At 52.4% G+C, this 57,077-nt stretch carries 50 protein-coding genes and 6 pseudogenes (2 of these 56 only partly in view); 30 read left to right on the top strand and 26 right to left on the bottom strand.

Going from position 1 to position 57,077, the window contains the following annotated elements:
• From AB4O41_RS06985 to AB4O41_RS06975, 3 genes are all read right to left on the bottom strand, one after another.
• Positions 1-812 carry the 5' portion of a GlxA family transcriptional regulator gene (locus AB4O41_RS06985; protein ID WP_460146833.1) on the bottom strand. The gene continues 145 nt to the left of window position 1, outside the view, so 812 of the gene's 957 nt are visible here — the first part of the coding sequence; it begins with the start codon at positions 810-812; its stop codon lies beyond the left edge, outside the window.
• Between the two features lie 640 nt (positions 813-1,452).
• Complete coding sequence (locus AB4O41_RS06980) at positions 1,453-3,534, bottom strand: TonB-dependent receptor (protein WP_460146831.1); 2,082 nt, start codon at positions 3,532-3,534, stop codon at positions 1,453-1,455.
• Between the two features lie 108 nt (positions 3,535-3,642).
• Positions 3,643-4,032, bottom strand: coding sequence for a DUF2946 domain-containing protein (locus AB4O41_RS06975; protein WP_460146829.1), 390 nt, complete (start codon positions 4,030-4,032; stop codon positions 3,643-3,645).
• A 176-nt stretch (positions 4,033-4,208) separates the two neighbouring features.
• Here AB4O41_RS06975 and AB4O41_RS06970 point away from each other — a divergent pair, with 176 nt between their 5' ends.
• The 4 genes from AB4O41_RS06970 (at position 4,209) to AB4O41_RS06955 (ending at position 7,284) form a co-directional block, all read left to right on the top strand.
• A complete protein-coding gene (locus tag AB4O41_RS06970; protein WP_460146827.1) occupies positions 4,209-5,093 on the top strand; it encodes a LysR family transcriptional regulator in 885 nt (294 codons plus the stop codon).
• A 94-nt stretch (positions 5,094-5,187) separates the two neighbouring features.
• On the top strand, positions 5,188-5,802 hold the full coding sequence (locus AB4O41_RS06965; RefSeq protein ID WP_460146825.1) for an aminotransferase class I/II-fold pyridoxal phosphate-dependent enzyme: 615 nt from the start codon (positions 5,188-5,190) through the stop codon (positions 5,800-5,802).
• Entirely contained in the window at positions 5,696-6,355 is a 660-nt protein-coding gene (locus tag AB4O41_RS06960; RefSeq protein ID WP_460146823.1) for an aminotransferase class I/II-fold pyridoxal phosphate-dependent enzyme, read from the top strand. The genes AB4O41_RS06965 and AB4O41_RS06960 overlap by 107 nt, the downstream gene beginning before the upstream one ends.
• Positions 6,352-7,284 (top strand): AEC family transporter, encoded by a 933-nt coding sequence (locus AB4O41_RS06955; protein WP_460146821.1) that lies wholly within the window; start codon positions 6,352-6,354, stop codon positions 7,282-7,284. Before AB4O41_RS06960 ends, AB4O41_RS06955 begins: the two co-directional genes overlap by 4 nt.
• A 111-nt stretch (positions 7,285-7,395) precedes the next feature.
• Here AB4O41_RS06955 and AB4O41_RS06950 read toward each other — a convergent pair.
• Positions 7,396-7,696: pseudogene (locus AB4O41_RS06950) on the bottom strand (IS21 family transposase); the annotation flags it as partial.
• A 903-nt stretch (positions 7,697-8,599) separates the two neighbouring features.
• Between AB4O41_RS06950 and AB4O41_RS06945 the strand changes: the two are divergent.
• The 6 genes from AB4O41_RS06945 to hutH all read left to right on the top strand — a co-directional run bounded on the left by AB4O41_RS06945 (position 8,600) and on the right by hutH (position 15,057).
• On the top strand, positions 8,600-9,382 hold the full coding sequence (locus AB4O41_RS06945; protein ID WP_460146819.1) for a transporter substrate-binding domain-containing protein: 783 nt from the start codon (positions 8,600-8,602) through the stop codon (positions 9,380-9,382).
• 55 nt (positions 9,383-9,437) lie between these two features.
• Entirely contained in the window at positions 9,438-10,166 is a 729-nt protein-coding gene (locus AB4O41_RS06940) for an ABC transporter permease (RefSeq protein WP_460146817.1), read from the top strand.
• Complete coding sequence (locus AB4O41_RS06935; RefSeq protein ID WP_301157905.1) at positions 10,163-10,873, top strand: ABC transporter permease; 711 nt, start codon at positions 10,163-10,165, stop codon at positions 10,871-10,873. The genes AB4O41_RS06940 and AB4O41_RS06935 overlap by 4 nt, the downstream gene beginning before the upstream one ends.
• 16 nt (positions 10,874-10,889) lie before the next feature.
• Complete coding sequence (locus tag AB4O41_RS06930) at positions 10,890-11,654, top strand: ABC transporter ATP-binding protein (RefSeq protein WP_460146814.1); 765 nt, start codon at positions 10,890-10,892, stop codon at positions 11,652-11,654.
• Between the two features lie 182 nt (positions 11,655-11,836).
• Entirely contained in the window at positions 11,837-13,528 is a 1,692-nt protein-coding gene (gene hutU / locus AB4O41_RS06925; RefSeq protein ID WP_460146812.1) for a urocanate hydratase, read from the top strand.
• The gene (gene hutH / locus AB4O41_RS06920; RefSeq protein WP_460146810.1) at positions 13,525-15,057 is read left to right on the top strand and encodes a histidine ammonia-lyase; all 1,533 of its coding nucleotides are present in this window, start codon (positions 13,525-13,527) and stop codon (positions 15,055-15,057) included. The genes hutU and hutH overlap by 4 nt, the downstream gene beginning before the upstream one ends.
• A 361-nt stretch (positions 15,058-15,418) precedes the next feature.
• Here the strand turns inward: hutH and AB4O41_RS06915 are convergent.
• The 3 genes and pseudogenes from AB4O41_RS06915 to hisC form a co-directional block, all read right to left on the bottom strand.
• Positions 15,419-16,639 (bottom strand): annotated as a pseudogene (locus AB4O41_RS06915) (NTP/NDP exchange transporter).
• 41 nt (positions 16,640-16,680) lie between these two features.
• Positions 16,681-17,418 carry a histidine utilization repressor gene (gene hutC, locus AB4O41_RS06910; protein WP_159389959.1) on the bottom strand — a complete coding sequence of 246 codons (738 nt, stop codon included), beginning with the start codon at positions 17,416-17,418 and terminating at the stop codon, positions 16,681-16,683.
• Positions 17,418-18,554 (bottom strand): histidinol-phosphate transaminase, encoded by a 1,137-nt coding sequence (gene hisC / locus AB4O41_RS06905; RefSeq protein ID WP_159389958.1) that lies wholly within the window; start codon positions 18,552-18,554, stop codon positions 17,418-17,420. The genes hutC and hisC overlap by 1 nt, the downstream gene beginning before the upstream one ends.
• Before the next feature lie 737 nt (positions 18,555-19,291).
• On the opposite strand from hisC, the gene AB4O41_RS06900 reads away from it, so the two are divergent.
• The 3 genes from AB4O41_RS06900 (at position 19,292) to AB4O41_RS06890 (ending at position 23,044) form a co-directional block, all read left to right on the top strand.
• Complete coding sequence (locus AB4O41_RS06900; RefSeq protein ID WP_149630891.1) at positions 19,292-19,639, top strand: RidA family protein; 348 nt, start codon at positions 19,292-19,294, stop codon at positions 19,637-19,639.
• A gap of 27 nt (positions 19,640-19,666) precedes the next feature.
• Positions 19,667-20,887: an NAD(P)/FAD-dependent oxidoreductase gene (locus AB4O41_RS06895; protein WP_401126175.1), complete on the top strand. Its 1,221-nt coding sequence runs from the start codon at positions 19,667-19,669 to the stop codon at positions 20,885-20,887.
• A gap of 210 nt (positions 20,888-21,097) precedes the next feature.
• Entirely contained in the window at positions 21,098-23,044 is a 1,947-nt protein-coding gene (locus tag AB4O41_RS06890; protein WP_460146807.1) for a methyl-accepting chemotaxis protein, read from the top strand.
• 243 nt (positions 23,045-23,287) lie between these two features.
• Here the strand turns inward: AB4O41_RS06890 and AB4O41_RS06885 are convergent, their stop codons facing one another.
• From AB4O41_RS06885 to AB4O41_RS06850, 8 genes and pseudogenes are all read right to left on the bottom strand, one after another.
• Positions 23,288-23,959, bottom strand: coding sequence for an RraA family protein (locus AB4O41_RS06885; RefSeq protein WP_460146805.1), 672 nt, complete (start codon positions 23,957-23,959; stop codon positions 23,288-23,290).
• 37 nt (positions 23,960-23,996) lie between these two features.
• Positions 23,997-24,776, bottom strand: a complete 780-nt coding sequence (locus AB4O41_RS06880; protein WP_460146803.1) for an amino acid ABC transporter ATP-binding protein — start codon at positions 24,774-24,776, stop codon at positions 23,997-23,999.
• Positions 24,773-25,444, bottom strand: coding sequence for an amino acid ABC transporter permease (locus AB4O41_RS06875; RefSeq protein ID WP_460146802.1), 672 nt, complete (start codon positions 25,442-25,444; stop codon positions 24,773-24,775). Before AB4O41_RS06875 ends, AB4O41_RS06880 begins: the two co-directional genes overlap by 4 nt.
• Positions 25,444-26,091, bottom strand: coding sequence for an amino acid ABC transporter permease (locus AB4O41_RS06870; protein ID WP_460146801.1), 648 nt, complete (start codon positions 26,089-26,091; stop codon positions 25,444-25,446). Before AB4O41_RS06870 ends, AB4O41_RS06875 begins: the two co-directional genes overlap by 1 nt.
• Before the next feature lie 27 nt (positions 26,092-26,118).
• Positions 26,119-26,961: a transporter substrate-binding domain-containing protein gene (locus tag AB4O41_RS06865; RefSeq protein ID WP_460146800.1), complete on the bottom strand. Its 843-nt coding sequence runs from the start codon at positions 26,959-26,961 to the stop codon at positions 26,119-26,121.
• A 138-nt stretch (positions 26,962-27,099) separates the two neighbouring features.
• The gene (locus tag AB4O41_RS06860; protein WP_460148310.1) at positions 27,100-28,626 is read right to left on the bottom strand and encodes an amidase; all 1,527 of its coding nucleotides are present in this window, start codon (positions 28,624-28,626) and stop codon (positions 27,100-27,102) included.
• 135 nt (positions 28,627-28,761) lie between these two features.
• Positions 28,762-29,691 carry a LysR family transcriptional regulator gene (locus AB4O41_RS06855; RefSeq protein ID WP_460146799.1) on the bottom strand — a complete coding sequence of 310 codons (930 nt, stop codon included), beginning with the start codon at positions 29,689-29,691 and terminating at the stop codon, positions 28,762-28,764.
• A gap of 527 nt (positions 29,692-30,218) precedes the next feature.
• Positions 30,219-30,377 (bottom strand): annotated as a pseudogene (locus AB4O41_RS06850) (DUF6691 family protein); the annotation flags it as partial.
• Here AB4O41_RS06850 and AB4O41_RS06845 point away from each other — a divergent pair.
• The 3 genes from AB4O41_RS06845 to AB4O41_RS06835 all read left to right on the top strand — a co-directional run bounded on the left by AB4O41_RS06845 (position 30,349) and on the right by AB4O41_RS06835 (position 31,802).
• Positions 30,349-30,882, top strand: coding sequence for a metallophosphoesterase family protein (locus AB4O41_RS06845; RefSeq protein ID WP_460146798.1), 534 nt, complete (start codon positions 30,349-30,351; stop codon positions 30,880-30,882). The pseudogene AB4O41_RS06850 and the gene AB4O41_RS06845 overlap by 29 nt on opposite strands.
• Before the next feature lie 106 nt (positions 30,883-30,988).
• Positions 30,989-31,393, top strand: coding sequence for a DUF6957 family protein (locus tag AB4O41_RS06840; RefSeq protein WP_460146797.1), 405 nt, complete (start codon positions 30,989-30,991; stop codon positions 31,391-31,393).
• Between the two features lie 52 nt (positions 31,394-31,445).
• The gene (locus AB4O41_RS06835) at positions 31,446-31,802 is read left to right on the top strand and encodes a hypothetical protein (protein ID WP_460146796.1); all 357 of its coding nucleotides are present in this window, start codon (positions 31,446-31,448) and stop codon (positions 31,800-31,802) included.
• Positions 31,803-32,163: 361 nt separating this feature from the next.
• Here AB4O41_RS06835 and AB4O41_RS06830 read toward each other — a convergent pair whose 3' ends face one another.
• Complete coding sequence (locus tag AB4O41_RS06830; RefSeq protein ID WP_338920304.1) at positions 32,164-32,463, bottom strand: hypothetical protein; 300 nt, start codon at positions 32,461-32,463, stop codon at positions 32,164-32,166.
• Positions 32,464-32,695: 232 nt separating this feature from the next.
• Between AB4O41_RS06830 and AB4O41_RS06825 the strand changes: the two genes are divergently transcribed.
• From AB4O41_RS06825 to AB4O41_RS06810, 4 genes are all read left to right on the top strand, one after another.
• Complete coding sequence (locus tag AB4O41_RS06825) at positions 32,696-32,995, top strand: hypothetical protein (protein ID WP_460146795.1); 300 nt, start codon at positions 32,696-32,698, stop codon at positions 32,993-32,995.
• Positions 32,996-33,138: 143 nt separating this feature from the next.
• Positions 33,139-33,636, top strand: a complete 498-nt coding sequence (locus AB4O41_RS06820; protein ID WP_460146794.1) for a 3'-5' exonuclease family protein — start codon at positions 33,139-33,141, stop codon at positions 33,634-33,636.
• A gap of 224 nt (positions 33,637-33,860) precedes the next feature.
• On the top strand, positions 33,861-34,106 hold the full coding sequence (locus AB4O41_RS06815; protein ID WP_460146793.1) for a type II toxin-antitoxin system PrlF family antitoxin: 246 nt from the start codon (positions 33,861-33,863) through the stop codon (positions 34,104-34,106).
• A 103-nt stretch (positions 34,107-34,209) separates the two neighbouring features.
• Positions 34,210-34,575 (top strand): histone-like nucleoid-structuring protein, MvaT/MvaU family, encoded by a 366-nt coding sequence (locus tag AB4O41_RS06810; RefSeq protein WP_460146792.1) that lies wholly within the window; start codon positions 34,210-34,212, stop codon positions 34,573-34,575.
• A 411-nt stretch (positions 34,576-34,986) separates the two neighbouring features.
• On the opposite strand, the gene AB4O41_RS06805 is transcribed toward AB4O41_RS06810, so the two are convergent.
• Entirely contained in the window at positions 34,987-36,240 is a 1,254-nt protein-coding gene (locus AB4O41_RS06805; RefSeq protein ID WP_460146791.1) for an OprD family outer membrane porin, read from the bottom strand.
• Between the two features lie 623 nt (positions 36,241-36,863).
• Entirely contained in the window at positions 36,864-37,568 is a 705-nt protein-coding gene (locus tag AB4O41_RS06800; protein ID WP_460146790.1) for a FadR/GntR family transcriptional regulator, read from the bottom strand.
• A gap of 105 nt (positions 37,569-37,673) precedes the next feature.
• Here AB4O41_RS06800 and AB4O41_RS06795 point away from each other — a divergent pair, with 105 nt between their 5' ends.
• The 5 genes and pseudogenes from AB4O41_RS06795 to AB4O41_RS06775 all read left to right on the top strand — a co-directional run bounded on the left by AB4O41_RS06795 (position 37,674) and on the right by AB4O41_RS06775 (position 42,925).
• Positions 37,674-38,471, top strand: a complete 798-nt coding sequence (locus AB4O41_RS06795; RefSeq protein WP_460146789.1) for a gamma-glutamyl-gamma-aminobutyrate hydrolase family protein — start codon at positions 37,674-37,676, stop codon at positions 38,469-38,471.
• Positions 38,472-38,668: 197 nt separating this feature from the next.
• Positions 38,669-40,099 (top strand): amino acid permease, encoded by a 1,431-nt coding sequence (locus AB4O41_RS06790; RefSeq protein WP_460146788.1) that lies wholly within the window; start codon positions 38,669-38,671, stop codon positions 40,097-40,099.
• A 680-nt stretch (positions 40,100-40,779) separates the two neighbouring features.
• Positions 40,780-41,139: an IS66 family insertion sequence element accessory protein TnpB gene (gene tnpB / locus AB4O41_RS06785; protein ID WP_460146787.1), complete on the top strand. Its 360-nt coding sequence runs from the start codon at positions 40,780-40,782 to the stop codon at positions 41,137-41,139.
• 18 nt (positions 41,140-41,157) lie between these two features.
• Positions 41,158-42,273 (top strand): annotated as a pseudogene (locus AB4O41_RS06780) (IS66 family transposase).
• Positions 42,274-42,319: 46 nt separating this feature from the next.
• Positions 42,320-42,925: a hypothetical protein gene (locus AB4O41_RS06775; protein ID WP_460146786.1), complete on the top strand. Its 606-nt coding sequence runs from the start codon at positions 42,320-42,322 to the stop codon at positions 42,923-42,925.
• 209 nt (positions 42,926-43,134) lie between these two features.
• Here the strand turns inward: AB4O41_RS06775 and AB4O41_RS06770 are convergent, their stop codons facing one another.
• On the bottom strand, positions 43,135-43,809 hold the full coding sequence (locus tag AB4O41_RS06770) for an aminotransferase class III-fold pyridoxal phosphate-dependent enzyme (protein ID WP_460146785.1): 675 nt from the start codon (positions 43,807-43,809) through the stop codon (positions 43,135-43,137).
• On the bottom strand, positions 43,766-44,476 hold the full coding sequence (locus tag AB4O41_RS06765; protein ID WP_460146784.1) for an aminotransferase class III-fold pyridoxal phosphate-dependent enzyme: 711 nt from the start codon (positions 44,474-44,476) through the stop codon (positions 43,766-43,768). The genes AB4O41_RS06770 and AB4O41_RS06765 overlap by 44 nt, the downstream gene beginning before the upstream one ends.
• 734 nt (positions 44,477-45,210) lie before the next feature.
• Between AB4O41_RS06765 and AB4O41_RS06760 the strand changes: the two genes are divergently transcribed.
• On the top strand, positions 45,211-46,134 hold the full coding sequence (locus tag AB4O41_RS06760) for a LysR family transcriptional regulator (protein WP_460146783.1): 924 nt from the start codon (positions 45,211-45,213) through the stop codon (positions 46,132-46,134).
• A 68-nt stretch (positions 46,135-46,202) separates the two neighbouring features.
• On the opposite strand, the gene AB4O41_RS06755 is transcribed toward AB4O41_RS06760, so the two are convergent.
• The gene (locus tag AB4O41_RS06755; RefSeq protein WP_460146782.1) at positions 46,203-47,675 is read right to left on the bottom strand and encodes an aldehyde dehydrogenase family protein; all 1,473 of its coding nucleotides are present in this window, start codon (positions 47,673-47,675) and stop codon (positions 46,203-46,205) included.
• A 124-nt stretch (positions 47,676-47,799) separates the two neighbouring features.
• On the bottom strand, positions 47,800-49,209 hold the full coding sequence (locus AB4O41_RS06750; protein ID WP_460146781.1) for an APC family permease: 1,410 nt from the start codon (positions 49,207-49,209) through the stop codon (positions 47,800-47,802).
• Between the two features lie 417 nt (positions 49,210-49,626).
• Between AB4O41_RS06750 and AB4O41_RS06745 the strand changes: the two genes are divergently transcribed.
• Both AB4O41_RS06745 and pobA read left to right on the top strand, forming a co-directional pair.
• Complete coding sequence (locus AB4O41_RS06745; protein ID WP_460146780.1) at positions 49,627-50,967, top strand: alginate export family protein; 1,341 nt, start codon at positions 49,627-49,629, stop codon at positions 50,965-50,967.
• Positions 50,968-51,090: 123 nt separating this feature from the next.
• A complete protein-coding gene (gene pobA, locus AB4O41_RS06740; RefSeq protein ID WP_460146779.1) occupies positions 51,091-52,275 on the top strand; it encodes a 4-hydroxybenzoate 3-monooxygenase in 1,185 nt (394 codons plus the stop codon).
• 324 nt (positions 52,276-52,599) lie between these two features.
• On the opposite strand, the gene AB4O41_RS06735 is transcribed toward pobA, so the two are convergent.
• From AB4O41_RS06735 to AB4O41_RS06725, 3 genes are all read right to left on the bottom strand, one after another.
• Positions 52,600-52,899, bottom strand: coding sequence for a hypothetical protein (locus AB4O41_RS06735; protein ID WP_460146778.1), 300 nt, complete (start codon positions 52,897-52,899; stop codon positions 52,600-52,602).
• A 521-nt stretch (positions 52,900-53,420) separates the two neighbouring features.
• A complete protein-coding gene (locus AB4O41_RS06730) occupies positions 53,421-53,963 on the bottom strand; it encodes a cysteine hydrolase family protein (protein WP_460146777.1) in 543 nt (180 codons plus the stop codon).
• 88 nt (positions 53,964-54,051) lie between these two features.
• Positions 54,052-54,942 (bottom strand): MBL fold metallo-hydrolase, encoded by an 891-nt coding sequence (locus tag AB4O41_RS06725; RefSeq protein ID WP_460146776.1) that lies wholly within the window; start codon positions 54,940-54,942, stop codon positions 54,052-54,054.
• Between the two features lie 186 nt (positions 54,943-55,128).
• Here AB4O41_RS06725 and AB4O41_RS06720 point away from each other — a divergent pair, with 186 nt between their 5' ends.
• A complete protein-coding gene (locus tag AB4O41_RS06720; RefSeq protein ID WP_460146775.1) occupies positions 55,129-56,157 on the top strand; it encodes a GlxA family transcriptional regulator in 1,029 nt (342 codons plus the stop codon).
• 12 nt (positions 56,158-56,169) lie between these two features.
• On the opposite strand, the pseudogene AB4O41_RS06715 reads toward AB4O41_RS06720, so the two are convergent.
• A pseudogene (locus tag AB4O41_RS06715) lies at positions 56,170-56,736 on the bottom strand ((Fe-S)-binding protein); the annotation flags it as partial.
• Between the two features lie 6 nt (positions 56,737-56,742).
• Between AB4O41_RS06715 and AB4O41_RS06710 the strand changes: the two are divergent.
• A pseudogene (locus AB4O41_RS06710) lies at positions 56,743-57,077 on the top strand (group II intron maturase-specific domain-containing protein); its annotated part runs 355 nt beyond the window's last position; the annotation flags it as partial.

Raw genomic sequence — 57,077 nt, 5'->3', positions numbered from 1 at the left:
GCTGCTTCTAACCGAATCTTCTCGACCATTTTGCTCGGCGTACAGCCGGTTATCTCACTGTATTTTCGCGCAAAGGTTCGTTCACTCATGTTCATAAAGTTTGCTAGCGAAGACACCGATAGATCGCTACTAAGGTTGCTATTTAGCCAAGCATGAAGGTCTGAAAATTGACTGCTTTTTGCTTGTAGGGTTAACGACGAACTGAACTGGTTTTGATCTCCCGGACGCTTCAGAAAAACAACCAAGTGTCGTGCAACTTCGAGCGCGGCAGCGTGCCCCAAGTCTGCTTCGACCATTGCAAGAGCCAAGTCGATGCCAGACGTAACGCCGGCGGAAGTCCATAAATCGCCATCGTTAATGAAGATAGGCCCGCGCCTTACGTTTACGGAGGGAAAGTCAATTTCCAACTTGTCATAGGCTGACCAATGGGTCGTAACATTTCGCCCGGTTAGTTTTCCAGCAGTCGCTAGCGCAAATATCCCCGTACACACGGAAACTAGACGCTTCGCTTTTTCAGCATGCTTTACAAAATGTGTAAAAAAGTTCGGGTGATTACAAAATTTGTGAACCCCAGGCCCGCCAGGCACGATTAGCGTGTGTGCCGCCGGTGTGTCCTCTTCCAAAATGGCAGCATTTAACGAGAAATCAGAGAGGATCTGTGTCGTGGGGCTTAACGATAGGATAGTTAAAGAGTACGGCGGATGATCGGGATGCGCGAAATGGTTAGCCGCAATAAACACATCCAGGGGGCCAGCTAAGTCGAGCAGGCTCACTTCAGAGTAGGTAATGAATTGAATGGATTTAACAAGCATTTTGAGTTACCCCTCCCAAGAGAACACCTCGAGGATCCTCATGATTTTGGCAGAAATCATCAATTTTTTGTCATCTTTTTAGCCCATTACCGTCTATTGTGACCTTAATCTAAAACGCTGCAGGATGGCCTTGTATCACCTGGGATATTTCTAGTAGCACTTGAGCATCCTTTGGTCTTTCCTTGGCGGTTCGCGCAAATTAATGGTTTTTATTTGAGGGCTGGTTTTATGTCGGGTCTTATGAAGAGCGCTATGGGATTCGAAGTGAGCATGGATGAAGGTCTTGAAGGCGAGATCTGTAATATCCTTGGACTAATGGAAAGTAACTCTTCAAGTGTTGCTAAATGTGAATTAAGGAGTGCCACCGAGTCGAACAGCTGGGTAATCGAGTGTTCATGGCGCGACCAGCAAGCAATGCATGCTCATTTTTCATCTCGTCACCTGCAAGATCTAATTGGTCTATTGGCCTCTCGATCCCGTAGAATTGTATTTGGTTGCGACAGAGAATGAGCTTGATGCTCTTGTTACCTAAGGCACTAAGTTCACCTATTTGCTACTTTCTGATGCTCAGTTTGCGGTGAGCACAGCAGCTTAGTCTTTTGAGTTGCTGAGGCCAAATAGGCCTCAGCAATCTTCCATATCAGAAGTCCACAGTCACTCCCGTATAAAGCGCACGGCCATCACCTGGCGAATGCAGTGATGCCTTGGCACCGTCCGGGTCGTACCAGGCATACTCATAATATCGGTTAGCGAGGTTTTTCAACTGTAGGTCGACGCTCACTGACTGCGTCACCTGGTAGGTTGCGCCGAGGTTCATCAGTACGTAACCGCCATAAGTCCCCTTCGTGTTTTCCCGCTCCAGATAATAATTGGTCTGGCCGTTCATCCAGGCAGTCAGCTGTAATGCGTCGGTCGCCCCATAGCTGATGCCCGCGTTGTACAGGTGATGCGGGATGTGGTCGATTTCCTGGCCTTTGCTGTTAGGCAACGTAGCACTCGGCTCAAGTATTTTCGAATACTGCCAGGAGTAGGCCATCCAGATATTCGTGCGTTCGTTCGGATACAGGTTCATCTGTAAGTCATAACCCCACCGCCGCGTTTCACCGACGTTATCGGATTCGCCGCTCGGGTCGTTCAGCCGGCGACTTACTTCCCCTGAAGCCTCTTGCTGCCAATAAGCAACACGCCCGTCCACCCAGTCAGTCGGCGTGAACTTGATTCCGGTTTCCCAGCCTTCGTTGATCGATGGTGCTAGGTCGGTATCTCTGGGCGGAATCTTATAAGCCGCAGCCCCTGTGCCCACTTGAAAGGTACGCCCCCAATTCGCGTAAAAGCTGGCCACATCCCACGGCGAATACACCACGTTGATTTTCGGCTGCTTGATCAGCCCGTAGTCGTTTATGTCGTAATCCATGCCGGTCATTTCATTGGTGAAATCGCCCTGGATCTTATCGACCCGATAGGCCGGTATGATCTTCAGAGACTCAAACGGTTTGATCTCGGCCTGGATATAGGCGCCGTATGTATCGAAGTCGAACTGCTGGTCGCGGGTGGTAGCTAAACGTGTGCGGTCTCTGGTGCGATAGCGCTCACTCTTGTTTTGCTGCTGTTGCATGTTGGCACCGCCTTCCAGTGCGAAATCGTGTAACCAGCTGACTTCAGGCCGCCAGGTCAGGGAGGTGAGGGCGCCATATTGCGTTTCATAGTTGTCACGCTCCTGCTGTGAGCTTGTACTCCAGTATCGCGTCCAGCGCCTGTCGTCAAAGGTGTTGACGTAGGTTTTCGCTGACCAGGCGAGCGTCTCAGCCAAGTCGGTGTCTAAATGCAGGCTGACCTGGTTCATGCGCCGCGTGCCTTTGTCCGTAGCGTTGTGACTGTTGGTCATTTCGGGGTGATGACGTGCATCGTCCTCAGTCAGGTAACCTGGCTCCTGAGCCTCGGCTTCATAGTGACGAGCGATCAGGCCGATGCGGTAGCTGTCATCGTCCGGCGTGTAGAACCATTTGCCTGACATCGAAAACCTGTCCGCTTCCGAGTGATCCCGATAGCCGTCTGCTTTTTGATAGGCGAAAAAATAGTTTTGAGTCCAGTTGCTGCTTTCAATGCCCTTGGCCAGTTGGGCCTCTCGCGTATTGAAGCTGCCATAACGAAGCCGTGCCTTGTCGTAGTCTCCACCCGTGCGGGTCAGCATATTGACGTTGCCGGCAATGTTGTTCAGGCCATAGCGCGCATCACTGGTGCCACGCACGACCTCGATGCTGTCCAGCTCCATGGGGAAAATCATGTCCATGTACGGCATGTTGCCGTCGTTGCTGTTGCTTGGGATTCCGTCGATCAGCAATTTGACAGCGTTCACTTCGCCTTCGCCGTTGAAGCCTCGAAAGGAGATTTTGCCCGAGGTGGTGCCTTGGTTGAATTCTGTCAGCATAACCCCCGGTGCGCGGCTGAACAGCTCCCAGCTGTAGTTGACCGGCATCTTTTCAAGTATGTCAGCACCCAGAATATCAACTGAGCTGAGTACGCTACTTGTGCTTAACGGGCCGCTGGCTGAACCTTGAATGCTGACCGCGCCCAGGGTCAGGGTTGAATTTTCGATTCTGTTGGCTTCAGCTAATGCCACTGACAACGGGCTTAATGCGAGCACACCTATTGAAAACAGCGGCCATAGGGGATGGGGCACAGAAAAACGCTTTGCGTGACGCAAAGTAAATGGAGCAGGCATAGCACGCACTTCCTGATGATCAAGAAACTCTAAGGGGCGTTCAGCGTCCTTGGCAGGTCGCTAAAAATTTAAAGAGGGCAGCACCGGATGATGTCAGCGGTGTTGTGATCAGGCGAAGGGAGAGGCGCGCGGACTTAGACTGGGCCAACGAATCCTTGGATGCAGTGTCGGTAGTTCAGGATTTTCGAGGGCGGTATTGGTGGTGTACTGCGGTAGGTAATGCCGATAGTAGTTGGACGGTAACGCTGCTAGCCCTACATGTCCGCAACAGCAGTCGCCGTGCTGCATGACAGGTTTTGATTGGGGAAGCTGCAAGGCATCAATCACCTTGCCGAGGTCTGTAGGAAGGGCGCTCAAGTTCCCACCCGAACAAAAGCCACCCCAAAGAATCAGGCGCACGTCCGGCGTCTGCATCGCACGACTCATCGGCATGGCGAACAAATTGAGCAAGACGGCCAGACAGGCAATCCAGGGACTGATGCGTTTCAACGAACTCATAAATGAAATCGCCGCGAAGGGGCGGCTATTTAGCCCGCTTTAAAGAATGAAGTAAATTTTTCCTGGGTGCGCTATTTCGCCACTAGGTCTTTTCGGACGCGAAGGAAAGGCTTCACCCAAACAATATGCATGCACCAACTGGTAAGCTCGCCCATCAATTCGCTGGATGAATGGCTATGTCATTACGCGCGCTTCGAACATTGCTTGCCATTGCTCAATACGGTTCTTTCGTCAGGGCAGCGAACGCAGTACATCTCACCCAGTCCGCGGTCAGCCTGCATGTTCGGTCGCTGGAGGAGGATTTCAATGCACTGCTGTTTGACCGTTCACGGCGGTTGCCGGTGCTGACGGATGCGGGGCATATCGCCGTGGAGCGTGCCAGAGAAATTCTGGCCTTATACGACGGCATCTCATCCGAGATTGGCGGCGACAGTGAGTTGCGCGGCAGGCTCAGAATCGGCGCCATCCAAACAGCGCTAGCAGGCGTCCTGCCCCTAGCACTGTCTGCATTGCGCGCCCAGCATCCGCACCTGCGCATCACTGTTGCGTCGGGCATGTCTGCTGAGTTGTCCACGCGCGTGGAAGCGGGCGAGCTTGATGTTGCGATCACCACAGAACCGGTAAAACCACACCCTTATGGCCTGGCAAGCACGATGCTTTACGAGGAAGGATTCTGGATCATCGCGCCGGTGTCACTCGCGCATGAGGACTTGCAGCTTCTTCTCAAAAGTCAGCCGTTCATTCGCTTTGATCGTCGCGCCTGGGCGGGTCGAACCATTGAGCGAGAGCTTCGCACTATGCGGCTGCGGGTGCAGACCAGCATGGAGCTTGATAGCCAGGATGCGATTATCCAGATGGTTTCAAGCGGACTTGGCGTATCCATCATTCCTCTCGCTCAGCAACAAGTCGAAAGCCTGACAACATTGGCCTTTGGGCCGTTCGGCACGCCTCAAAAAACCAGGCGCGTGGTATTGCTGGAGCGCGAAGACCGTCCGCTTGGGCGACTGGCTTCAGCTCTGGCGAACGCCGTGAAAGCGTATTCTCCGTACGCTGATCCATGAGAGATACTTTTTGGTCGCTGAACTTTAAATCGTTTTTATTTTAGAGTCAGACTTCTTATGGTGGTGCCCATCCAGACGATTTCTTGAGGGCAACATGATCACTCTACCTGCCGCAGACAATGCCCTGCAGTCTCCTATCCTGATAATGACAAAGCGAGCGGCGTTGATGCGAGCGCAGGGCCGGGATGTCATCAACCTGACGTTGGGAGAGCCGGATTTCAACGCGCCGCCCCACGTCCTTGAGGCTGCGCACACTGCACTCAGCGGTCGCCTGACCTACTCACCGTCGAATGGTATTGAGCCACTTCGCCACGCGATCCGTATGCGCATGAAAGACAATCGAAACCTCGATTGCGCCGATGAACAGGTGACCGTCGGCTGTGGCGCCAAACAAATCATCTATAACGCTTTTCAAGCGACCCTCAACGACGGGGATGAGGTAATTGTTCCTGCGCCGTATTGGGCAAGCTATCCCGCCATGATCAAGATGTGCGGCGCCCGACCGCTGTTTGTATCGACTACGAGAGAAGAAGGCTTTCGCCTCACTTGCAGAGCACTTGGAGGCAACGCTTCGCCTGGCAAAGTCGCCCAAGTGGGTCGTCTTGAACGCGCCGGGCAATCCGTCAGGGTCGCTCTACTTGCGCGAGCAACTGTTGGCCATCGCCGAAGTGCTGCGCCAGTACCCAGGGGTGATGGTGCTATCGGATGACATCTATTCAGAAATTCGTTACACGGATGATCCCTACCAAACGTTGGCGGCGGTGGCGCCTGACTTGAGAGACCGTATTCTGATCGTGGATGGTGTGTCTAAAGTTTACGCAATGACCGGCTGGCGAGTGGGGTGGGGGTGTGGGCCAACGCCATTGATCACAGCAATAAGCTTGGTTCAGTCACAGAACTGTACTCAGACAAGTACCTTGAGCCAGTTGGCGGCGGTGGCTGCATTGACTGGGCCCCAAACATTGGTGCATGAGCGAAATGCTATTTATCGCCAGCGGCGTGATGCCGCGCTGAAAGTCCTGCGAGCCTGCGAGGCGATTGATGTCGCGTGCCCAGAGGGTGCGTTTTACCTCCTGCCCCGGATCAAATCGATCAAGGATGATCAGGCTTTCGCGCTTGCCTTATTCGAAGCCGGCGTAGCCACCGTTCCGGGAAGCGCTTTTGGGATGCCGGGGCATATCAGGCTTTCCTTCGCCACTGATGAGTCGATCATGATCGCGGGATGTGAACGGTTGGTGCAGAAAATCAAGGCAAGCGCATGACCATCTCCTTATTGACTTCTTTGTTGCCCATCGCACTCTTGATCGTGCTGGGCGCTTGGCTCAGACGTCGCCAATTCTTGGCAGAGACCTTTTGGGCGCAAGCAGAGCGCCTGGCATATTACGTGTTGCTTCCTTCTCTCTTCTTTCACGGACTGGCGACCGCCAAGCTTCATGGAGTGCCCATTCAAAGCATGGTCTCGGTGCTCATATTGTCGACTGTCGTGGTATCGCTAATGTTTTTGGGCGCAAGAGCGTTGATCACTCAGGACAATGCGGCATTCACCTCAGTTTTTCAGGGTGGCATACGCTTCAACAATTACGTCGGCGTTTCGGCAGCTGCGGGCTTGTTCGGCGTGCAAGGCGTAGCACTGGCAGCCGTCGCGAACGCGGCTATAGTGCCTACAGTGAACATCCTGTGTGTGCTGGTCTTCGCGAAGTACGGATCAGGCGGCAGGATGTCATTCAGCAAAGTCCTTAACCAGTTAGCACTTAATCCGCTTGTACTAGCGTGCTTCGCTGGCGGATTCATTCAGGTCTTGGGCTGGGAACTACCGGTTGGTATTGAGCCGATGCTCAAAGCCTTGGGGCAGGCGTCACTACCGCTCGGTCTAATTTGTGTGGGTGCCGCGCTTGAGTTCGGAAGCATTAAGCAATGGCTACGCCCGGTTGGCTATTCGTCGCTGGTGAAGTTTTTATTCATGCCGCTCGTGACGCTTGGAGCCTGTCATGTGTTCGGGCTTGAAGGGAAAGCCGCCATTGCAGCTCTGATGTTCCAGGCGCTGCCTACCGCTTCATCCTCCTACATCATGGCGCGCCAACTGGGCGGAGATGCGCCGCTTATGGCAGGGATCATCGCTTGCCAAACCCTGCTTGCAGGCGTTGCACTACCCGCCGTCATCTTGATAATGACCAACTGGATTGAGCTTTAGGAGTTTACATACAGCATTCAAGATTGCAGCCCGACTGCGCCATGTTTCGAACATCATCTAGAGTGAGCCATATCCATTTTTACTCCTCTATTACCCCCAATATTGTCGAAGTTGGGCGAGTCGATACTCTTGCCAGCAGGGCCAAGGTGACGCCGGGGAGGCGTAACTCGGCGTGGACATGAGCCCGTCCGGCGTCGGACGTTGGTCGCTTGGCGCGGGTACTGCCGGCGGAAATAAGACGTCGATTCAGCTCGGCATCTGAGAGGTCGATGGGCCACTGATGCCCGCTGGCAGCGAACCGGCAAAGGTAGTCTCCCGCACTCGAATGGCCAATGGATAAACTTTTGGCGATCTTGCGCACGGACAGGCCGGCGTCGATCTTTAGGCGTAGTACCTCTCGGATTTTACGCATGGATAAACGCTCCACGACGACCTCTTCGCTTCGATAAAAGAGGGCGATGGTAGTGAGTATTCCTGCGTCGCTGCCTGCCTGAAAGAGTCCGGATGGCCGTGGAATCGGTGTCCGGATCAGCGTGGAATCAGTGTCCGGATTTTGGTGGAATGGCCGTCCGGATGGTCATGGAGTCCGCACAGTGATCACAAAAGCCGTGCTGAAATGCAGCGGGTTGCGTGGCAATTTGTCGCTCCGGGGGGGGCTGTTTCCACAGGCCTAATCAATCCGAATTTACGAAATGCTATTTGGCTGACTGGGTCGCGCGCGACGCATCCGAAACTAAGGGTTCAGCCTAGCGTGCTTTCCAGACGGAATCTAGGACGGAAGCGTTTCTGTTGCCCATGACCCGAAGAATTGCGGAACTCAGAGTCGGAAAACACCATGAATTTTTTTTTGCGCATATCCATTTTACTTTTGAGGGGGATGGTAGCTTCCAGCTACCCAGAGATTGCAGTGATCCGCGTCGCTAAAGGGTCACTTCAAAATCATGTCGCAGACAGCTGAGTGCTGATCCGCCTCGTACAACTGCCTTATCCATCTTCCAAAGCATTCCGCTGGCGTTCGGCGCAATCAGGACGGTTGACTGTCTTCCTCTACCCAAGAGAAAAACCTCCTACACCCCTGTCTTTCTGGGAAAAATTCGTATTTTTTAGCTGCCATTCAGTAATTGAACTGATCAGTGGATGATTGGTTGCCTGTTCCTGTCTGTACAAGTATGTGTTTGCACGGTAGAGTCAACCATGCGTCTCGACACGTTTGTCCGTAAATCGCAGTCCGTGTGTGTTCTGTGTACGCCACACGTGCTCCATAACTGTACTCGTGCGCCTCAAGCGCTTCTGTTGGTTATTAGGAATAAAAACAATGAAAAAATCTATTTTGACCCTCTCAGTATTGGCTCTGTGCGCGGCGGCTGGCTCGGCTGCGGCCAAGGAGTACAAGGAGTTGCGCTTTGGAGTCGACCCATCCTATGCACCCTTCGAATCCAAGGCAGCAGACGGCAGCCTTGTGGGCTTTGATATTGATCTGGGTAACGCGATTTGCGCTGAACTGAAGGTCAAGTGCAAATGGGTAGAAAGTGATTTCGACGGGATGATCCCCGGCCTTAGGGCCAATAAATTCGACGGCGTGATTTCTGCAATGACCGTGACGTCTTCGCGGGAAAAAGTTATCGATTTTTCTAACGAATTGTTTTCAGTACCTACATCCTTCGTCTTCAAGAAAGGCTCGGGCTTGAGTGAAGACATCACGACGCTGGCTGGCAAAACCGTGGGCTATGAACAAGGCACCACCGAGGAGGCCTACGCCAAGGCCGTGCTGAACAAGGCTGGAGTAAAAACCCAGGCCTATGCCAACCAGGATCAGGTTTACGCTGACTTGGTCACGGGTCGCCTCGATGCCTCGATCCAGAACATGCTGCAAGCTGAAATGGGTTTCCTGAAATCCCCGCAGGGCGCCGACTTTGAAGTGAGCAAGCCAGTCCATCACGAACTGCTGCCAGCAGAAACGGCTATCGGTCTGCTCAAAGGCAATTCCGAGCTTAAAATCCTAGTGAACAAGGGCATACAGGCGCTGCACGACGACGGCACCTACATGGCCATCCAAAAGAAACACTTCGGTGATCAGAATATTTACAGCGGCAAATAACGACGCTACGCCCATTCATGGATGGGCGTTTTTCTGATTAACGAAGGGCTTCCCCATGTTAGAAAACCTATTGCAGATGCTGGGGCTGTCTGGCTTCAGCCTCAAGGGCTTCGGCCCACTGTTGCTGCAAGGCACCTGGATGACGGTCAAGTTATCCTTCCTTTGCTTGCTGCTGAGCGTGGTTTTGGGCCTGATTGGTGCCAGTGCCAAGCTTTCAAAGTCGGCGCTGTTGCGCGTCCCGGCGCAGGCTTACACCACGCTGATTCGTGGAGTGCCGGATCTGGTTCTGATGTTGTTGATCTTCTACAGCTTGCAAACCTGGCTCACCCAACTGACCTCAGCCTTGGGATGGGATTACGTCGAGATCAATCCATTCAGTGCGGGCGTAATTACCCTTGGTTTCATCTACGGTGCGTACTTCACTGAGACTTTCCGAGGTGCCATCCTGGCCGTGTCTCGTGGCCAGATGGAAGCGGCCACCGCTTACGGCCTCACCCGTGCGCAGCGTTTCCGCTTTGTACTGTTCCCGCAGATGATGCGTTTCGCCTTACCTGGTATCGGCAATAACTGGATGGTCATCCTCAAGGCCACCGCGCTAGTCTCAATTATTGGACTGGCTGACTTAGTGAAAGTGGCTCAAGACGCCGGCAAGACAACCTATCAACTGTTCTTCTTCCTTGTGCTGGCGGCCTTGATCTACCTCGTCATCACTACAGCATCGAATTACGTCTTGCGGCGGCTGGAAATCGTCTATGCCGCAGGCACCCGGGAGGCCGTGCGATGATTGAACTTCTGCAGGAATACTGGAAGCCTTTCCTCTACAGCGATGGCTATCACATCACCGGGCTGACGATGACCCTATGGCTGCTCAGCGCCTCCCTTTTCATAGGCTTTTTGATGGCACTCCCGCTGTCGATTGCAAGGGTCTCAAGCAACCTGTGGGTGCGCTGGCCGGTACAGTTTTACACTTACCTGTTTCGCGGCACACCGCTGTATATACAGCTGCTGATCTGCTACACCGGTATTTACAGCCTTGCAGCGGTGCGGTCGCAGCCCATGCTCGACGCATTTTTCCGGGATGCAATCAACTGCACCATTCTTGCCTTCGCTTTGAGCACTTGCGCCTACACCACTGAAATCTTCGCCGGGGCGATCCGTAACATGAATCACGGTGAGGTTGAAGCGGCTAAGGCGTTCGGACTAGGCGGCTGGAAGTTGTATGCCTACGTCATCATGCCATCTGCGCTGCGCCGATCGCTCCCGAACTACAGCAACGAAGTCATACTGATGCTGCACTCGACCACCGTAGCATTCACCGCGACTGTGCCAGACATCCTCAAGGTTGCCCGGGATGCCAATTCGGCAACGTTCCTGACATTCCAGTCGTTCGGTATCGCCGCTGTGATTTACCTTGCAGTCACTTTCTCTTTGGTTGGCCTGTTCCGTCTGGCTGAACGCCGTTGGCTGTCTTTCCTTGGCCCGGCTCATTAATTCAGGATGTTCGAACATGTATAAGTTGACCGTTGAAAACCTGCATAAAAGCTATGGCAGCCACCAAGTGCTTAAGGGCGTTTCGCTTAATGCCAAAACTGGCGATGTGATCAGCCTGATCGGCGCCAGTGGCTCGGGCAAGAGCACTTTCTTGCGTTGTATCAACTTTTTGGAAACGCCCAACGACGGCGCTATGGGGCTGGATAACCAGCCGATTCGCATGATGCATGATCGCCACGGCATGCATGTGGCCGACGCGGCAGAACTTCAACGCCTGCGCACACGGCTCGCGATGGTATTCCAGCACTTCAACCTCTGGAGCCACATGACCGTGGTCGACAACATCACTATGGCTCCACGCCGGGTGCTGGGTGTCAGCAAAAGGGACGCAGATGAGCGTGCCCGGCGGTATCTGGACAAGGTAGGTTTGCCGTCTCGCGTCGCCGATCAGTACCCCGCGTTTCTCTCCGGCGGGCAGCAACAGCGGGTCGCAATCGCCCGAGCTTTGGCCATGGAGCCGGAGATCATGTTGTTCGACGAACCGACTTCCGCGCTCGATCCAGAATTGGTCGGCGAGGTGCTCAAGGTTATCCAGGGCCTGGCCGAAGAAGGCCGAACCATGATTATGGTGACCCATGAAATGAGCTTCGCACGTAAGGTGTCGAACCAGGTGCTGTTCCTCCACCAAGGACTCGTGGAAGAACAGGGCTCACCTGAAGATGTGCTGGGCAACCCCAAGAGCGAACGCCTGCAGCAGTTCCTCAGCGGCAACCTTAAGTAACCACCGTGCCTTCGAGCGACTGCCTGGTCGCTCATTAGCTCCAAATCGCCTTGCCCTTTGTCTGTAACCACAGTCGAGCAAAATTAGCTTGATTGAGGTTGTATATACATGATTATATTTATGTGCGACCTGTAGCGCTAAACCATAAATAGGCTGAGAAAGTCATTTCGAGAGGATTACCGGTGAGCAAGCCATCCCATTTCCGTAACGTCGAAATCCGCGCCGCGCGTGGTAATAAGCTGACCGCCAAAAGCTGGCTGACTGAAGCTCCACTGCGCATGTTGATGAACAACCTCGACCCGGAAGTGGCCGAGAACCCTAAAGAACTGGTGGTTTACGGTGGTATCGGTCGTGCGGCACGTAACTGGGAATGCTACGACAAGATCGTTGAAAGCCTGACCAACCTGAACGACGACGAGACCCTGCTGGTGCAATCCGGCAAGCCGGTCGGCGTGTTCAAGACCCACACCAACGCACCACGCGTACTGATCGCCAACTCCAACCTGGTTCCACACTGGGCGAGCTGGGAACACTTCAACGAACTCGACGCCAAAGGCCTGGCCATGTACGGCCAGATGACCGCCGGCAGCTGGATCTACATCGGCAGCCAGGGCATCGTTCAGGGCACCTACGAAACCTTCGTCGAAGCCGGTCGCCAACACTACAACGATGACCTTAAAGGCAAGTGGGTACTGACCGCCGGCTTGGGCGGCATGGGTGGCGCTCAACCTCTGGCTGCAACCCTGGCCGGCGCTTGCTCGCTGAACATCGAGTGCCAGCAGATCAGCATCGATTTCCGCCTGAAAAGCCGCTATGTCGACGAGCAGGCTACCGACCTCGACGACGCGCTGGCCCGCATCGCCAAATACACCGCCGAAGGCAAAGCGATCTCCATCGCGCTGCTGGGCAACGCGGCTGAAATCCTCCCGGAACTGGTCAAGCGCGGCGTACGCCCGGACATGGTCACCGACCAGACCAGTGCCCACGACCCGCTCAACGGCTATCTGCCGGCCGGCTGGACCTGGGATCGGTACCGCGAACGCGCCAAGACTGAACCAGCCGCTGTAATCAAGGCCGCCAAGCAATCGATGGCCGTGCACGTTAAAGCCATGCTGGAATTCCAGAAAATGGGCGTGCCGACCTTCGACTACGGTAACAACATCCGTCAGATGGCCCAGGAAGAAGGCGTGGAAAACGCATTCGACTTCCCAGGCTTCGTGCCGGCTTACATCCGTCCGCTGTTCTGCCGTGGCATCGGCCCGTTCCGTTGGGCTGCGCTGTCGGGCAACGCTGAAGACATCTACAAGACCGACGCCAAAGTCAAAGAGCTGATCCCGGACGACGCTCACCTGCACAACTGGCTGGACATGGCTCGCGAGCGCATCAGCTTCCAGGGTCTGCCGGCACGTATCTGCTGGGTTGGCCTGGGTCTGCGCGCCAAACTCGGTCTGGCGTTCAACGAAATGGTCCGCAGCGGCGAATTGTCGGCGCCAATCGTGATCGGCCGCGACCACCTGGACTCCGGTTCCGTGGCCAGCCCGAACCGTGAAACCGAATCGATGCAAGACGGTTCCGACGCCGTGTCCGATTGGCCATTACTCAACGCACTGCTGAACACTGCTAGCGGTGCGACCTGGGTCTCTTTGCACCATGGCGGCGGCGTCGGCATGGGCTTCTCCCAACATTCGGGCATGGTAATCGTCTGCGATGGTACTGACGAAGCGGCCGAGCGCATTGCACGCGTGCTGCACAACGACCCGGCCACAGGGGTGATGCGTCACGCCGATGCGGGTTACCAGATCGCAATAGATTGCGCCAAAGAGCAAGGCTTGAACCTGCCAATGATCACCCCTGTTAAAGGAGCCAAAGCATGAACACACTCAACATTATCCCAGGCCAACTGAGTCTTGCCCAACTGCGTGATGTCTACCAGCACTCGGTGAAAATTACCCTCGACAACAGCGCTTCGGCCCAGATTGAAGCCAGCGTTGCCTGCGTGGAACAGATCCTCGCCGAGAACCGCACCGCCTACGGTATCAATACCGGTTTCGGCCTGCTGGCCTCGACCCGCATCGCCACCGACGATCTGGAAAACCTCCAGCGCTCGTTGGTTCTGTCCCACGCTGCCGGTGTTGGCGAGCCGATCAGCGATGCGCTAGTCCGACTGGTTATGGTGCTCAAGGTCAACAGCCTGAGCCGTGGTTTCTCCGGCATCCGCCGCGCCGTCATCGAAGCACTGATCGCTTTGATCAACGCCGAGGTTTATCCGCACATTCCGTTGAAAGGTTCGGTCGGTGCATCCGGCGATCTGGCGCCTTTGGCCCACATGTCGCTTGTGCTCCTGGGTGAAGGTAAGGCTCATTACAAGGGCGAATGGCTGGAAGCGACTGAGGCGCTGAAAGTCGCCGGTCTGACGCCGCTGACACTGGCTGCAAAGGAAGGGCTAGCATTGCTCAACGGCACGCAAGTATCCACCGCATACGCCCTTCGTGGTTTGTTCGAGGGCGAAGATCTGTTCGCTGGTGCATTGGCGATCGGCGCTCTAACTGTTGAGGCTGTTTTGGGCTCGCGCTCGCCATTCGACGCACGCATCCACGCCGCTCGTGGACAAAAAAGCCAGATCGACACCGCTACCGCTTACCGTGACTTGCTGGGCGAGCGCAGTGAAGTCTCTGACTCCCACCAGAACTGCGGTAAGGTTCAGGATCCGTACTCCCTGCGTTGCCAGCCGCAAGTCATGGGCGCGTGTCTGACCCAGTTCCGTCAAGCTGCCGAAGTGTTGGTCGTCGAAGCTAACGCCGTCTCCGACAACCCGTTGGTCTTTGCTGCCGAAGGCGATGTGATCTCCGGTGGTAACTTCCACGCCGAGCCTGTGGCCATGGCTGCTGACAACATGGCATTGGCCATCGCTGAAATCGGTTCCCTGAGCGAGCGCCGCATTTCGCTGATGATGGACAAGCATATGTCGCAACTGCCGCCGTTCCTGGTGGCTAATGGCGGCGTGAACTCCGGTTTCATGATCTCCCAAGTCACCGCAGCGGCGCTGGCCAGTGAGAACAAGGCGCTGGCGCATCCGCATTCGGTAGATAGCCTGCCGACTTCCGCGAATCAGGAAGACCACGTGTCCATGGCTCCAGCAGCCGGCAAGCGATTGTGGGAAATGGCTGAAAACACTCGTGGCGTGCTCGCTGTAGAGTGGCTAGCTGCGTGCCAGGGCCTAGACTTGCGCGAAGGTCTGAAGACCTCGGCGAAGCTGGAGCTTGCCCGCACCAGTCTGCGCAGCAAAGTGGCCTACTACGAGAAAGATCGCTTCTTCGCGCCGGATATCAACGCGGCGAGCGAGCTGTTGGCTTCCCGTTGCTTGAACGAGCTGGTGTTGCCGAAGTTGCTCCCAAGCTTGTAGTCGTGGGGAGGGGCCTTTGGCCCCTGTCTCGGGTGAGCTGAATTGGTCGAGTCATTCCACGCATTAGCTACAATGTTTATGCAGTTTTTTGCTCTACAGCTATTGGCGACAGGCAGTCGTTGTAGCTGTGGAGCTTTTTTTGCGTTTGTAGTACATGAAAATTCACGACAGCCATGGCCTGAGATTTTGAGTTTCAGGGAGATGCCTATGACGGTCGCATTTTCGCTGAAGCGCTGTTACAGAATCTCTAAGCGCCCGCCCGTTCCACCGGCAAACCTTGCGTCGGATTGTCGGCAGCAAGATCGGAGCTCTTGGCATTAGTTTCATCTGCCTGCTTGCCAAGCCTCCATCCCAGGCAGCCTCAGAGCAATGCGCGCACTCTACTGACAACTGCAAGCAGGCCGCCAACTTGGCCCAGCATATCAAGCGCACTATTGACCCAACCGCTAATGGCATCGACTGCGCGATAAACGACGATATCGATGACGCTGTTGGCCTTGTATTTACTCTCGGCGTCGAGTGGCGCGAAGAGCATCTCCCGGCCCGGTCGGGCGAAGGCATATTCGTCGATGCGACGCACGGTCATTAGGACAGTGAGGATGATACAGCTTGGCGCCAGCGCGAGCTCAATCAAGCCGATGCATATCAGCAGCGGCACGATCGCCAGAAGCATGCGCCCCCCCAACCTCTCCGCCAAGCAGCCAGTCAGGAATAGCTGCGAGAATAGGGTGCCAGCCTGGACAATGAAGTCGATGATTCCGAATGCGCGAATCTGAGTCAGACGGTCAGGAAAAAGCTCGACCATCAAACGTGCTTGTTCGCAGTAAAAATGTCGTGATAGTTGCGAGCAGCATCATAAAGCTGGATATACCCAGTAGGTAAGTCGACTTCAGGGCTCGCGTCAAGCCGCTGAAAGGAGGATGCTCGGACTGTCCATCGATGTGGCTCCGGGGCGTCCTGCACCGCCGACCTCATGCCAGCGCATCAACGGGTATTTGAGTGCCAGTGCTGCGCCAAGTAATAGACCCGCCAGCAGCATCAGACCTGTCTCTCTCGGTTGACCGACAAACAACGCGCTGAGTGCTGGCCCCACCAGCCCGCCGACACTGGCGCCGGCCGCAATAAAGGCAAACAAGCGTCCGGGTTGCACGCCGTCGAATACGTTCGCCAACAGGCTTCAGGCGACCGAGACGACAAATAAGTTGTAGGCAGAGATCCAGACGTAGAAAACACGTGCCATTCACGGGCTTTCGCTTTGCACTTGGAAGAGTGTGGCGAGAATCATCAAGTTAACGCTGATGAACCCCTAGACCCAATCGACAAAGTGCAGGTGTGTCCCCCGGGAACTGAGCCAGGCAAACATGGGAGCTACGGCGAGCATAACGAAGAAAGTTGCGGTGAACAGCCATTGCAAATTCTCCACCCCCACCGTTATGCCCATGGATTCGCGGATCGGACGCAGCATGAAGCAGCCGGTGAACAAGCAAAAAAATAACAGGAAGCCTGAAGTCGCAGGGAGCAACTCCTGAGATTCGGCGTTGATACCTTGGCTCAAACGAAGCTGCAGGAATGAGGTGCTCATCCCAAATCATGATGGTTCAATTCATCAAGTGCCTTCAGGCCTCAACTGTCTCTGTGCGCCCCATTTACTGGCAGGCGGCTGCCTAGGCGATAGCGTGAGGACGGGTGTACTAAACGCACATAGGTGACGATTTTGCTCTGACTCCAGGTTCGGCGTATGAGCACGAGGCAAGGTTCATTAGCATCGATTTGCATGTGTTTGCTTTCCTCGTTGCTGGGGTGACAGGCTTCGACGATGTGTTCCATCTCGTCGGGCTTGATGACCCGCAACAGGTACTTGGCCGGTTGCAGGTGCTCGCCAAAGTCTTGCTTCAGAAATTCTGGCACCAGCTCGGGATTGACGTAACGATCCTCGAGTTGCACGGGCACGCCTTCTTCGCTGTGAACACAGATCAGGTGGAAAACTGAAGAACCGGTGGTCAGGCCCAATGCGGACGCCACCGGCATTGAGGCCGATTCGCGCCCCAGGTGCAGGACACGGCAGGTGTAACTGTGACCTCGAGCAAGGATTTCATCGGCAATGTTGGTGATACGCAGCAAGTTTGATTGCGGTTTGCTTTCGGCTACGAACGTGCCAACGCCTGAAATCCTGACCAGATGACCCTCTTCGGTCAGTTCGCGTAAGGCCCGGTTGACGGTCATGCGCGAAATGCCCAGTTCTTGCACCAGCTGGTTTTCTGAAGAAATCAGGTCACCAGGTTTCCAAACGCCCGCGCGAAGTTGGTCTTGCACATAATCCTTTGCACGCCGGTAGAGCGCTTGTGGTGCATTTTTGATCATTAGTCAGCCCGTGTCTCTAGTGCGGCAAGGACGCTTGCCAGTGCTTGGAGGAAAAGGTCGTTATCCTCACAGCTTCCGACAGAGACGCGCAAGTACTCAGTGTATCCAACTTCGCGCCACGGTTTGATGATAACCCCTTCACGCAGCAGTGCTTGGTTGATTACTTCGGCCGGATAAGGCGTGCTAAAAAACAGAAAGTTGGCCAAGGACGGTGCGGTCGTAATGCCTTGCTCGTGCAGTGCCACTTCCAGCCGCCGGCGTTCGCTGGCGACATGGGATAGGCAGGCGTTTAGATGACCATCATCTGCCAGCGCCGCAATCGCCGCAGCTTGTGCCACGCTGTTGACGTTGAACGGGGTGCGCAGGCGGTTAATAAGATCTGCCAGCAGTGGATCGCTGACGATACCGTAGCCGATGCGCAAACCTGCCAAGGAATAAGCCTTGGAGAAAGTCCGCAGCAGGATAAACGGTTTGCCGCTGGCCTGAATCAAACCGAGGCAATCCGGGTACTCGGCCTCCCACTGCGCGTATTCGTAATAGGCCTCATCAAACACCAGTAGACACTTCGAGGGCAATGCGTCGAGCAGCTGCTGCAACTCGTCGGCGCTTAAGGTGCAGCCGACCGGATTTGACGGGCATGAAAACATCAGCACATGGGTGTGGGGGGTGAGTGCAGCGATCATTGCCGCTACGTCGAAGGTGCCTCTGTCGGTCATGGGAACACCTACCACCCGGGCACCGGCTGCCATTGGGTATATGAAGTGCAACCCGAAAGATGGCACCACGGTAACTACTTCGTCATCGTGGTCTAAAAACACCCGGCTGATGACGCTCAACAAATCTTCCGAGCCGTTGCCGAACACCAATTGATTCTCGGGTACGTCGAGCTTTTCCGAGAGTGCGGAGCGTAATGCCTGGCAGCCAGCATCGGGGTATAGCGCAATTTCGCTGCAAGCTCGAGCCGTTGCGGCGCTAACGGCGGGTGCTGTGCCCATCGGGTTTTCGTTGCTGCCTAGTTTGGCGACGCGAGTCAGGCCGAAACGCTTGCGTACAGTATCCGAGGCAAGGCCGGCGTTGTAACTGGCCAGTTCGCGCACTTCTGCGCGGGCAAGCAGGTTCAAGTCATTGGCATTCATACAGGGCTAACCTCATTAGTGTCTTGCTGGAAGGCATTACGATCCGGGTGGTTCTGCAGGAGTTGCTGCAGACGCGGCTATTCGGCGTTATGGCTGATCTCGTACGGCTGTTAGTTGAATGAGTCTGAGCGGTATCAGTGCATTCATGAGTAACATCCTTGGGAATCAGGATGAGTACGCAGCAGACATCTGTATGTGCCTGTATATACCGGTAAAGCAAAATGCAGGCCAAAATATCTGAGCTGCTCTTGATTCCGCAGTACAGGCCTGTTCCTAGCGGAGTAGACCAGGCTGATGATCGCTGCCTTTTAGCCTTGTGTAACCAATGGTGGCGCTAGAGTGTTACCCATGATGCCTGGTGGGGGAAAACGAAACCTTGAGTATCGGGGCACCTATGGTGTCCTAATCGCGAGAGGAGGGTAAGTCGCTCTACCTCAGGCCCGTGGCGTATTTTTGATTGAGCGGCATGGTAAATGCTTCATCGTGTATATACAGGATTGGTATTTCAGGCTAAAACATACATTCACCCCTCCTGAACGTATGAAGCAACGAGTCGACATGATCTCAAGCAGCTGTTCGCTCCTGATCTATGTGTCCGGTGTCCGCGAGTGGGATTACATGCTCAAGCGTATGCATGACTCAATGGCCTACCGTAAAAACCGCAGAAGTCGAATCGATGATTCACAACCGGTGCTCGTTGATGGGCGCCTCCTTGAAATACCCAAGAGAGAACTGCCATGACCGTTAGCAATCTGCCCTTTTCCAAAGTCCGCCACAGCCAGGGCCTGGTTTTTTTGTCTGGCGAATTGCCGTTTGGTGAGGACGGTAGCTTTCCTGAAGGTATCGAAGCGCAAACGCGTTTGACCTTGACGCGTATTGCCCAGACGCTGGAAGCCGAATCGCTGTCGCTGGACGATGTTGTCAGCGTTACCGTGTACCTGACCGACCGGAGTAATTTCGCCGAATTCAATCGGGCTTATGCATCATTCTTCACGACCAACCTGCCAGTGCGCGCGACCGTCTGCGCCGGCCTTGTGGTCGATGCATTGGTCGAGATCAGTGTCATCGCGCAACAGCGTGCTTGATTCGGAGGCAGCGTGAACGAAAAACAAATGGTGGTACTGGGGGCCGGTATTGTCGGCGTATGCACGGCGTTGCATTTGCAACGCCGTGGCTGCGCGGTGACGCTGGTGGACAAAGGTTTGCCGGGGCGTGAAACGTCGTTCGGCAACGCAGGCATCATTCAGCGTGAGGCCATTGAGCCCTATGCTTTCCCAAGGGATCTTGCCAGCCTGATAAACGTGGCAGCCAAGCGCGATATTGGCGTCAACTACCATCTGCGCGCGATGCCTGAATACGTGCCTGCCTTGGTCAGGTATTGGGCCAACTCCGCACCTAGGCATTACCAGGCCATTGCAGATGCCTTTCGCACGCTGATTGAGCACTCGATCAGCGAGCACTCGGAGTTGATTGAGCAAAGCGGTTCGCAAAACCTGATCGTGCGCAAAGGGTGGATCCAGGCTTTTCGTAGCCCACAGCAATTCGATGAGGCGGTGGAGCGTGCGGTACGCGTGAGTGCATACGGCGTGTCGTCCGAGCATCTGGACGGTGCCGCGCTCAGACTGGCGGAACCAGCGTTGAGCGATGCATTGGTGGGGGGCATTCATTGGCTGCAACCCTGGACGTGCATTGAGCCGGGTGAGTTGGTGCAGCGTTATGCCGATCTGTTCGTGCGTGAAGGTGGGGAGATTTTGCGCGGCGATGCGCGATCGTTGCGTCAGTCGGGAGCCGGTTGGAGCGTCGACACCGATTCTGGATCGGTCGGCGCGTCGCAGGTGGTCGTGGCGTTGGGCCCTTGGGCTCACGAACTACTTGGCGAGTTGGGCTACCGCATTCCGTTGTTCGTCAAGCGCGGTTACCACGCTCACTTTGCCGATGGCGCGACATTGAGCCGCCCGGTGCTGGATACTGAACAAGGCTACATGCTGGCGCCGATGAAGCGCGGTATCCGCCTGTCAACGGGGGCGGAATTCGCCAGCTTGAGTGCGCCTCCAACACCGGTGCAACTAGCCAAGGCCCAGCGGGCCGCACGGCAGGTATTAGCGTTAGGCCCCCAGGTGGAGCGCACGCCTTGGAGCGGCGCCCGACCCTGCACGGTAGACATGAAGCCGGTGATCGGCGCAGCGCCCTTGCATAAAGGACTCTGGTTCAATTTCGGCCATGCCCATCAGGGGTTCACGCTCGGCCCGGTCAGTGGTCGACTTCTAGCAGAGTTAATTATGGGCGAGACACCAGTGGTCGATCCGGCACCCTTTGCTCCAGGGCGTTTCTGAGCTCAGTAGCTGTGCATGAATGTTCTCGCCCATCTCACTCGGAGTAGTGGGCGAGAACCTGAATTTCTTGAAAATAAAACACTGATTTTTATCTACGGACGCTGCACTCGCAGATTTCGTGGCATTCGTCGTGGGCGTTGTTTTGATTTCATTCGGTATATCCGTCCATCGGCTCGCCCTGACTACCTATAAATACCCGCTGGAGAAGTCATGAACATCAAACAAAAGCTGACATGGGTATTTGCTGCCGTCGCCTGCCTTCCGGTGATTCTGGTCGCGGTGCTCGTCGTATTGAACTTGCGCAGCGCAGCACAAGCGAATTTCCTGGATAGCAGCGGCCGTGAAATTCGTCAGATCGACAACGGCATGAAGCAGTTCTTTGAAAGCATCCGCCAAAACGTCGCATACCTTGCCAAGGATCCTCGGATTGCCACCGTCAAGGGATTGAAAAACTATACCGCTGCCAATGCTGAGCAAACCCCTGTGACCGAAGCCGATCAGCGACTCCAGGCTGTTTTCGATCAATTTGCCGAGACCCATCCGACCACCGCGTCTATTTCCTTGGGGCTCAACGACGGCGGTTTTGCCGGTTGGCCCGACGACCAGAAAATGGCCAGCTACGATCCCCGAGTGCGTCCTTGGTACAAGACCGCCATGGCGGCCGCGCCAGGCTCAACTGTGCGCACGGGCGCTTACTACTGGGCGCCTGATGACATGGTGCTGGTCAGCACGGTTCGCGCTTTCGCCGATGCCAGCGGCAACCCGGTGGGTGTTGTCGGCGTGGATGTCTCGCTCAAACAACTGACTGAACTGGTTAAAACCATCAAACTGGGCGACAGCGGATACCTAATGATGGTTGAAGCCAATGGTAACGTTCTGGTCGATCCCGCCAATGCGAAAAATAGTTTCAAGCCCCTAGCCGACCTGGGCCCTGGCTATACCGAGCTGGCAAATAGTGGCGATGGCATGACCCAGGTGGAGATCGATGGGGTGCCGTACATGGTTAATGTGGTAAGTTCCGAAAGCCTGGGCTGGCGCTTTATTGGTCTGATCAAGCGCGATGAAGTCATGGCTCAGGCCACCAGCCTGACAGGGTTGATCGCGCTGATTGCCGCCGTGTTGGCATTCATCTTCGCCATCGTCGGCGCGAGCTTCGCCGGTGTGATCGTTAGACCGATTCGCGGCGTTGCCGATGGCCTGCAGGAAATCGCCGAAGGGGAGGGCGACCTGACCCGTGAACTGGAAGTGCGGGGCAAGGACGAAACCGCCACTTTGGCTGGTTGGTTCAACCAGTTCCTTGGCATGATTGCGCAACTGATGCGGCGTATCGGTTGCGCTTCCACCGATTTGCAAGAGGTCGCTGCGGACACCAGTCAAGTGGCCAGTAACATGAACAACGCCGCAGTGCGCCAACGCGAAGCAATTGAGTTGGTGAGCACAGCTTTCTACGAGATGGTCTCTACCTCCAACGAAGTGGCCCGCTCTTGCAGTCATGCTGTTTCCTGCGCGGATGTCGGTTACCGAGAGGTGCACGACGGGCAACGGCACATAGGTGAGGCCACGGGCAGCGTTCTTAAATTGAGTGACGACCTGCAGCAGTCGGCAGGTACCATGCAGATGTTCGAGCAGGACAGTAAGAACATCAACACCATCCTAGATACCATTCGTTCGATTGCTGAACAGACCAATTTGTTGGCCCTCAATGCCGCCATTGAAGCGGCGCGCGCCGGCGACCAGGGTCGTGGATTTGCGGTGGTGGCCGACGAAGTACGCGCCTTGGCACGACGCACTGCAGACTCAACCAGCGAAATCGACAGCTTGCTCGGCAACTTCGCACGGCGAACTAAGGAGGTCACCCAGCAGATGCAACGGAGCCTGGAGGTGTCACAAACCAGCGTTGAATGTATCCAGCAGGCGCGCGACAGTTTCGACAAGATCCGCGAATCGGTGGACTCGATTCGCGACCAGAACGCTCAGATCGCCACGGCAGCAGAGGAACAGCATCAGGTGGCCGAAGATATCAACCGACACATTGCACAAATCCATGCCGATGCCCAGTTGGTCGAAAGGTTTGCGCATTCGGCGCACACCGGATCGGGTCGCCTGATGGATATTTCTGGTCAACTGAAGGGGCTGGTGGGGCGCTTCAAGTTCTAGCTTGTCTTAATTTGTGCGCAACCACGACAAGTCATGTAAAGGGAAATATAAGGAGCCAAGAGTAGGCGGGGAAGTTGGATATGGTCAGGAGACGATTCTCCGGCGTGCCTGCATAGGTTCAACATTGAGCTGTCACCGATAGAGTTCGAACAGCGCTCCGGAACGAAGATCTAGGGTGTCTAGAAATCCGGGACGATTCAATCTAAACCGCGATCTAAGCGCCCCTGAACGTAAACAAGTTAGCTACTCAATCGAACAGCCGTTACGAGTCAGTAATTCGTCTACCCACTTCCGGTCTGACATGCCGGCTTTGATCTGCGCCATCAACTCAACTTCGTCATTATGTTTTTTCAGTGCCAACGCGTGGACTTCCTCGACGTCTTGACGCCCCACACTGACCACACCGTCGGCATCACCACAAACCAAATCACCTGGGAGAATGACCATTCCGTTTAAGGCGATGGGTACATTGACCTCTCCAGGCCCATCCCTGAACGGCCCTCTATGGGTCACGCCCAAGGCGAAGACTGGAAAACTGCCAGCCAGCATCTCTTCGCTGTCACGGATCGCACCTGAGATAACTAGCCCGCCGAGTTTGCGGTGTATTGCATGTGCGATCATCAGTTCGCCGACTAAAGCGTTGGTCAGGTCTCCACCGGCGTCTACCACCAAGATTTCGCCCGGTTCCGCCATGTCCAGTGCCTTGTGTACCACCAGATTGTCCCCCGGCCGTGTCTTGACGGTTAGCGCTGGGCCGACCATGCGTGGGCCTTTATAAAATGCCCGCAGATCAGCACTTCCGGCCGTCATGCGCGCCATGCAGTCGCTGATATTCGGGACGGGCAGGTTGCGAAAAGCCTCCACCCAATACGGCGAGACCTTTTCGCCGCCTGCTTTGATTCTGAAACCGATCATGACTCGCTCCGCCAAAGTGGCTGACACAGGGTGCTTTTCAAAAATCGTTGCGCGCGTGATAACTTCGCAGAAATTGCTGTAAACGCGGCTCTTCGCTTTCCTTTAGCACCTGCTGCGGCGTACCGAACTGAACGATGCACCCTCCGTCCAAGAACGCGACTTTGTCGGCGGCTTTACCGGCGAAGCCCATCTCGTGTGTGACCACCACCATAGTCATACCTTCGTTGGCGAGATCGCGCATCACTTGTAGCACTTCGCCCACCAGCTCCGGATCGAGCGCCGAGGTGGGTTCGTCAAATAGCATCAAGGCCGGATCCATGGACAAAGCTCGCGCGATAGCGACACGTTGTTGTTGGCCGCCAGACAAAGCCGCTGGATAATTATCGGCTTTTTGCGCCAAGCCTACTCGCACAAGCATTCGCAGTGCCTTGGAGTGCGCATCGGTTGCATTCATTTTCTGAACGCGCAGCAACGGCTCTGCAACATTTTCTACTGCGGTCATGTGCGGCCAAAGGTTGAACTGCTGGAACACCATGCCTATGCTTTGGCGCATTTCCCGCAGCTCGCGGGCGACCATGAGTTTGCGTTTACCGCCAGTATCTTGGTAGCCGATTATTTTGCCACCGATGGTGATTGTGCCTTTGTCATAAGTTTCGAGAAAATTGATACAGCGCAGGAGAGTGCTTTTGCCCGAACCACTTGGGCCGATCAGACAAATTACTTCGGAGCGCTGGACGTCCAGGCTGACATTCTTAAGCACTTCAAAATCGCCGTAGCTTTTGTGAACATTGGCGATGCTTACCAAGAAATCACTCATGCGCTTCTCTTCATATTCAGGTGCTGATTGATATGGCGTTCGGCACGTTGACCCAAGCGGGAAAAAATTTCGATCAGTAGCCAGTAGCCTAGGGCCAACGTCAGGATCGACTCGAACGAGGCAAAGGTTTCTATCGCCATTTTCTGAACCTCGAAAGTCAGGTCGGCCACAGTGATGATCGACAGCAGCGCAGTTTCCTTACATACGTTAATGATCATGTTTATCAGTGCGGGCGCCGCTGCTGTGAGAGCGCCGGGTAGGGTGACCCGACGTAGAATGGCGAATGGCGTCATAGCCAGGCTGTGGGCAGCCTCGATCTGGCCTTTCGGAACCGCGCTAAAGCCGCCTCGGAAAATTTCAGCGAAATAGGCACTTCCATGAACGATCAACACCAGTATCCCGGCTGACAATGGATCAAGCATCAAGCCGATGGATGGGCCTCCGGCATACACGATGAAAATCATTACCAGCAATGGTAAGCAACGCAGCGCATCCACATAGGCTCTGACTGCCATGCGTACGGTGAGCGAACTGGAACGTTGCAGCAGAGCTATCCCTAGCCCGAGCAGTACACCGCCGACGGAGGCAATGATCCAACTGGCCAGGGTAATCCATAGGCCATGGAGGATCGCAGGCGTATAAGAAATAAAAGTCGCGAATTCCATCATTATTTCCTTGCCAGCTTGCGCTCTAGCAGCGAGCTGCAGAACGAAAGAACCAGGTTTGTAATCAGGTAGAACGCACCCGCAGCGAGGTAGAATTCCATCGGTCGATATGTGCTGGCGGCGAATGTCTGGCTTACTCTGGTAATTTCCGCCAGTCCAACCACTGACACTAAAGAAGAGGCTTTAACCAGCATAATCAGTTCGTTGGTTATCGCCGGCATCGACAGTCGCAGCATTTGTGGGAGCAACAACCGTTGCCAGATCGACAGAGGTGCGAAACCCAATGCCAGGCCTGCTTCGACCTGCCCTTTGGGGATCGCGGCAAGTGCGCCCCGTAGAATTTCGGCGATGTATGCGCCCCCCACCATACCGAGTGCGCAGATCGCCGCGACCAAAGGCGAAAGGTCAATACCGGCGTAGGGCAGGAAGTTGTAGAATAACAGCAGCTGCACCAGCAACGGCACCCCTCGAAAATAGCTGATATAGACCGCTGCTAGCCATACCAGCACGGGTACGCGAGTCCAGCGCAAAACGCAGATAATGATGCCTATCACACTGCCACCTAGCGTTCCCATAGCTGACACGTAGAGTGTGATGCCTAGCCCTTCGAGCAGGAAGGGTAGGGCCTTTATGACTGTATCAAATTCCATAAACCCGTCTCCGACGCTTGTGTCCTATCAGATCAAGGGCTCAGGCATGGTGGTAGGGAGTGTTTCAGTGCGACCGAACCATTTTTTCTGAATAGTGGCCATGCGTCCGTCTGAGATGATTGTTGCCAGTGCACCGGACACTGCGGCGATAAGAGTTTCATCTTCTTTGTCGCTTCGGGTAATCCAGCCATAGTAGACAGGCGCGCCGAAAGCAGGGTCGACCACTTGCAAGATGTCTGGTCTTTTTGCTGCGGCATAGGCGACGTTAGGAGCTGTGGACGCACCACCATCCAGACGTCCATTAGCTATGTCCGCGTAGATCTGATTTATGTCTGTGTATTCCCGAATATCCATCGGCTTTGGCAGCGTTTCGGAGAACTTCAGCGCTTGTTTTTGCACCGAGCTGGCCTTCATTACTCCAACTCGTAGACCGGAGAAGTCTTCCGGTTTGCCAATGGCGGCATTCCCTGTTTTCTTAATGAACGAGTTACCGGAAAAGGCGAAAGGACTACTGAAGCTGTAGCGTGCCATACGCTCTTTGGTGGCGTTGATCGGTGCACCAACGAAATCGAATTTCTTGGCATCGAGACCGCTGAGGATGCTAGTCCAAGGCAGGTCGCGGTATTGAACCTTGACGCCGATCTCCTTACCTACTTCGTCTAGCAGGTCTTTATTGAAGCCTGTGTAAACGCCGTTCTCCATAAAGTCAAAAGGGGGATATTGCATCTCGGTTACTACAAGTAACGTACCCTTTGACTTGATGTCCCCCAAAGTGTCTGCTTGAGCCGAACCCAGAGCAGCGCTAAAAATAACAGCACCCAAGACGAAGGGTGGAAGCCGTTTGCTTATACTACGTATGAATTCACTCATGGTATGTTCCTCGATAGTCATTTTTAGCAGATTTAAAGGGGCTAGATTTGGTTGCTTCTTCGGCGATTGTTTTCCAAGTTAACTTTCAATCCGACTCAAAAAATACAGACAATTTCCTCGGGGCAACGGGTGTTTTCTCTATACGGCTGAGTTTTGTACCTGAGCGGCAGTAGTATCACTTAATGCATCAGGAGCAGCGGTGACAATTGACTTGAGGTCGACTGCCTGGCTGATCAACTTCAGCAAATCAGGACGGGGTCTTTTCAACCCTGGATTTTTTTGGGAAACCTTCTCGATCTGTTCTGCACTGGCCAATAGCGCTGCGTCTTGGCGGAACGGAGCAATGATCTGCATGCCAAAAGGCATACCCTTATGATCGAGACCGCAAGGGAGAGAAATGGCCGGATTGGTGGCCAGGGTTACCACATAAGTCAGTGACAACCATCGATAGTAATTATCCAGTGGCACATCATTCACGGAGGTCAGATGAGGGTCTTGCCAAGGAAAAGGTGATATCGGCGTCGTCGGTGCAAGGATGAGATCATAACGGTCGAAAACCGACTGAAATCGACGATAGATGCGTGTCTGCTCGGTCGCAGCCCAGGTACAGTCTTCCAGAGACATTTTGATACCCAGTTCATAATTCGCTCTGGGGTTTTCACCCAGCATGTCGGGAGCGTCTTTGTAAGTTTGTCGCAACCCTGCCACGAAACTTTCCGCCCGCAGCACGTCGAAACAAGCATGTGCATCGCCAAGATCAAACTCTACAGCCTCGCACGTTTTGAACAGACCGCTGAGCAGCCTGACTTTGCTGCGGAAAACTTCACGGATCTGATTGTCGACTTCGCAACAGCCGAAATCCTCAGTAAAGCCCACCCGTAAAGTGCTCAAGTCGACTTGGGGTAAGCAGTTGAACGTGTGCGCATGGGCGTAGCTGAGCGGGTCGCTGACGTGCAGACCTGCAGTCGCCTGGAGTTGCAGGCATGTGTCCGCTACTGTTCTGCCCATGGGGCCTACAACCGAAATGGGCGTCCATCCCAGCAGACGACGCTCGCTTGGCACAAGGCCTGGCGAGGGGCGTAAACCGACGACGCCGCATTTGGCCGCAGGGATGCGCAAAGAACCACCGGTATCTGAGCCGCTGCATAACGGCATCATATCGGTCGCTAACGCCGCAGCGGATCCGCCGGAGGAACCGCCTGCATTAAGACGCGCGTCAAAAGGATTGCCAGTAGCACCCCATACGGCATTGCGCGTGTTAGCACCGGCGCCCATTTCCGGGACATTCGTCTTGGCGGTGACAATGCCACCCGCAGCTCGAATGCGAGCAACCAGAGCGTTGTCCTCGCTGGGTACATTATTCCTAAAGACTGGTGACCCGAAAGTAGTGCGCAAACCGGCTGTATTTTCGAGATCCTTGATCCCGATGGGTAAGCCGTGTAGCAATCCTAATGGTGCGCCCGAGAGTACCGCTCTTTCAGCGACTCGGGCTTGGTCTAAAGCCTTGTCAAAATCTGTCGCAGTGACAGCGTTCACGAATGGGTTAATTGCCTCAATCCGCTCGATGCACGCCTGCATCAGCTCAACTGGAGAAATTTCCTTGGAGCCGATCAAACTGCGCAGCTCTACTGCCGATTTTTCCACCAGTGTATGTGCATGTGTCATCGTCATTTCCACTACCAATAGATTGAGGCGTCACCGGTAGGTAACGTGGGGTGAATGACCCCAATCTAAACCGTGACTTGAGATGCCACAATTTCAAATATAAGAAACTATCGTTGCCGATTTGGCATGGTGATTTTAAGTTGGGTCTGTCTCATTCAGCGAACGATGGAGATAGCTCAGGAATGCTTTGGTCGCGGCTGGCAGCAGGCGACCGCTAAGGGTACATATTTCTATGCTTAAAGCATGGATCAGGTCGCGCTCACGGAGTGGAACCGCGTGAAGATGACCCGACTGAAGTAAATTCCGAATGAGCAGACGGGACGACAGGGCAATTCCACCGTTGTATTGAGCAAAACCCAGCATCGTACTCATTGAGTTGCCACTGAGAGCCGGTTCTACAACTATGCCGTGATGACTGCAGCAAACGTCGAACAGATCTCGCATCAAAATTCCTCGCTGCGGAAGAGCAAGCGGATAAAGAGCAAGCTGGTTTAGCGATACGTAGCGTTTTCCTACGAGCTCGTGATGACTGCTCATCACTGCATAGATGGGAGCAGATATTCTAGTGTGGACGCTGATGTCGGCCTCAGGTGCCTGGCTAAAGGTCAGCCCGATATCCGATTGCCCCTCCCGTAAACGGCGCGCCACGCAGTCAGCGGTGTCAACGTGCAATTGAAACTGAATGCCCGGATAGATGGCTTGGAATTCACTGACAATTCGTGGCAAAAACTCCAAAGCAAAGCCGCTGGTCGAGGCTACTCGCACGAGTCCTCGACCCAAGCCTTTCAGGGACTCGATTTCATTACTAACTCGATCGCTGTCCATCTGTACTCTAAGGGCATAAGCCGCCAGCAATTCTCCTGCAGCGCTTGGCTGCATGCCTCGCGCCGTGCGCTCAAACAGCAAAGTGTCCAGGCTAGCTTCCAGCTTTGCGATCTGCCTACTGATAGCTGACGACGCTACATTCAGTCTTGAGGCCGCTTCACTAATGGAGCCTGATCTGACGACTTCTAGAAAATAGCGAACGGCGGGTTCTTGAAGGATTTTTTTGGAGCTCATCATCATTACCCCTAAATTTCCAACACAAAATACCATTGCCGATTCGGCAAATGGTACAAGCGAGGGTTGAGCCTTTCGAAGGTGTGTCAATACGTTTACAGCGACTTTTTTGCATCTTTTTCAAACAGCTGCAAAGGAGCAAATTGCAGAGTCAGGGGTTTGTTTTTTACTCGAATACGTTTTATGAACGAGGTTCGCGTTCAGGCTAAGGTGCTGCGCGACGCTTACTGTCGTAGCACCGGGCTGGGCGGACTCTTAGACATTTTAGGCCATAAACTTTTTGGAATAGCGTCATGGTGGCATGGACAGACCCGCTTAAAATCCTAGAAGTCAGCTTTTTGCGACTCAGCGAACCATTCCAAACCCGGCCCATGTGCACCCAGAGCCGAATGCGCTGCCCGTATCGCGAATCCAAGTGGGGAAAGCTTCCTGAAAGGGAGGAGTTGAGTTTCGCCGGTTGTTGCCGATTCCACGTCAGGTCAGCTCTTTTCAAAAGCGCCGTCAGGCAACCATTTATCGAGACGAAGCAAGGGTTAACCCTGATGACCTGTCCGATCCATGGTTTCCAGCGCTGCAAAAACAACATGCCGGCCAGCATCGCCAACATGACACGATTGCTTGCCATTGGCCTGTCAGTAGGATGGCCACTGCAGGGCCAGGCAAATGCCTGCCAATCCCCAGCCCGCGCCAAAAGCGCCACATGTTCACGTCCTCGAAAACGAGGCCTTGATCCTCAACCAAACAAGGTTTTTGGTCACGACAGCGTGGACGGATTTCTCGTCGACAGGTGATGTCGTTGCCGCCAAACGTGTTGCATGGGAATGCATGAATGACTTCGCTGTGATAAGAGCCGAAGAAAGTTATCGGCGCTTGTATCCGGATGACCTGATCACTAAATCAAAGGCGGCGTACGCCTGGCTTACTGGAGAACTGGACAAGCCTTTCGCCGGTAAAACTGTTGTGGTCACGCACCATGCTCCTACGTCGGAATACGTAAGTGGAGATTTTCCTGCACACCTCATTGCTGCGTACGCAAACAATTGGCCAGAGATTCTGAAGAAGGCCGATCTGTGGATTTATGGACATACCCACATCGCTGCGGATTTCGTTAAAGGAGGATGCCGGGTTGTGTCAAATCCTCGCGGATATCCGACTGAAAAGACCGGTTTTGATCAGGATTTTTTGGTCGAGATTTGATGGGCGTCATTCAGCGATAAACCTCAGCAATCATATTTTTTCCCGTTCTGGCGCTGGGATGAATTCCATTTGTGCGATCTAAACCTACATCGATCGAGAAATGCACATGGTTACGTTAGAAGAGATTTCCCAGCTCCTTTACGGGGCGGGGAAGGAAGCACCTGGCTGGCAGAGCATCCAAGACGAGCTAATCGCATTGGCCGCAAACGCCTTCCCTGGCAAAGCCTTCTGTGTTGTAAAGCAGTGGATCCTGATCGACCTCACGGTTAACCCTGCTGAGAAAGAAAAGCTAAGCGGGCTTGGTCTACTTCCCGCGACGCTTTTTGCTCATGAGATAGTCCTGGACAGCAAAGGACGCTTCCAGCCTCGAATGTGGGTGCGGAGTAATTTCGGTGTCTCTTTCACTGAAGGCTGTGTGTTTGAAACCAACAATACGGTCTACCTCCTCCTTGGGCCAGGACTGAGAAAAGAGGCTAGCATTGGTGCTGCTTTTTCCATGAAAGCCGGTTAAGCAGTGACCGCCGCGCACACATATTGAGTCATTTTTTTGGAGCATTGGCCGGATGGCTGAAGTAATCGAACTGGAGTTTCATAGCAAGGATGTGAGCGACTTCCAGATGAGTCGCTTGGTGCGAGCAAGCCTTCGCAAATACACGGTGCCTGTCACGGCCTTCATCAGCGACGCTTTCATTGCAGATGACATATGCGTCGGGGTGTCATTCGATCACTCTGAGAAGGATGATGCCTATCACAGAGCTGATGGTTCAATTCTTCACACGGGTAAAATTCAGTCGGCGAGGAAAGAAGGGCGATTTTGGTTACTCGAGACTCAAGATGGTAATTACGTCATCGCTAGCTTCAGGCGAGACCTCGGAAGAGCTAGCTTTTTAAAGCTTCTCCAGTCCGCCGATGGATTCTAATCGGTAGTATGAAAGCCATCATTTGATCACCTGGTAGGGTCGTGGCACATGGCAGATGAGCGATGGTCAGTCGCTAGGGCAATAGCCCATTTTGACGAGTTGCTCGATCAGGTAATCACGACTCGCAAACCGATTTTCGTTGATGGAGAACGCGGGACTGCGGTGTTAATTTCAATGGAGGAATGGGAGTCGATTCAGGATAAGCTCAATGCTCGAGCTCCGTTAGACCGATGAAAAATCGCTTGCTAGCCCTCCTATGGTTTTAATCAGCAGCGCTCCGAGTGACCCATGCGGAGCGCTTCAAACTGACTCTATCCTGTGACGCTGGTTTTATCATCGGACAGCTCACAGCGGCCTTGGCTTAGTAACCGTACTCGTTCAGCAGTTTCTGCAAAAACTCACGCCGCCGTTGGACGGTGCTCAAAATGAGATAGTCGCGCTCGGTGTCTCTCGTCGACAAATGCCCAGCGTCTACAAGACCGTGGATATAGCCTTCGGCTTTGCCCCTAGCTTCAAGCAACGCCTCTTTGGAGGTGCTTTTGAAGATGTCATCAGCGATGAGCTGCCAGCGCTTCATTTGACGCCGACCAACTGGGTCGTCCGAAAATTTTGGCGCATTGATCAATGTGTTGAAATCGTTGGGTACGGTGGCAGTGCTCAAGGTGGGTACTCAGAACAGTGATGTCTGAGTCGAGGTTATCATGCGCACACTTAACCGCTTGTTGCTGGCTGGCTCATAGGTAGCCCTGCTCAGCATGTTGTTGGCTGGTTTTTGTAGGCGCTGGCGCGAAGGGACGACTTAATGATGGTGCACGCTATCCGTGGCACCTTTGAATATTTCGGAGCGTACAGGCAGTGCTATTCAGCGAGTACATTCTTAGCCCGGAGTTGGTATGGGATATCTCAGCCTAGAGGACATCTACCCGGATGACGTACACAAATATGGCCATATACGGGTAGGAATGACCGATCTCTACGTTAAAGACAATCACGCCGCTTATGGTGTGGTGACGCGTGGCGAATGCCGCGAGCTGACCAGCAGATTACTGCGTGACGAAGCGATGCAAATGATCATCAGCGCTCAGCTCGCAGCGTTGCCGGCGGATTACGATCCGTGGATAAGGCGGATCGAACGCAATCGTGCGTTACACGCTAGGTATGGCGACAAATTCGATCCCTGGGGAGACGACTGACAGCCTCCACGTCCAATCACGGATGCAGCGCCTCATCTCACTCAGTCGACTTGGCTCGCAAATCCGTCAGTACACTAAATAGTGAGACGAGCATGGGCGCCAATGGCATCCCACGCTAACAATCGTTGAAAAGGACTAGGTCGTTGAAGATATTCCTAGATTGCGAATTTACTCAGCTCAATCATGACTCAAAGCTGATATCTCTAGCGCTGGTATCAGAGTCAGCCGAAGAGTTTTACGTTGAGTTGACGGATACCTATTCGATCGACGATTGCAGTGACTTTGTCATCCAGAACGTTTTACCGCATCTCGATCCTTTGCGGTATGGTCAGTCGTTTGTCGAAGCTCAAGTCTTTCTTCGAGGATTTCTAGGGAGCTTCGCCGGGGAGCTTGAGGTGTGCTCAGATGCGCCGTGTTGGGACTTGCGATTTTTCTGTGATCTCGTCTGTGCAGGTCATCAACCCTGGCCAGTCCAGGTTATGAATCAACCAACCAGCCTGGCGATCCTTTTTAATAAAGTCGATGCGGAAGCTCTTGAACAGGCAGAGCTTCCGCATCCGCCCCACCATGCATTGCTCGACGCGCGAATGCTCGCAGAGCTTTTCAAGACCTTGGCCTCCCGGTTTGTTTTGTCACCATAGAGGCACATCACAAAGTTGGCTTATCAGCTTTGGACGGTGTCCTGCTGGTGACGCGACCACGGCGGGGAGCGGAAAAACTGGATTATTTCAAATTATGGCTCAGCCATAATTATTGCTGAGCCATAATTTCTTAGTCAAAAAAGCCATCGAAGCAACGCGTCATCAGCAAAGTGGGCAGGACAGTCTCGCAGTTGCTGCAACCTCGAACCGCATAAGATTGAGTCATGAGTAAACCTCGTATCCCCAGCATCAAGTCCGCGCACCACGTTCAGAACAAGACCTTACCAGCGAATGAACTGATGGAAGCCCATCTATCCGTATCCCGAACTCTCGAGCTTCTGGCGGCAGACATGGACGCGCATCCAGAGCGAATGCTGCCTGTGGAGATGAGTCTGGTCGCTCGCATCTCTGCGCTGGTCGGTCAGGCAGATATTGACCTCAATTCAACGCTCTCGGCGGAAGACGAATAAATCAGGGCCGCGAACCTCGACTCGCGAACAGAGCTCTCCGACTCTAAATTCAAGTTTTGCTTTTTAGTGTATTGTTAGGTGACTAACTACCTAGAGAACGACCATGTCCAAGCTCGCAGAATTTCGCCAGCTCGAAAAACACCTCGCTGAACAACTCGAAGCTCTCGAAGCCTTGAAAGGCGATGCTGGCCTCAAGAAAGAAATCGAATTTGAAACCAAGCTGCGCGCTCTGCTTGCCGAGTACGGCTACAGCCTGCCGAACCTGATCAACCTGCTTGATCCGAAGTTTGGTCGACGCGCACCGGCAGCCGAGTCCAAGGCCAGCACTCGTAAACCACGCCAAGTGAAGATCTACAAAAATCCTCACACCGGCGAAGTCGTCGAAACTAAAGGCGGCAACCACAAGATCCTGAAAGAGTGGAAGGCAAAATACGGCACAGAGAGGGTCGAGTCTTGGCTGACCAAGTGATTTGGTTTGAGTACAAAAGTGACCCTTCACAGACTGTGTGAAAACGCACTGAAGGTCAGCCCAACAAATGCCTCTACTTGCTCGGGGCGTTTGTTTTTGTGCGGACGACAGACGAAAAAAGTCCTTTTATCCCATTAGCGTCATCAGTTGGCGGGCCCCGAGTACGCAAATCGCATGTGTTAGGTTATAAACATTCACTGCCAAGGCCATCTCCGGTCTCGCTCCCTTCAGTTGGCGCCCCCAAGAATAGTGTTTTTGCCGCGAATTGCTCAACAGAAGCCGCCACTACAACCAGCCCACCATAGTGATGACGAGTATCTAGCTATATATTAGCAGGTGTTAGTGCGCCTAGGTCTAAACCCGCCCTCGATCCTCAAAAATTATGGGCAAACCAAGGGCAGCAAGGCTGCCTCACAGGAGGCGTATCGGATACTCAATAAACATTCTGATCTCGTTCATATCTGGGCCAACTTCATTATCCGTCCGGTAGAACGAATTCCTCAGTCTTAGCGACAAATCCTTGAACCGCCCATCCTGAACAACATACTTAACCTGGTTGAAAATCTCCCGTTCTGTTCTATCGCTCGAATTATCTGCAGCAATGTTCGAACCATATCCATATGCAAATTTATAGGTCAGTCCAGGTAGACCAAACTCTGAAAAGCTATATCCATAACTCGCCACCCAAGAACGCTCGTTGTTTAAGTTAAAGTCTGAGTAGAGAGAGTTTGCAACCCACAGCGCTCCTCCATCACCAAAATCATAGGCGTAGCCGGTGTCGCCACTATTGCGCTGTTGAGAAAGCTGGAAGGTATGCGGCCCTACACCATATATCGCGGCCAGACTCCAGATTGTATTGCGGTTATTTTTCCCATCCCCACCCATCACTATCGCGGACACGGCACCATCGTCGTATTTTGTGCGGTACATGCTAAAGTCAAGTGTCAACAACTCGTGGGGGCTAAGTTGCATCACCCACTTGCCATTGGTGTACCACTTATTATATTGGCTTTCCACATCCGAATGATAAAGCATGAAGCTTAATTGTTCATTGACACTGTAACGTCCTCCTAAAAACTCTGTAGAGCGCAACCGCGCCGAGTCACGGGCAGGTTCCCCTGTCTCGCTTTCGGCAGTGAAATGTCCAGCATTGAGCTCAAGCCCAGGAATCTCTTTGCTTATGATCGATGTGCCAGTGAAAGCTTGCGGCAGAAGCCTGATATCGGAGTAGGTGAGAATCGGAAGTAGTGGAAATTGAGTGCCATGCTTTAGGATAGTATTAGACACACGAAGTTTCACTGCTGCACCAGCTTCAAACAATTCATCAACTGGCCGACCATCACTATCGGTGTCAAAAAATTCTGAAAAATTTCTTCCACGACCGCTATCCAGTTTTACTCCCGACAAAACATAGGCATCCGCGCCTAACCCAACAGTGCCTTGTGTGAAACCAGATTGGAAGTTACCAATAAACCCTTGGCCCCACACCTTAACGTCATTGGTATTGTCTTCATAATTTCGAACGAAATATGCATTTCTGAAAAGCAAACTTGCAGATGAGTCATCAACAAACCCTTTCGAATCTGATTGATTGCTGGCGGCGACCGAAAAACTTAGGGCGCAAGGTATTGCGCACAATAATGTGCTAAGGAGCTTGATTTGCATAGCAGACACTCTTAATTATTGTTATTAAATGGCGGAGGATGTATCGATTGCAAAGATCTATTTTTTATTACAATATTTTTGTAGTTTAGTATCTATTGCAATTGAATAAACACAAGTGCAGGCTGGAAGCTTGGCGACCCGCAACGCAAGCCCTGGACAGTGGGGCGCTCCTTATAACGGTAGCTTTGAAAGTGCAGATAAGGTCTTGCAGTGCTGCTTGAAGCAATCCGGTCGGACGTCGGATCTTCCGACCACTTGACCTAGAATAAACATATACAGTCTAGATGTAAAATGAAATATTTGCGAGAAGCCCTCCTCAGCGATTAGCTCGCGGGCTGCTCAAAAATGGTTGACGCTTGCAGGGAGCTGTGGGGGACGCTCTCAAGGAGGGTAATTGCTCTAATGGTCGACAAGAGGGGGCTTTGACTGGAAGGGGTAGGGCACAATCGGCGACTAACGAGTGCGACCTCGGGAGTTGGTGCGAATTGGTCTAAAGGCTAACCGCGATGCCAATGACTTAGCCAAAAGCGGCGTTCACGACGAGCCGTAATCTGCCCTGATTGATGTTAATCATCTCTGCTAGGCCGATACGCAGCAACTTTCTAGGCGACATAAGCGCATCATCAGAGTAACAGGGTAGCCCAAGTGAACGTTTCTTCGGCATGCTCCAGCATTGCTTGCCTCGCGTCTTCACCATCACCACTCGCGATGGCCGCCATGATCCCGTCATGGCAAGATCCTGCAATTTTCTTTAATTCCCTCGGCTTCTCTATCGCGAGAATTACCTCTGTCAGGATTCGCTGGATTTCGATCTCCCCTCTGATCAGGCTTTGCGATTTTGACGCTTCCGCTATGAGCCCATGGAATCGGACGTCCGCGAAACGTGTATCTGGTAGCTTAGGGAGCAATTCATCGAATGTGTGGGCTGCAAGTTGAATTCTCGTAATCTCATTGGCATCAGCTCGCTTAGCTGCTAGGAAGCAGGCTTCACCGGATATGGCACGACGCCAGTCTGTAAGATCTCTAAGCTCGGTTTTTGTCATAGGCGTCCGCCTCGCCGCCTCCGCGATACGCTCACCTATGTTGCTGGCGACAAAGGTGCCTCCATTGCGCCCTCTGACGGTGTCCAGTAGCCCTAGATCCTTCATCGCAGCCAATGCCACACGAACCGTCATTAACGCGATACCAAACCCCTTTGCTAGCTCAGCTTCTGTAGGTAACTGATCTCCAGGGCGTAGTTCGCCTGTAAAAATAGCTTCTCGGAGTCGTAGGGCGACCAGATCTGGCGTAGATCGCACCTGAGTTGGAAGGGGGGCTAAAAAATTCATTTGACCTCTAGACAATAGATGTTAATCTTCCGGCTCGTTCGCAGCTTGCCATCGGTGATGTACGTAGCTGCTTTTACAGAAAAATAATGAAGGATAGTGCCTGAAATGGCCATTAGAACCAATCAAAACCTAATGGATGTCCCTAAAATCCTTGTAGTTGGGTCGTTAACACCGCCGGACGCCACTGACTGGCTGGAAAAAAAATTGCAAGAACTATCCAGCAACGTCCTCATCACGCTCACGCGTAACGGAGCCGAGTATATCTTCGTTGAAGCCTCCGCATCTAACAGCACTGCAGAAGCGTTGATCGATCAAGTGGCTGGTCTGCTTTTACTAGGCGGTGGCGATGCAGATCCTTCCTGTTATGGTCAAGTGCCCATTACAGACACAATGTATGCCATCAATTTAGACGCCGACAGATTCGAACTCGATTTGATTTTGCAAGCAAGAACTGTAGGTAAGCCTATCTTCGGTATCTGCAGAGGGATGCAATTAATCAATATTGCGTTCGGGGGAGATATGATTCAGGAGATTGGCCCAGGTTGCCATAACGGTAACTTGGATAACTCCAGCATGGTTTCACATCCAGTGACGATTAAGCCCGGATCAAAGCTCCACGCAGTCTACGGCACTCCACAACTCACTATTCGGTCAGCCCATCATCAAGCTGTTGCAAGAGTAGGCGAGGGGCTGAAAGTCACTGCACAGGCGCCCGATGGTTTGGTAGAAGCCATTGAAGCTACCAGTGAGAGCTGGATTGTTGGCGTACAATGGCACCCTGAAGAAAACGAGGCAACTAAAGAAGATTTTGATATGCTAATTAACGCATTCCTTAATGCAGCAAGAGTTTATAGAGAACTCGATCAGATACATTTCAGTGAGCCTGTAATAAGCGCAATCTAACTTTTGAAAGTGGCAGAGAGTTAGTTGAGTAGTTGTTCGGACGCATTTACCGAATTCAAAAATACTCTCCTATCCTTTTGTCGTCCCGCAGTAAGGAGGCTCCTGTATCAACTGGGGGAGACGGTCTCTTGTGGTAGGCGGCTAATTCGCGGCACAAGGGAAACTAGTATTTTTTCGAACAAAAATAAGAAGGTATTATGAATAATGATCATGTTATGTCTGTGTCAGATAATGGCATTAAAGACAACGACTTAAAGCGACGACTTGAAAACCGCCACATCCAATTGATTTCGATCAGTGGGGCTATAGGTACTGGGCTGTTCATGGGTTCCGGTAAAGTGATTGCACTTGCGGGAACGTCCATCATCCTAGTGTACGCAATCATCGGGTTTTTCATTTATTGTGTGATGCGCGCAATGGGAGAAATGCTGCTATCAAACCTGAAATTCAACTCCTTTGCCGATATTGTGACCGAGTACCTGGGGCAGCAGGCTGGTTTCAGCCTGGCATGGACATATTGGTTGTGCTGGTGCGTCGCAGCGGTTGCCGACATGATAATGGTTGCTGGATTCTTTCAGTATTGGTACCCCGACGCCCCTTCTTGGGCGCCCGCTTTTATTACTGCAGGCATCCTGATTGCGCTAAATCTGTTGACGGTTAAGGTGTTCGGTGAAGTGGAGTTCTGGCTCGGTATTGTGAAAATCCTTGCCATCGTTGCTCTCGTTCTCACAAGTGTAATGCTGGTGCTGAACTCCTTCGTTTCTCCTAGCGGTGTCACTGCCTCTTTTTCTCACCTGATTGAGCCTGGCTCCATCTTGCCGCACGGAATTATGGGCTTCTTCGCCGGATTCCAGATAGCCGTTTTCTCGTTCAATGGTACCGAGTTGATCGGCACCACTGCCGCTGAGGCCAAAGACCCTGAGAGAACGATCAAAAGGGCAATCAATACTATCCCTTTCCGTATCCTGCTTTTCTATGTGCTCGCGCTTGCTGGGATCATTAGCGTGATCTCGTGGGCTCAAGTTCCTTCGAATCGGAGCCCTTTCGTTGAGCTTTTCCTGTTTTCAGGGCTCCCTGCCGCCGCCGGCATTATCAACTTCGTCGTTTTGACCTCGGCAGCCTCATCCGCTAACAGCGGCGTTTACTCAGCAGCGCGAATGCTGTTTAGTCTATCCAAAAACAAACGTGCGCCCGTCGTTCTAGGTCGCATAACTAAAGGTGGCGTCCCCGGTAATGCCATCGTCTTCACCGGCGTCACTATTTTTATTGGTCTCGCACTATTGTTCTTCATTCCTGAAGTGATGACTATTTTTACCTTGGTTTCCACAGTGGCCGCTGTCGCCGGACTCTATACGTGGTCGATGATCATTCTTTCCTACGTGGTCTATAGGAAGAGAAATCCCAGCGCCCATTTGAGTTCGTCCTTCAAGTTCCCCGGCGGCGTTCCCATGGCGATTATCGTTCAAGGATTCATCATCTTCATCCTTTGCTTGCTTTTCTTGGAGTCTGATACACGAACTGCATTGTATGTAATGCCGTACTGGTTTATCTTTTTGGTGCTTCTGTATAAGTATAAACACAAAAAGAACGTTGAAAACGATGAGAAAACTCCTGTCACCTGTGCATAAGCTTTTTTCCTGCCTATAGTAAGGTGTAGTATAGCTTTAGAGTAATGAGAGGAGCCGTACCACAAGCTTCCTTACGTCTTTTACCTAAGGCGCTTTAGTAGGCGCCTTTTTGATTACAATGTGTCGGCGTTCCTTCCATCCAACAACTCTGCATAGAGAAACCGCTGGCTTGGTAATGGAATGCTTGGCCAATCAATGAGGGTTATGAAATATCTTTGTCGGGGGGGGCATTGGTTCTGAGTTCACCTCGATTCTTCAATTTCAGCACACTCATATTTTTTTGATCTGGCGCGGCGTGATGAAGGAGGTTGCAACAGATTCATTAGCACACTGTTCTGCCCCGATCCTAAACGACGTGAACTTTCGGGGCAAACCTGTGGCCCTGAACTTTTGCTATACCTCGCTGCGAGCCGCTGTATGCGATTACCCAAAAGTTAATGAATTTTCCTGAATGCCAGCTTCTGATGGAGGCTACACTTTACATGGCATCGAGTAACGCTGTGGCGCTGTCGCCACTTCCAATAAAGTCGGTCAGAATGACAAAACTCCTGACTTTCGATTTTCGTACATTTTCTGCTGTCGGATGGAATAAGAATGTAACCGCTCCATGAACTACACATTCAAAGCTGCCAAGTGATCCCGGATGCTGTGCTCCCAATTTCTTTCTGGAGCCGTCCGCCATGATGCGACCCGATGCAAAAGTTGAAAAAGTGTATCTGTCCCCCAAACCTGTCGACTTCCGAAAATCCATCGACGGCCTGGCTGCGCTGGTCGAGTTGGACATTAAGGTCGCAGTTTTTGACCCCGTGCTTTTCGTTTTCCTCAACAAGCCCCGCAACCGAGTGAAGATTTTATATTGGGAGCGCAATGGCTTTTGCCTATGGCTCAAACGGCTGGAGTCCGAGCGATTCAAAGCATCACCCGATGTCACCGATGAGGCAATTGTCCTGACCGTCCAGGAACTCAACTGGTTGCTCGACGGTTTTGACCTCTGGCGTAACCGTCCCCATCAGGTTTTGACGCCACGATTCGTGGCCTGATTCGGTATAATCCTGGGCATGATTTCGATGCCCAAAGACCTTCCTGACGACCCCGCGCTGCTCAAGCAATTGCTAGAGCAGATGCTGATTGAGCGCGAGTCTAACAAGGGCCGCATCGTTCATCTTGAAGAAGAAAACGCGCTGCTGCGCCAGCGCTTGTTCGGACGTAAGTCCGAGCAGACAGCCGATCTGGCAACGCCTCAGCTAGCCCTTTTCAACGAGGCGGAAAGTATCGCCAAGCCTGTCGACGAAAACGCTGAAGAAGAGGTTGTCGCTCCGGCCAAACGTCGCGGCAAACGCAAGCCGCTACCTGCCGACCTACCACGTATCGAAGTCATCCACGAACTTCCCGAGCATGAACTGACTTGCGTCTGCGGCTGCCGCAAACACGCCATTGGCGAGGAAGTCAGCGAGCAGCTTGAAATCGTGCCGATGCAGATCCGTGTGATCAAACACGTTCGAAAAGTTTACGGTTGCCGCGACTGCGAGACGGCACCGGTCACTGCGGATAAGCCGGCTCAACTGATTGAAAAAAGCATGGCCAGCCCAAGTGTACTGGCGATGCTGCTGACCACCAAGTAGTGCCGTATGTTTGTTGAAACGCAAAAAGTGCAACCTAAAGGAAAGACAGGTCGTGCGGACGTCGCGTTGAAGCTGATCAGCAAGCTATACGGCATCGAGATCGCCTACAAAGAGAGTAGCGATGAGGGTCGGAAAAAAGGACGTCAGGATTTGAGTCTCAAGGTGATGAGTGAGCTGAAGGCCTGGGTGGAGAAAACGCTCCCATACATGACCACGCAGAATGCACTTGGCAAGGCTGTTACCTACTTGGCAAACAACTGGAACAAACTGGAACGGTACGTCGAGCAAGGCTACCTGCCAATCGACAACAACACCGCCGAACGTGCGATCCGGCCCTTCGTCATCGGAAGGAAGGACTGGTTGTTCAGCGATACGCCCAAAGGCGCGACGGCGAGTGCTCAACTCTACAGCCTGGTCGAGACCGCCAAAGCCAACGGCCAAGAGCCTTATGCGTGGCTGCGCCACGCACTGGAGCGCCTGCCACAGGCATCCTCGATCGAAGATTACGAAGCCCTGTTGCCGTGGAACTGCAAGCCTCGACCCCACAGCTAAACGCGCCGGCCACTTTTGACTAGGTGGGGTTTATGGAGCGCTTACCATGCATTTTGATGTTACCGATGATGAACTCAAGGCCCGAGATGGGCTTGATGTTTCCGACGTTAGAATGATAGATATTCCCGTGCCTGGATTAGAGCAACTTAAGACATCCGCAGAGTACGTATGGCAAGAAAATTCGGATACCGAATCACGTTCGTGGTATGCAGGTGCTACCTACACATTGTCGAGCGCGCCATGGACGCCTAATTTAACGTACCGGTATTCTGAATTTTCTCAGAACCATGATTCGTTACTTTATGGTTATGGTGGTGATTTGGGTACGTGGGTACAAGGTGAAATCGTTGGTAACTCAATGTTATTCAACACCAATCAGCGAACATCAATGGTCAAGTTTGGTTTGCATCCGAATGAAGCTCTCACTGCAGGGATTGCTTATTATGACTTTTCTTTTTATCAGAGGCCGGATGGCATAAGCCATTCAGATTTTTCCAAAGAAACCAATTTGTTTATCGATTGGATGCCAAATAATAACCTGGCTATTGGCGCAGTTATGGGGGTGGGAAAACCTGGTGAGGGAGCGAAGGAATACCTTGGCAGTAATGCAACTTCTTTTTTATTTGAAACTTATTTTATATATTCTTTTTAGGGATTCATCTGTATGCTGGGTTTTTAGTTGATTCTATGGTCTTGGTTTCGCCCGGTACACGTCATGCTTACACAACTCTAGGGAACTACTACATCTAGATGCTATCGATTAGTTTATAGAAATTAATAGCGTGACAATTAGAGCAGGCTGTTTTATGGCTGGCAACAAAATGGCTTGCGTGTCTAGAGCATACACGCAAGCCGTTATTGTTAGGCGTAGATCAGACGGATGATGTCCTTAGTGGTTTCAATGTAGCCGTTGACGTCTTCGTCGGTCATCGGGAGTGTGAGACCCACTTGGCCACGGTGTACCGGGTAGTAGCCGCGAGTCGCCATTTCGAGTGCGTAGATACCCATGCTGTTTTCATCGATTTTATGCCAATAGTCACGATGTGTGTTGATAGTCTGGCCAAGCTCTTTCGTGAATGCATATGCGAATACCGAAAAGGAGCCGAAAACGGTAAATGGATATTTGGACTCTTTGGCCCAAGTATTCAGTTCGGACTTAATCTTCGCTGCCATTTCGTTGAGTCGCGCATAAGCATTCTCATCCATGGCTTTAAGGCAGGCAATGCCAGCAGCACAGGCCAATGGATGACCATGGTGGGTGCCAGAGATCATAACCTGGTTTTCTTCAATAACGCGGAAGACCTCTTTGCTGCCGCCAACTGCCCCGATGGGTAGGCCACCACCGATCATTTTCCCAAGGACTGTCAAGTCAGGCTTGATTTGATACTCGCTTTGCAGCCCTTTGAAATTCGCACGGAGTGTAATCGTCTCATCAGCGATGAGCAGAATGCCCAGCTCTTTAGTAAGAGCCCTAAGCTTTTGTACGAAGGTTTTATCCAGCTCTACAATTCCGCCCGCGCAAGTTTGTAATTCCATGATCAAACATGCAATTTCGTCCGCGTTGCCACGAAGAACTTTTTTCGCAAGACTCAAAATCGTTTTGAGTCAGAACGATGACGTTGTCGCTTTTGTAGGCAGGAATCCCGTCGGAATCTGGAAGCGCTTTTGGATTTGAGTCGGGGCCGGGAAAATTGTTTGGGTTAGGGTGGGCGGAAATGGCCAAGTCATCCGAAAAACCGTGATACCCCCCCTCAAATTTGGCAATTTTTTTACGGGCTGTATAGCCTCTGGCGATACGGACGGCACTCAAACATGCCTCGCTAGCGGAGCAAAAAAACTTTACTTGCTCAACCGAGTCGATGCGCTCACAAATCAGCTTTGCCAGATCGAGTTCATGATTGGTAGGATTACCGAATGAGAAACCATTGGGTAACGTTTCTTGGATTGCATTTATTATCGCTGGGTGATTATGACCCAGTACATTGGTTGCAAAATTGTTATTGAGGTCGAGAAGTTTTTTACCTTCAATGGTATGAAGGTACTGAGCTTCGCCTTTATCGACGAAAATCGCATGCGGGCCATAGCCAAATGTGCGCCTGCTAAAACCTCCTGGAATATATTCCTTTCCTTTCGAGGTTTCTTCCTTGGAAAGAGAAAAGGCTTCAGAGAAATTTTTAAGCGATTGCTGGTAATTAAGCTTCATGGCTATTTCCAAATGTACTTAAATTATGGTTGTTTTAAATGAATCTCAGACTTTGCCAATATTTTTATGCACATTACAAATTTGATCTCAACACCAGAGTTGACGCTCATGAGGGTTCGTGGTCTCCTCATTGATACAGCTTCGGCTTCTGTGCACTTGACGAAAGCTAAGGTCATAGTATTTTCACAATAAGTATTTGAGCAATGGGGATTTATAGATCGCTTGATCAGCATTTGTGATTGCTGATTGTTTCCAAAAAATTGCGAGATCTATGTGGATTGGCCGTTCAAATGCATACGCCAGTGAAATCCATTGTTCAAACTCAAATGGAATAAGGCTGCCAACTGAAAAGCATGGCGCCCTGCATGGTGGAATAGGTAAGGGCCGGAATCGCAGTATTTTAAAGTGTTACCCCTCAAAGCGATTTGTTACCGTCTGCGTCTTAGCTGCCCACTATCAAGCGGGTTTTTCGTTGAGTCGCCAAGCAGTCGCAGTTCTTGGAGAATGAACTACGGCGTCGCTGAGGGCATTTGGGGGGAATACAAGCTTCGTCCAGATGCTGTATTGAGATAAATTTGAGCGATTCGCCCTGATTGGGTGCATTATTCATTCAGCCAACCGAGCCAGGTTCCGCAGGTCGGGTAGGGCTTCGATGCTTTTTCGCGAATGCAGTGATTCGCATGATTTTTGCAAGGGAGCTATTCCACAAGCTCCGTGAGTAGCAGGTACCCGCAATGGACACAAGACAGCTTCACTTGGCAACCCGGCTTGCTGAGACCCTTCATTTTGGTAAGGCAGCCGAGATCGAGAACATTGCTCAATCTGGCCTCAGCGCCCAAATTGCTAAGCTTGAGAGTGAGCTGGGATTCAGATTATTTGAACGTACCAGTCATCGTGTTTCCCTGACTGAGGCAGGTCAGACATTCATAGATCAGGCTCGCACGCTCTTAGGGAGCATGAACAATACAATCCTAGAATGCCGAGCCCTAGCTGAAAATAGTCGTGGTGTCCTGAAGTTAGGTTTTTTTGGTGATGCTGCGGGTGAGCTTACCCACCTTATTTTCACTCTCTTTCAACAGAGTAATCCTGGTATTCGGTTGGTGTTTACTGAGCTGTCCATGACAAATCAGGTGCAAGCGCTCATTTCTGGCAAGGTAGATGCTGCGCTCGTTAGATTACCGATTTGCGATCCGCGCCTTGAGCTCGATGTGATGTTTGATGAGCCACGAGTCGCTGCCGTACCGGCCAATCATGAAATGGCGCATGCCTCGATCCTCTCTATTTCAGACTTGATCGAGCAACCATTCGCGGTAGCGGGTGAGGGGGCTCCCATAGAGTGGGCTGATTATTGGAGTTTGGGTTCGGAGCGGCATGAGGCGTGCCGGATCGGAGCTTATGTCCAGTCGATTCCTGAGAGCTTGGCTGCTGTTGCCTATGGTGGTGCGTTTGACACGTTCCCGCTGACAGCCACTCGCTTATTCAGCCACCCAGGTGTGCGCTACGTACCTCTAGCTGACGCTCCACGCAGCTCATTGGCTTTGGCAACACTTGCTGGTAACAGATCGCCATTAGTTCGATCGCTTCGACGCTGTGTGGCAGAGACACTGGAGAGCTCTCTTTCTTGCATTCCTGAGGCTCGTCGCAGCGAAGTTGCCTAATTGCTCGCGAGCCCCAAGAGGGTGTGCGCTTAACCCTCCAGTCAATTTGCAAACTGGAGGGTGTGTGCTTAGAAGGGATAGTGCCGGGGGTGCCGCTGAACGGATACCCATTGAGTGGTTGTGAACTCATCAATTGCCCAGTCGCCGTTGAATCTGCCTAGACCCGAGTTCTTCTCCCCACCAAAAGGGACATTAGGCGCATCTGCAACCGGCATGTCATTCACGTGGGCCATACCGGAGTGAATGCGTCGAGCAAATTGTACCCCGCGTTCGATGTCACCCGAAAAAACCGCAGCGGATAGTCCAAAACGGGTAGCGTTAGCCAGCTCCAGTGCGTGATCGGCATCACGCGCACGCATTATCCCAGCGATAGGCCCGAAAATTTCTTCGTAGGCCAATTCCATGTCGGATGTCACTTCAGTGAAAACGTGAGGTGCGAATACGAGTCCTGCAGATTCGCCAGCATAAGCCAATGTTGCGCCATCCGCTTTGGCCTGTTCGATCTTATCGACTAAGCCAGCGAACTGTTTGCGGTTGATTACAGGCCCAACGGAGGTTGCCGGGTTCTTAGGATCACCGATGACTAAGTTACTAACGCGCTGAATGAACAAGGAAACAAACGAGTCGTAAATTGGCTCCTCAACAATGATTCTATTGATAGCCATACAAATTTGGCCTTGGTGGAGAAATTTGCCCACAACAGCCGCGTGAACTGCTTGCTTGAGATCCGCATCAGCTAGCACTACAAAAGGGTTGTTACCGCCTAATTCCAATGCCACATGTTTCAAATAGTCGCCGCTACCAGCTTGGCGGGCAATGTTTAGGCCAATCGGGGTTGATCCTGTGAAGGAGATAAAGCTTGGCGCAGGATGGAGAACGAAGTCGTCGCCAATCTCAGATCCAGCACCCACTACCACGCTGAGAACTCCTTCTGGCAGTCCTGCTTCTTCGAAGATGCGCGCAAGCAGTAGGCCTCCGGTGACTGGAGTGTCACTGGCAGGTTTTACAACTACGGCGTTGCCGAGAGCCAACGCCGGTGCCAGAGACCGCTGGGTAAGATGGAATGGGAAGTTCCAGGGGCTGATCACCCCGACAACGCCGAGAGGGCGTCGATAAACACGGCTTTCTTTATCAGGTACATCGGATTCCACGATTCGGCCATGAACTCGACTTGGGAATGAAGCTGCCTCCAGAGTGATAGCTTTAGCTGACGCCCATTCGATCTCCGCTTTAATCCGCGTGCTCCCTGACTCAGAAATGATCCATTCAACTAACTCATCATGGCGATCATCAAAAATCTGAGCAGCTCTTAGGAGCACTTTCGCTCGCGTAGATGGCCCCATTGCTGCCCAACCGGGTTGTGCCGCTTTCGCTTTAGCATAAGCTTCATTCAAGTCGTCCTTGTTAGCCAACGCAATTTCAAGAAGCGTTAGCTGGGTGAAGGGGTCGCTGACAGTCAACGAACGCCCTGTCCGACCTTCACGCCAAACTCCGCCGATGAGCTGCAGGTTTAGGTCGCTGTAAGGATGATTATTGTTCACATTATTCTCCAAATTTATCACGACCGTACCTTTGGATTCTGGGTCGCTTGCCATGCTGGGGCGGCACCACAACTGAGCACCACCCGTCTATATTTTCAATGTTGCTAGTGGGCAGGTAGTCGGGTCAGGAAATCGCCGGTGTCACAGGGAGATCCCGTTTGGCTCGGAATCCATTAATGACCCCCAGTAAAGCTGCTATTACAACCAACCAGGGAAGAAGCGTTGCGATACCTTCCTTGGCACCAGTCAGTTCGTCGAAATTCGCTACCGCAAGAACAACAGCAGTTGCCAGTCCACATCCGCCTAGGGTTGGAGCGATTACGCCCTGCCATTTGCTGCACTTATTAGTCTTGAAAGTGAATCCGACGACAGCAGCAGCACCCAAGGTCTGTAGGGCCAGGACTGCGAGGGTGCCAAGCCCAACCATCCACAGATAGAGGTGCTGTATCGGGTCGGCATTGGTGAGCATGAAGACCCCGACCGCGATGACGGTCGTGATCGAGAGCACAACGCTTGCAACATGTGGGCTAGCGTGTTTCGGATGTACTTGGCTGAGCTTTCGAGGTAGGAAGCTGCTGCGGGCCAGTGCGAAAAGATAACGACTCAGGGCATTGTGGAAAGAGAGTAGAACCGCGAATACACTTGTGACTACTAAGACTTTCATTATTTCTGTGGAAAGCGCGCCAACATACTGCGTGTTGGCATTGAACACGAAGTTGATCATGTCAGCGCCGGCGACACTCTGAACATCACTATTCGCATATGCCAGGCCGAGGCACCACGTCGTAAGCGTATAAAAAATACCGATGATTGCGATGGCGACATATGTAGCAAGGGGAACGGTGCGACTTGGGTTCTTCGCTTCTTCCCCATAAATGGTTGTGGACTCAAACCCTACGAAGCAGCAAAACGCGAACATCAGTGCCACCCCAAGACCAGGAGTGAATATCTGAGAAGGCATGAAGCCATTCCAAGAGAAATTCTTCGCATCCGTTTGCGCGAGGACCGCAATGTCAAAGATAAGAAGGATTAGGATCTCGAAGATCATCAGCACGCCTAACACCTTGGCTGATACCTTAACGTCCATATAGCCGAAAATTCCTACCAATCCGATGATGAGGAGGGCAATGACGCGCCAGTCCACATGCCATCCTGCAATCGAAAGAGCCAGGTCTGCTCCGAATGCGGCAAATTGACCGTAAATTCCCGTCAACATAGCGATATACGCAAGCAGCGCAATTCCGCCAGCTGCATTGCCGGCTGCTCGTCCTAGTCCGTGGGTCACTAGCTCAGCGAAGCCACCAGCGCTGATCACGTGACGACTCATCGCTGCAAAGCCAATAGCGAAAAGGAGTAGCACAAGCGAAGCAATCAGATAGATGCCTGGTGCTCCCGCACCTCCCATAGCGAAAACCACAGGGCCTGCGCCGAGGGTAGCGCCGAGCGGAGCCGCAGCTGCAATTACAAAAAAGACGATGTCGGAGACACCTAAGGATTTGGGCTTAAGCCCTTGTTGTGTCGGCTCAATTTGCATACAGGCCTCCCCTTACAGCAAGACGGGATTTGAATTGTTATTGGTAACTCGATTTTTCTCCCAGCGGTTCAGCCTGGCAATCCTCAAACGCTGATCGTTCGATCATAGCCGGTGATTGGACCAACGCTATCCGGACGGACTTATTCATGGGCGAATGCACGCGGGCGACGGATAATTTTCTTGAGTTGGTGCCCCTTGATCGGAAGTAGCGATCATTCGATCAGCAAAACGCCATTGCCAAAAATATCTCGAGTGCCAAAAAATCACCCTACCTGAAGGTGAGTTTCTGGCCGATTGGTTCTGGCATTGCTATGCGCTACCTATTGTAGAGACGCGCTTTGGTAAATATGGTTGGCAAGTGTTTTAGTATCGATTTTTCGTAAATTCCGATAATAAATATAAGATCAAGGATTAATTATGTCGATTAAATATGAAGCTAAAAAATTTGGATATACGTCGATAGCTTTCGCCGTGGGTGTATTGGCACTTCCGTTAGAATCCTGGGCTTACGAACTCTACAATCAAGACAGCCAGATACTTAACGCGAAGGTCGACGCAGTATTTGCCTCGATGCACAGTGACGAAAATTACGCAACAACTGGTACGAAGGGTTCAGGGTCTTCAAACTGGCGAGAGGGTTTCATCAAATATGGGCTGAATGGAAGCAGCATATTTCGCAATAAATCAAGTCTATACGGTGCCTTTAGCCTCCTGAGTTCAGGAACGTGGGGTGATGGCGATGCAGCGGGCTTTACAAAAGGCTCCGAGCGGCGGACTGCCGTTGAAGATGCCTATCTTGGCTGGCGTTCGGGAAGCCTTTTTCCTAGGCTTGGCGAAAACGGTATTGAAATTTCAGCCGGTCGCCAAGAGGTAATCGTTGGGGATGGTTTTTTAATTAAAGGTGATGCGCTTAGTCTAGGCGATGTCGATCTTGGTAATAACTTTGATCGGGGCGGCGCTTATTATTTAGCTCCTCGCAAAGCATTTGATGGAACTGCTGTGCTCCGTATTGGTGGAGAAAAAGGGTGGAGGGGTGACCTGATGTGGCTGGGCTCAGATAATCGAGCTCAAGCCGAAACCAAGTTAGCTGTCGCTACTTTAGAGCATGTGGCCGATGAGGGGACTTTAGGCCTCACATATATTAAAGGCCTGGATGTAGATGAACGTTTTGCTACTCCATTCCAATCAGAGCGTGACGGTATGCGAACCGTTAGCCTACGAGGAGCAGGTTCTTTAGGAATCGAGAATTTGAATCTAGCTGTCGAGTACGCGACTCAAGACAGAGACAGTGGTCGAGAAAATGCTTGGTATATGGAGGGCAGTTGGACTTTTGTATCTGTTCCATGGTCGCCCAAAGCCACATATCGGTATAGTCGCTTTTCTGAATCTTTTGACCCACTGTTCTATGGCAACAGTCGAGGATATGGCACTTGGTTTCAGGGCGAAGTGGCATCTAATTATGCAGGCCCCTTCAATAGTAATACCCGTGTTCATCACGTCGGGTTGAAAGTCACTCCACGCGAAAACCTCACAATAGGCGCGCTTTACTTCGACTTTGATCCAATTGATCGCAGCCTAGCTAACCTCGGTGGAAGAGAGTTCGATATATATGCTGAGGTGGCGGTTACGGATCATGTCTTTATCAGTCCGGTATTGGGCTTGTATAAGCCAGAGAAAGCTGCCAGCCAGGGAGGTTCGCAGTTAGGTAGTGAAGATACTAATACTTACGTACAGCTCATCGTAGGGACTTCCTTCTAGCGTGTCTTGTTTAAACGCGTCTAGCTTGATGAGTTGCTTTGTGTGAGTTTGGCATAAAGCATTCTACAGAACTGAAATAATAAGAATCGCCATGGTGGCATTCACCCGCTTAGGACAAAAAAGATGAGAACAAAAGTTGCAATTATCGGCGCTGGCCCTTCTGGTCTCTTGCTTGGTCAACTGCTCCTAAAGGCTGGCATTGATAATGTCATTATCGAACGGCAGAACCCTGATTATGTCCTGGGGCGTATCCGTGCGGGCGTGCTTGAGCAAGGGACTGTCGATTTGCTGCGACAAGCGGGTGTTGCTGAACGAATGGATCGCGAAGGTCTCGTTCATGACGGATTTGAATTAGCGTTTGATGGGCGTAGTGAGCATATAGACCTTAAAGGTTTGACCAACGGTAAAACGGTAATGGTTTACGGTCAGACCGAAGTCACTAGGGATCTAATGGAGGCTAGAAGCTCCAGCGGAGGTATTACTTACTACAACGCCACGAATGTACAGCCGAAAGATATAAACTCCCCGGCGCCTTACATCACCTTCGATCATGATGGATCGACTGTTCGCTTGGACTGTGACTACATCGCAGGCTGTGATGGATTCCATGGTGTGTCGCGAAAGACTATCCCGGATGGGGTTCTTAAGGAGTTTGAGCGTGTCTATCCGTTCGGCTGGTTAGGGGTGTTAGCTGATACACCTCCTGTGAGTGATGAACTCATCTATGCCAGCCATGAACGCGGTTTCGCTTTATGCAGCATGCGGTCACCTACGCGCACCCGCTATTACATTCAGGTACCTAGCGATGAAAAAGTCGAAGCTTGGTCTGACGATCGTTTCTGGCAGGAGTTGAAAAAACGGCTCCCTGCAGAAACCGCTGACAGGCTCATAACTGGCCCGTCCATTGAAAAGAGTATCGCTCCACTTCGCAGTTTTGTCGTCGAGCCTATGCAGTACGGAGCCCTTTTTCTACTGGGTGATGCGGCGCATATTGTGCCTCCAACCGGCGCAAAAGGCCTTAACCTTGCGGCTAGCGATGTGAGCACACTCAGCCGCATTCTTGTGAAGGTTTATCAAGAAGGCCGTACAGATCTTCTCGAACGCTATTCTGAAGTTTGTTTGCGTCGAATCTGGAAGGCTGTGCGTTTCTCATGGTGGATGACTTCAATACTGCATCGCTTCCCAGGTAATGATGATTTTGGGCAGCGAATTAAGCAGGCCGAGCTCGACTATTTTGTACGCTCTGAGGCGGGGCGTCGGACTATCGCAGAAAATTACGTGGGACTCCCTTACGAGGCTATTGAGTAAGTAAAGAAAGTCTGAGGTATCCCAAGTCACCCGAGTCATTTGTTGGGATAAGATTGGACGATCGTGAACTACCCTAGTGAGCTTGGAGTGTATAAGGCATCAAAGTGACGAGAATTGGTTCTCAGTGCTTTTGACCAGATTCGCTGCGCTCACATTTTGGCAGTAACGCCATCGCGACACCTCCAGTACGATGCCTGAGATCAATAATAGGTGCAGCGATATAGGCTCATTCAAAACCAGTATACCTCCAAGCGAAGCGATTATCGGAACGCTTAGCTGGAGAGTGGCGGCCTGTTGAGAACTAATGTGCTTGATTGTGCTGTACTAGAGCGCATAACCGCAGCCTGATGCCAGGACACCTGAAGCAAGTGCATACATCACTCCAGAAGCGCTGATCTGAAGGGCGCCTCCATAAAACATGGCTGTACCAAGTATGAGCATGAATGGAAGACACCTCACAAAGTTGCCGGTGGTCTGGGCAAGTAGATTCGCATCTCCCTTTCCCAGCAGCGAATAGGCACCCCACGCCACACCTAAAATTGTCATTAGCAGCGCACCATCCCAAGGAGGGGAGCTGGTGCCAGGTAGCAACAACATGAGTAATCCGGAAGAAGCAACCAGCATGCCCATCACCACACTATTATGAAAGCGTTCTCCTTGCACTCACGAGAAAATAAACATTGTTACCTGCACTGACCCGAACAAAATCAGAGCGCCCAAACCTGCACCTAGCTGAACGTAAGCAATTGAGAAGAGATAGGCATATACGATAAGGGAAAGGCCTCCCTTCCAACTTCCACCGACAGTTAATCTAGAACTGCGGATCTTGGTTAGCATCAGCAAAAAAAGCCCACCGCTGAGCAATCGAATCATCGTAATGACTCAGGGTCAATCTGCCCCTCCATCAACGCTTGTCTGCAGAATACTGAGTTTGCCGCGAATGCAACTAGGCACAATATCATTTGCATCACCCAGAGAGGATGACTCACACGGTCTTCTATTATTTTTCTAGTTATTTTCATTGCATCAGACCTACACGATGGGAAATCGGAAGTGACTCTTAACGCCAATCCTTCGTTTACTCTCACGCAATACTGTGGGAAACGACAAGGGGCCCTAGGGCCCCAAGGCTTACAGTCGCGTAGTCAGGCCGATAGATACTCGTCCACAGACTGAACAGTGGCGTAGCCGAACTCGAACGCGGCCATTATTGCCGCTTGCGCCTGGACGGCAGGTACGGAGACACCACGAAAGGTGAGATCCAATGTGGCGCATGCATCATGCAACACAGTCACCGGATAACCCATATCCGCAGCTGCACGTACCACCGCGTCAATGCACATGTGGCTCATCGCACCTATGACCACGATTTCCTCGACATCAGCGGCTTCTAATTGCTGCTTCAGATCCGTTTCCCTGAATGCGTTGATATGTTTTTTTACGATTACAGGTTCGTTACCTTGCGGAACTACGTCTGGTTGAGTTTCCGCACCAGTCGATCCCTTTGCGAAGATCGGAGCATCATCAGCGGACTCATGCCGAATGTGAAAAACAGGAACACCCGTATCGCGCGCGTGGCTGATTACCCGGATAGCATTCTCTACAGCTGCGTCAATGCCGGTCAAAGGCAACTTGCCGGTAGGTAGATATTCGTTTTGTAGGTCAACAACTACAAGACCTGGTTTCATGAGCGATCTCCCGTCGATTATCCAAGGATCTGAATATTGAGCTGGGATCGGGCATAAAAGCTTTTATCCCGACCCAAGAAGGTTTAAGTCAAAATTCCAGCGAAGCGCCGTCCTCAGGAATATCTACGCGATTTTCGATTCCTTGCTCCTTGACGTAGGTTCGTAGTGCTTCACGTGTCAGCGAGGTATGGTTGATTGCATTCATATGCACGGCGACTATCTTCGCTGTTGCCGCAGCCTGGGACGCATGCAGGACGTCGTCTTCACCCATGATGATCGCTCTATCGAATCCATTCACCTTTGCTTTACCGGTATTGAGCACGATGACTTCTGGATGGTATTTCTGAATGGTCTGATCAACCTCTTTACGCCAGATGGTGTCACCGGCAAGGTAGACGGTCTTGTAGCCAGGGGCTTGAAAAACAACGCCCATGGCCTCACCCAAAAGCTTTGCGAGTGGGGGCACTGCATACATTTCGTCTGTACCGTGCTGTCCGCCTGCCTTGGTGAGTTTCACTCCACCGAATTCAGTTTCATCCTTCAGTACTTTCACATTTGTGAAGCCTTGGGAACGAACCAGCTTGGCATCGTCTTCGTGTTGCGTGAATAGCGGGATGTCTTTAGGCAGCGCTTTCTGCGCAGCTTCATCCCAATGATCGAGATGGGTATGGGTGAGGATGACAGCATCTACATTCGCGATAACTTCGGCTGGTGATTCGGTGAGATCGACCATTGGATTACGGAGATTGCTACGGTAGGTATTTTCAAATCCTGGGTAGGCTCCTTTTTTTGCAAGCATCGGATCGACTAGAAACGTGGTTTCCCCATAAGTGATTTTGACCGTTGCGTTACGAATTTGCTGCAAGTCCACTTTGTGGGCGGTGATTGGTGCTGACGAGACATCTGTATTGGCGAACGCCCATGTGCTGGCGGTAGCGCAAGCGAAGCTGAGGACAAGAGGAAGTTTTCTTAAAGTCATTGGATTGATCCTATTAATGCATCGAGAGATTCATTCTTGCCGACTGCGTAGCATCACAACAGTGGCCTGAATGACATATTTCGATATAATTGGGCCAGCCGATCATCGTAGATGTGGCATACGGCGAATGAAGCGCTTGCTGCTCGAATGCGCGCTTATTTAGGCGATCAACCTGAGGCATATTTTATGCGATCCATACGCGTTGCCGTTCTGGCTTTTGAAGGCGTCAGCCTGTTTCATCTTTCCGTTCCTGGAATGGTGCTGGGGACTGCTCAATCCACACCTGGCGAGCCTCAGTACGTAGTGAGTTATTTCGCAGAGAGCACGGGAATGGTGACTAGCGACCAAGGCATTGACCTCGCTGTCACTCATGGATTGGAACTGATGGAGGAATCTGACGTAATCGTCGTTCCCGCATGGGGCGATCAATTAGAAGCTGCATCCGCGCAACTGGTGACGGCGCTCCAGCGCGCCAATTCCCGACGCAAGCTGATAGTCGGGTTATGTTTGGGCTCATTTGTCCTTGGAGATGCCGGGTTGCTTGATGGCAAGGAAGCAACCACCCACTGGGCCGCCCGAGAAGAGTTTGCGCGACGTTTCCCTGAAGTGCGCTTTAGACCCGAGGTTCTATATGTCAGTGCCGGTAACATCATCACCTCGGCGGGTACCGTGGCGGCAATTGATTGTTGCCTTCACTTGGTACGCCAGCGTCTTGGCGCTGATGTTGCGAACCGCACCGCGAAAATGCTCGTAACGCCACCACACAGGCAAGGTGGGCAAGCGCAATATGTTGAACATCCTGTACCGCAGCTATCTAGCGAAACTTATCTGTCTGATGTAATGGCATGGGCTCGAGTAAACCTGGCCAACGATCTGTCGCTGGATGTGCTTGCGGACATGGCGAAAATGAGCAGGCGCACATTTACGCGGCGATTCAAAGAGGCGACAGGGAGTACGGTTTCGAAATGGCTAAATGCGCAACGCGTTGCTAGAGCTCAAGAACTATTGGAAACAACTGACCTGCCAATCGAATGTGTTGCCGGGGAGGCGGGGTTCGGAACGCCTTTATCGCTGAGGCAACAATTCGGCGTTCACCTAGGCACGTCGCCTTCTGAATATCGACGTACCTTTTTTCGCGAAGTGAATCCAAGCCGTAAGGCGGGCGTCAGCGAGACTGAAGCCGAGCTTTCGACTAAATCTCCTGCCGAGGCTTAACGCTCTTGGCGTTCATGCAGCCGCACTCCTGACAAGATCCTGCAGCGCTTGCAATGGATGTAAAACGGTTACTCCGTCCTGTCGTTTTACTTGGCTTCGACATGAATATCCGTCTGCGAGTAATCGGCCAGAAGTATTAAATTTTTTAACAAGAGGCGCCCAGGATTGCTTGTAGATCACTATAGAAGTGCCTGCGTTCTTCGTCTCATGCCCATACGTGCCAGACATGCCGCAGCAACCGCTAGCTTGAATGCTCAGCTTCAGTCCCATTCGCTCGTAGACTTGCTGCCAAAGGCCGATACTGCTTGGTTCATTTGTTTTTTCAGTGTAATGGGGAAAGAAGTAATAGGCAGCGGCATCTTTGACGCTCTGTGCCTGTGGAAGCGCCCCCACGAGCCATTCCTGAGGCAGTAGAGCGGTGGGCATTTTTTCGCTGCTCAGCGTCTTCGCATACTCATGGCGATACACCAGAGTCATCGCGGGATCGAGTCCAACCAGCGGTATTTCGTAGCGCTGAAGCTGACGCAAAGCTTCACTGTTGAAATTTGCCGCTTTTTCAAAAGCCTTGATGAAACCCTTGTAACTGGCCCGTCCTCGCCGTTGTTGTCGAATATTCTGCTCAACGAACTCGACCGCGAACTGGAACGGCGGGGCCATCGCTTCGTGCGCTATGCCGACGATGCGAACATTTATGTGTGCAGTCACCGTGCAGGCGAACGGGTCATGGCCAGCGTCGAGCGGTTCCTGATCCAGCGTCTGAAACTGACGCTGAATCGGGAAAAGAGCCGAGTGGCACGGCCTTGGAACTGCGACTACTTGGGTTATGGGATGAGCTGGCACAAACAGCCGAAGCTGAAAGTGGCAACGATGAGTCTGGTCGCTTGCGCGACCGACTCAGACACCTGCTGCTTGGAGTACGG

Source organism: Pseudomonas sp. S2_A02, assembly GCF_054668495.1.
This window is presented reverse-complemented; position numbering and strand designations above follow the sequence as displayed.

Excerpts from the sequence above, each read along its gene's own strand:
- hutC (WP_159389959.1), bottom strand. The coding sequence starts at position 17,418 with ATGATCAAAAATGCACCACAAGCGCTCTACCGGCGTGCAAAGGATTAT.
- AB4O41_RS06970 (WP_460146827.1), top strand. The coding sequence starts at position 4,209 with ATGTCATTACGCGCGCTTCGAACATTGCTTGCCATTGCTCAATACGGT.
- AB4O41_RS06730 (WP_460146777.1), bottom strand. The coding sequence starts at position 53,963 with ATGAAACCAGGTCTTGTAGTTGTTGACCTACAAAACGAATATCTACCT.
- AB4O41_RS06845 (WP_460146798.1), top strand. The coding sequence starts at position 30,349 with ATGCCTGCCAATCCCCAGCCCGCGCCAAAAGCGCCACATGTTCACGTC.
- AB4O41_RS06810 (WP_460146792.1), top strand. The coding sequence starts at position 34,210 with ATGTCCAAGCTCGCAGAATTTCGCCAGCTCGAAAAACACCTCGCTGAA.
- AB4O41_RS06765 (WP_460146784.1), bottom strand. The coding sequence starts at position 44,476 with ATGAAGCTTAATTACCAGCAATCGCTTAAAAATTTCTCTGAAGCCTTT.
- AB4O41_RS06825 (WP_460146795.1), top strand. The coding sequence starts at position 32,696 with ATGGGATATCTCAGCCTAGAGGACATCTACCCGGATGACGTACACAAA.
- AB4O41_RS06930 (WP_460146814.1), top strand. The coding sequence starts at position 10,890 with ATGTATAAGTTGACCGTTGAAAACCTGCATAAAAGCTATGGCAGCCAC.
- AB4O41_RS06750 (WP_460146781.1), bottom strand. The coding sequence starts at position 49,209 with ATGCAAATTGAGCCGACACAACAAGGGCTTAAGCCCAAATCCTTAGGT.
- AB4O41_RS06975 (WP_460146829.1), bottom strand. The coding sequence starts at position 4,032 with ATGAGTTCGTTGAAACGCATCAGTCCCTGGATTGCCTGTCTGGCCGTC.
- hutH (WP_460146810.1), top strand. The coding sequence starts at position 13,525 with ATGAACACACTCAACATTATCCCAGGCCAACTGAGTCTTGCCCAACTG.
- AB4O41_RS06860 (WP_460148310.1), bottom strand. The coding sequence starts at position 28,626 with ATGACACATGCACATACACTGGTGGAAAAATCGGCAGTAGAGCTGCGC.
- AB4O41_RS06770 (WP_460146785.1), bottom strand. The coding sequence starts at position 43,809 with ATGGAATTACAAACTTGCGCGGGCGGAATTGTAGAGCTGGATAAAACC.
- AB4O41_RS06815 (WP_460146793.1), top strand. The coding sequence starts at position 33,861 with ATGAGTAAACCTCGTATCCCCAGCATCAAGTCCGCGCACCACGTTCAG.
- AB4O41_RS06870 (WP_460146801.1), bottom strand. The coding sequence starts at position 26,091 with ATGGAATTTGATACAGTCATAAAGGCCCTACCCTTCCTGCTCGAAGGG.
- AB4O41_RS06940 (WP_460146817.1), top strand. The coding sequence starts at position 9,438 with ATGTTAGAAAACCTATTGCAGATGCTGGGGCTGTCTGGCTTCAGCCTC.
- AB4O41_RS06800 (WP_460146790.1), bottom strand. The coding sequence starts at position 37,568 with ATGAATTTTTTAGCCCCCCTTCCAACTCAGGTGCGATCTACGCCAGAT.
- AB4O41_RS06865 (WP_460146800.1), bottom strand. The coding sequence starts at position 26,961 with ATGAGTGAATTCATACGTAGTATAAGCAAACGGCTTCCACCCTTCGTC.
- AB4O41_RS06900 (WP_149630891.1), top strand. The coding sequence starts at position 19,292 with ATGACCGTTAGCAATCTGCCCTTTTCCAAAGTCCGCCACAGCCAGGGC.
- hisC (WP_159389958.1), bottom strand. The coding sequence starts at position 18,554 with ATGAATGCCAATGACTTGAACCTGCTTGCCCGCGCAGAAGTGCGCGAA.
- AB4O41_RS06880 (WP_460146803.1), bottom strand. The coding sequence starts at position 24,776 with ATGAGTGATTTCTTGGTAAGCATCGCCAATGTTCACAAAAGCTACGGC.
- AB4O41_RS06790 (WP_460146788.1), top strand. The coding sequence starts at position 38,669 with ATGAATAATGATCATGTTATGTCTGTGTCAGATAATGGCATTAAAGAC.
- AB4O41_RS06945 (WP_460146819.1), top strand. The coding sequence starts at position 8,600 with ATGAAAAAATCTATTTTGACCCTCTCAGTATTGGCTCTGTGCGCGGCG.
- tnpB (WP_460146787.1), top strand. The coding sequence starts at position 40,780 with ATGATGCGACCCGATGCAAAAGTTGAAAAAGTGTATCTGTCCCCCAAA.
- pobA (WP_460146779.1), top strand. The coding sequence starts at position 51,091 with ATGAGAACAAAAGTTGCAATTATCGGCGCTGGCCCTTCTGGTCTCTTG.
- AB4O41_RS06735 (WP_460146778.1), bottom strand. The coding sequence starts at position 52,899 with ATGCTGGTTGCTTCTTCCGGATTACTCATGTTGTTGCTACCTGGCACC.
- AB4O41_RS06805 (WP_460146791.1), bottom strand. The coding sequence starts at position 36,240 with ATGCAAATCAAGCTCCTTAGCACATTATTGTGCGCAATACCTTGCGCC.
- AB4O41_RS06885 (WP_460146805.1), bottom strand. The coding sequence starts at position 23,959 with ATGATCGGTTTCAGAATCAAAGCAGGCGGCGAAAAGGTCTCGCCGTAT.
- AB4O41_RS06775 (WP_460146786.1), top strand. The coding sequence starts at position 42,320 with ATGCATTTTGATGTTACCGATGATGAACTCAAGGCCCGAGATGGGCTT.
- AB4O41_RS06720 (WP_460146775.1), top strand. The coding sequence starts at position 55,129 with ATGCGATCCATACGCGTTGCCGTTCTGGCTTTTGAAGGCGTCAGCCTG.
- AB4O41_RS06980 (WP_460146831.1), bottom strand. The coding sequence starts at position 3,534 with ATGCCTGCTCCATTTACTTTGCGTCACGCAAAGCGTTTTTCTGTGCCC.
- AB4O41_RS06840 (WP_460146797.1), top strand. The coding sequence starts at position 30,989 with ATGGTTACGTTAGAAGAGATTTCCCAGCTCCTTTACGGGGCGGGGAAG.
- AB4O41_RS06835 (WP_460146796.1), top strand. The coding sequence starts at position 31,446 with ATGGCTGAAGTAATCGAACTGGAGTTTCATAGCAAGGATGTGAGCGAC.
- AB4O41_RS06855 (WP_460146799.1), bottom strand. The coding sequence starts at position 29,691 with ATGATGATGAGCTCCAAAAAAATCCTTCAAGAACCCGCCGTTCGCTAT.
- AB4O41_RS06795 (WP_460146789.1), top strand. The coding sequence starts at position 37,674 with ATGGCCATTAGAACCAATCAAAACCTAATGGATGTCCCTAAAATCCTT.
- AB4O41_RS06760 (WP_460146783.1), top strand. The coding sequence starts at position 45,211 with ATGGACACAAGACAGCTTCACTTGGCAACCCGGCTTGCTGAGACCCTT.
- AB4O41_RS06955 (WP_460146821.1), top strand. The coding sequence starts at position 6,352 with ATGACCATCTCCTTATTGACTTCTTTGTTGCCCATCGCACTCTTGATC.
- AB4O41_RS06725 (WP_460146776.1), bottom strand. The coding sequence starts at position 54,942 with ATGACTTTAAGAAAACTTCCTCTTGTCCTCAGCTTCGCTTGCGCTACC.
- AB4O41_RS06890 (WP_460146807.1), top strand. The coding sequence starts at position 21,098 with ATGAACATCAAACAAAAGCTGACATGGGTATTTGCTGCCGTCGCCTGC.
- AB4O41_RS06745 (WP_460146780.1), top strand. The coding sequence starts at position 49,627 with ATGTCGATTAAATATGAAGCTAAAAAATTTGGATATACGTCGATAGCT.
- AB4O41_RS06935 (WP_301157905.1), top strand. The coding sequence starts at position 10,163 with ATGATTGAACTTCTGCAGGAATACTGGAAGCCTTTCCTCTACAGCGAT.
- AB4O41_RS06895 (WP_401126175.1), top strand. The coding sequence starts at position 19,667 with ATGGTGGTACTGGGGGCCGGTATTGTCGGCGTATGCACGGCGTTGCAT.
- AB4O41_RS06875 (WP_460146802.1), bottom strand. The coding sequence starts at position 25,444 with ATGATGGAATTCGCGACTTTTATTTCTTATACGCCTGCGATCCTCCAT.
- AB4O41_RS06965 (WP_460146825.1), top strand. The coding sequence starts at position 5,188 with ATGATCACTCTACCTGCCGCAGACAATGCCCTGCAGTCTCCTATCCTG.